Here is a 57,671-nt window from a genome sequence, read left to right on the forward strand (position 1 = left end):
TGAGCATCGCAAAAACCAGCTCCGCCGCAAGGCTCGGCCCGCCGAACGTGGTGGCGATCTTCAGGTCGACCAGCCCCTCGATCCACCCCCGCGGCGCGGCGATGAAGCCGCAGCGGATGGAGGCCGAGAGAGTCTTGGAGAAGCTGCCGATCTGCACGACACGCTCGAGCCCGTCGAAGGCGGCAAGCCGCGGCGCCGGCGTATGCTCGAAATCGGCGAAGATATCGTCCTCGACGATCGTCAGCCCGGCCTGTTCGGCGAGCTTCAGCAGACGATGGGCAACGACCGGCGAGAGCGTGGCGCTTGTCGGATTGTGAAGCCCGGAATTGGTGATGTAGAGCCGCGGCCGGTGGGTTGCGAGAACCTCAGCGAATTTCTCGAGATCGGGCCCCGAAGGCGTATAGGGCACGCTTACGACCTCTGCCCGATGGGCGCGCAGCAGAGCATGGAAATTGAAATAGCAGGGGTCGTCGACCACGACCGTATCGCCTGGCTCAATCAGGAAGCGGCAGAGCAGATCGATCGCCTGCGTCCCGGATTCCGTCAGGATGATCTGGTCGGGCGATGCCTCGACACCGTGCTCGCCGAGACGCCGCGCCAGAAGCTGGCGTAAGGGCCGATGGCCAAGCGGCGTTCCGTAGTCCGTCAGCCCGCTCGCCTCCAGCTTGGATGCCGATTTAAGAGCACGGCGGATTGCAGTTTCCGGCATCCAGCTCGGCGGCAGCCAGCCGCAGCCGGGCTTCAGCACGCTATCGCCCGTTTCCAGCGCCTGGCGCGACACCCACAGCGGATCGACGGCCCGGTCGAGCCGCGGACCGATCTCGGCCAAAGACAGAGGCGCCAGCGGCGCCGCCACGAAGAAGCCGGCGCCGGGCTTCGAGCGAATGACACCTTCGGCCACCAGCCGTTCATAGGCTTCGACGACGGTGGATTTCGAAACGCGCATGGTGTTGGCGAAGGCGCGGATCGACGGAAGCTTCGCCCCCGGCGTTAGGACACGCCCGGCGATCCGCTGCCGGATCGTCGATATCACGCCTTCGAGCAGCGTTTCGCTGCCGAGCTCCAACTCCTGAACCGTCATCCGTACTGCTCATACATCCAATACAGTTTTGCAAAACTGTACCGCATTGTCTCTGGCAGAGCCAGTCCGTTCGACGGATACAGACGAAAAAGGAGAATGCTATGGACAAGACGGCAGACGGTTGGATGAGCGGTTTTCTCGGGGTGCTGATCTTCAGCGGATCATTGCCAGCGACCCGCGTCGCAGTGATGGACTTTGATCCGGTGTTTCTGACAGTCGCGCGCGCGGCGATCGCCGGCCTGCTCGGCCTCTTGCTGCTTCTCATCTTCCGCCAGCCGCGACCGGCGAAGGCCGATCTCGTTTCGCTGGCAATCGTCGCCTTCGGCGTCGTGCTCGGCTTTCCGCTGCTAACCGCGCTGGCCTTGCAGCACGTCACCTCGGCGCATCTGATCGTCTTCGTCGGACTTCTGCCATTGGCAACCGCGATCTTCGGCGTGCTTCGTGCCGGCGAGCGGCCGCGCCCAGCCTTCTGGTTCTTTTCCTCGCTCGGCAGCGCCGCGGTCGTCGGTTTCGCGCTGGTGCAGGGCTTTGCCGCATCGCCCGTCGGCGACCTCCTGATGCTCGGCGCCATCATTGTCTGCGGCCTCGGCTATGCCGAAGGCGCCAGCCTTTCGCGCAAGCTTGGCGGCTGGCAGGTGATCTGCTGGGCGCTGGTCCTGTCCTTGCCGATCATGCTGGCGCTGACGCTCTTCACGCTGCCGGCCTCCTTCGCAGCCGTCACCAACGGCGCCTGGGCGGGCCTTGCCTATGTCTCGCTCTTCAGCATGCTCGTCGGCTTTGTCTTCTGGTATCGCGGCCTTGCGCTCGGCGGCGTCGCCGGCGTCGGACAGTTGCAGTTGCTGCAGCCCTTCTTCGGCCTGGCACTCGCTGCAACACTTCTCGGCGAGCCGGTCAGCTGGAGCATGCTGGCCGCGACCGGCGCGATCGTGCTCTGCGTTGCCGGCGCCAAGAAATTCGCGAAATAGGCGGCTTTTCACGGGGCGGCGCAGCCCAAGCCCTTCAGAGGCGGTCGAGCTTCAACCGCGCGCCGAGCAGATCGAGAAAGCGGCGGATCTTTGCAGATGGGGTCCGCCCTTCCAACCACAGCGCATGGATCGGCACCGGGGCCGGCTCGAAGTCTTCAAGCACGGTTTCGACCTTGTCGGCATCGATCAGATGTTTGATCTGCCAGAGCGGCGAAAAGCCAAGGCCGAGGCCCTGCTCCACCGCCGCATAGATCGCATTCATCGAGTTGGTGCGAAACCCGCCGCTCACCTTGACGGCGCGAGCCCGCCCGTCGATGCTGAACATCCAGACGCCGGGTCGCTCGTCGCCCGTGCGCGTGACGCAACGATGCGCAGAAAGTTCCTGCGGATGAGACGGCCGGCCGAAGCTCGCAAAATAGGCGGGCGAGCCGAAGACGACGCGGCGAAGCGCGCCCAGGCGCTTGCCGGTCAGGCCAGAATCCTGCAGATCGCCGATCCGCAAGACCAGATCGAGTCCGCTCGCTGCCAGATCGACGAAGGCATCGGAGAGGTCGAGATCGACCTCGACTTCCGGATATTTCGCCATGTACTCGGCGATCACAGGTATCAGGAACCGCGGCGCAAACAGATTGGGCGCCCCAAGGCGCAGCACGCCTGACGGCTCGGAGCGCCGCTGTGCGGCCTCCTCGCGCGCGTCGTGTATCTCCTCCACCGCAGGCTTGATGCGCAGATAAAAGCTCTCGCCCGCCTCGCTCGGCATTGAGCGGCGGGTCGTGCGATGCACCAGCTCGACACCGACATCGGCTTCGAGCATGGCGAGCGACCGGCTGATGGTCTGGAGCGGTCTGCCCAGGCGTTTCGCCGCGGCCGTCAGGCTCCCCTGCTCGACGATGGCCAGAAAGGCCTCCAGATCTTCGATGCGGCTCATTCGATAATCCCGTTTTGCTGGAGAATAAATCACATTTTGCGTCGATTGTCCGCATTGTTGTGCAGCACTAGCTTGAGATCGTCACATCACGACGGCTCGAAAGGCAGACCCCATGAACCAGCGCTCCAACACGATCCTTGTCGTCGGTGCCACCGGCCGCTTCGCCGGCCTTGTCCTTCCCGAACTGGCGCGGCGCGGCGCCAGGGTCCGTGCCCTCATCCGCGACGAAGCGCAGGGCACGATTGCGAAATCGCTCGGTGCATCGGAGATCGCGATCGGCGATCTGCGCGAGCGCACCAGCCTTGACCGGGCACTTGAGGGCGCTGACGGCGTCTTCCACATCGGCCCGGCCTTTGCGCCGGACGAGGCGGCGATGGGCGTATCGATGGTCGAAGCCGCCGTTCGCGCCAGCGTCCGGAAGTTCGTTTTCTCCTCGGTCATCCAGCCAACCCATGTGCGGCTGAAGAACCATGCAGCCAAGATCCCGGTGGAGGACGCGCTCTATTCCTCGCCGCTCGAATACACCATTTTGCATCCGGCAAACTTCATGCAGAACCTGCGGTCGGCCTGGGCGAGCGTGCTTGCCACCGGCAGCTTCGCCGAGCCGTTTCCGACAGCAACGCGCATCGCCCGTGTCGACTACCGTGATGTCGCTGAAGTCGCGGCCATTGCCCTCACGGAGGACCGGCTCGCCTATGCGACGCTGGAACTTAGCGCCGAGGGCCGGCACAACCGCGAGGAAATCGCCCGAATGATGAGCGCCGCGCTCGGTCGGCCGATCGTTGCGGCAACCATCGGCTTTCACGAATGGGCAAAACCGATCGCCGCGAAATACACCGACCACCAGCTGGAGCTGCTGTCCAAGGTTCACGCCCACTATGCCGAAGTCGGACTTGGCGGAAACAGCCTGACGCTGCGCGCCGCTCTTCAGCGCGAACCGCGCAATCTCGAGAGTTTCATTCGCGAGCTGGCGCAGGCCTAACGGTCGGCGGCCACACCTATTCCCTTACCCCCGGAGTTCACCTCATGTCAAAAAAGCTTCCGCATCGATACCAGGCCATCGTCATGCCGCTTGTTCTTTCCGTCCTGATGTCGGGCATCGTCTCCTTCGTCTCGACGGCCATCGGCAACGGCATCCATCCCGATATTCTCGCACTATGGATCAAGGCCTGGGCTTTCTCCTGGCTGGTCGCCTTTCCGAGCCTGCTCGTGGTTCTTCCGCTCGTGCGCCGCATCGTGGCGGCGACCGTCGAACAGCCGCGCAGCAACTGACCGATCTCGCGCTATTCACCCCGAGCCGACCTTTCGGGCGCAACCGATATTTTTAGGATATCTAAAAACGATTGACAGGAAATCGGGCCGCGCCCTAGCTTGAGGAGAGACGAGAAGGGGACAGACAGTGACGACGGACCATGCCAGCGGCGCTTCGACCGGCGAGGCAGAAACGCCGCCGCTCGGCGATCGCCTGCGCCAACGGCGAAAGGCCCTGAAGATGACGCTTCAAGAGGTCGCCGACGAGGCCGGTTTTTCCGTCGGCTTCATCTCGCAGATCGAGCGCGGCATCACCGTCCCGTCGCTGACCTCGCTGATCGCTGTCTGCCGGACCTTGAAAGTCGAGGCCGGCAGCTTCCTCAATCCGCCGAAGGTGGCGACGCCATTTACCCGGCGCGAACACCGTCCGGTCTATGGGCTCGGCGGAGAAAGCGGCAAGGCCGTCTCCTATGAGCGGCTCTCCGCCTCCTTTCCCGGCAACGTGCTCAGAAGCACTATTATCCACGAGCCGCCCGGCCATCGCAGCGAGCCAATGTCGCATGAGGGAGAGGAAATCTTCTTCATCCTGAAGGGAGCGTTGACGCTGGAGGTGGACGGCGAAGCGATGGTTCTCGAAGCGGGCGATTCCGCTCATTTCCCGTCGCTGCGCACCCATACGATGTGGAACCACACCAGTGAGCCGACCACGATCCTGCACACCTGCACCATGGACGTCTTCGGCGACGGAGCGCCCTCAGGAAGCCCCACCGACAGCCTCGCCGTGACCCGGGCCGAGAACCGGCTCGAGGGGATCGCCGAAGGCAAGTGACGGGCGCCACAGCCAGCGCCGCCACGAGTTCTTAGAACATATCGCCCCATCGCTGGCCTTACGGCAGGAGCACCAAGGCGCCTGTCGTCTGGCGTCCTTCGAGCCGGCGATGCGCCTCGGCTGCCTCGGCCAATGGCAGTCGCGCGTGCACGCGGATATTGACCGCGCCGCGCGCGACAACGTCGAAGAGATCCTTGCTCATCGCCAGCACGTCCTCGCGTCGCGATAGATGCGCCGGTAACAGCGGCCAGGTGGCATAAAGCGATCCCTTCTGCGCCAGCGTCGTGATGTCGAAGGGAGGGATCGAGCCGGAAGCGGCGCCGAAACTGACGAAATGACCGAAGGGGCGCAGGCTGTCGAGCGAACCTTCGAACGTCGCCTTGCCGATGCTGTCGTAGACGACGTCGACCCCCTCGCCTTCGGTGATTTCGAGCACGCGCGTTGCAAAGTTCTCCTTGCCGTAGTCGATCACGTAGTCCGCACCATTGGCCCGCGCCAGTTCGGCCTTCTCCGGCGAACCGACGGTGCCAATGACCTTTGCCCCAAGATGTTTCGCCCATTGCGTCAGGATCAGGCCGACACCGCCCGCGGCCGCATGAACGAGGAGGGTGTGGCCGGCCTCGACCCGGAAGGTGCGACGCAACAGATATTGCGCCGTCAGCCCTTTCAGCATCATCGCCGCACCCGTCTCGAAGTCGATATCCTCAGGCAGATGCACGAGGACACGGGCCGGCACATTGTGTTCCTCGGCATAGGCTCCGAGCGCCTCGGCATAGGCAACGCGGTCACCCGGCTTGAAGCCCTCGACATCGGGCCCGACAGAGACCACCTCTCCGGCTCCCTCCTTACCTGGGATGAATGGAAGCTGCGGCGGCGGGTAGGCGCCGCTGCGCAAATAGATGTCGACGAAGTTGACGCCGATCGCCCGGTTGCGCACGCGCACTTCCCCCGGGCCGGGTTCGCCGAGTTCGAAATTTTCGTAGGCGAGCACATCGGGCCCGCCGTGCTGATGCACGCGGATAGCTTTCATGGATCTGGTCCTCTGGTTGAGTTGGCTGGTCCTGGCAGCCTCCAGGCGGCGGCCGATGCCGATCTGCCTGATGCTGCCTCGCCTTCCTCGCTGATCACATCTGACAGATAGCCATGCGTGAGTTACCCGTGTAGACTGATATCAATGACAACAGAGTTCAAACTTCATGATATCTGACCAGATTGGCATCGACCTCCTTCGCAGCTTCGTCGCGGTCTGCCGGCAGGGTAGCCTGAACCGCGTCGCCACCCAGACCGGCCGCACGCAATCGGCGCTGAGCATGCAGATGCGCCGGCTCGAAGATCTGCTCGGCCGACAACTCTTCACCCGCACCGGTCGCGGCGTCGTGCCGACACCCGAAGGCGAATTGTTCCTCGGATACGCCACGCGCATGCTCGCGCTTGGCGACGAAGCGGCGGCGCGGCTGCGGCAGGCTGACCTGAGCGGTGGCGTGCGGGTCGGGCTGGCCGAGGAAGTGGCAACGACGGCGCTGCCCGAAGCGCTCGGTCGACTGCGGCGCGGCTACCAGGAGATCCGGCTCGACGTGGTGGTCGAGCAATGCGTGGCGCTTGGAAAGACCTGGCCTGAAGGCGACCTCGATATCATGGTCGTGCCGACCTCCGTGATCACAGCCGACGCCCTCACCACCTGGAATGTGGAGCTGCAATGGGTCTGCGCGACGGACTACGCCTTCGACGAGACCCGACCGATCGACCTTGTTGCCTTCGCCGCACCCTGCCTCTGGCGCCGACGCATGATCGAGACCTTGGCCGACCAGGGCCGGGAACACCGGATCACTTTTACCAGCCAGAGCATCACGGCGCTGCAGGCCGCGATCGAGAACGGGCTCGGCATTGGTTTGCTTCCGCCGGACGCGATACGCGCGGGCACGATGCGGGCGCTGCCCGCCTCGTCAGCCGTACCGAAGCCGTTTGCCGTCCAGTATGGGCTTTTTGCCAGGGATCGGCGATCGGCCGTCGTCGATTGCGCGATCAGCGTGCTGCTCGAAGGCTTGCCGATCGCTTCAAGGACCTAACGTCCTTCGCGGCTGAGCGCGGCGCTCACCCGCCCCAGGTTGTCTCCAGCACGCGGATCCAGTTGCCGTGGCAGATCTTTACGAGTGCCGCATCGTCATAGCCGCGGGTGCGCAGCAGGTCGACGAGCAGCGGCAGATCGGCCGCGCTGCGCATCGCAGCAGGGATGGCCGTACCGTCGAAGTCAGAGCCGAGCGCCACATGATCGATACCGATACGCTCGACGATATAGTCGATGTGGTCGACAAGGAGCGAGAGCGGCGTATCCGTGTTCCTGGTCCCGTCCGCGCGCAGGAAAAGGACGCCGAAGTTGATGCCGGCCAAACCGCCGGTGTCCCTGATCGCGTCGAGCTGACGGTCCGTCAGGTTGCGGCTATGCGGGCAGAGCGCGTGCACGTTGGAATGGGAGGCGACGAGCGGCGCCTGCGACAGCGCGGCGATGTCCCAGAAGCCCTGCTCGTTCATGTGCGAGAGATCAAGCATGATCTTCAGCTCGTTGCAGGCGCGCACGAGATCCTTGCCGGCCTCGCTGAGGCCTGGACCGATATCGGGTGAAGAGGGAAAGCGGAAGGGAACGCCATAGGCAAAGAGGTTCGGCCGGCTCCAGACGGGGCCGAGCGTGCGCAGACCCGCGGCGTGAAGCACATAGAGCGCGTCGAGATCGGCGCCGACCGCCTCGATACCCTCGATGTGCAGCACCGAGGCAAAGGCACCCTTGTCCATGGCGGCGCGGATATCGGCAGCACTTCGGCAAATCTTCAGCCGGCCCTCCGACTGGCGTTCGATCCGCATCAGCAGGCTCGTCATGCCGAGCGTGGCTTCGAGTGCGCTTTGTTGATCGGGCGTTGCAAACTCGCCGCTGCCATCCTTGGCAAGGCCGGGCGAGGCGACGTAGACGGCGCAGAGGCCGCCGGCAAGGCCACCCGCCGCGGCCTTGTCGAGATCGATATGCCCGGTATCGACGCCATCGAGGAAGCGGCGCTCGGCAGCGCCGCCCGGCGAACGCCAGAGCCGCGACAGCACGTCGTTATGTCCGTCAAAGACCGGGATTTTCGCTTGCGTCGCCAATTCTGGATCGCCTTCTCAACCTGTTGTCCTCAAGTGCGACTCATGGATAGTCGCCGACGGACCATAGACATTGGGTGCGGGAACCGCACCCTTTTTCCCCGCCGGCCTAACGCAATGCAGGCGGGCCGGGCAAATGCAAACCGTGCATAGGCCCTGCCGGAATCGGAATTGGCGGCACGAGGTTCTGTCGTGCTTAGTCGGAGATACGCGTGGGAAACCACTGCGACCAGAATTGGAGAATGAACATGACGAAGCCGGCATCGCTGGATTGGCAAGCCGCCGAAGCGGCTGCGAGACGCCTGACCGCACAATGGGTGGCAGACGAACCGGGCGGCGCGGTCATCGGCTTCGATGCATCCGGACCGCGCTTCTCGCATGCGGCCGGCGTCGAGAGCCTCGCGACATCCGCGCCGTTCACGCTCGACAGCGTCGTGCGCTATGCGTCCCTCACCAAGCACGTCTTCTCAGCGATGGTGCTCGCCCATGCCGACCTTATCGGTCTCGACGAACCGCTCGGCCAGCATCTTCCGGAACTGCGGTCGCCACTTGCGGACGTGACGGTCGGGCAGGCGCTCGACATGAGTGGCGGCCTGCCGGATACCCGCGAATGCCTGTCGTTGCTCGGCCTTTCCGTCTACACGGAGACCAAGGCCGGACCGCTGCTGGAGTACCTCTCACGCCTGGAGCGGCTGAACTTTGACGCCGGCACCGAGGTCTCATACTCCAACACCGGCTATCGCCTCATCGAAGCGGCTTTGGAGCGCAAGGGCTTCCGCTTCGACGATTTCGTCCAACGGGAAATCGCGGCCCCGCTTGGCATCGCGCTGAAGGCGCCGGATGTCTGGAACGATCCGGTGAGGGACCTCGTTCCCGGCTACTGGCACTCGGGCGAAACCTGGCAGCTTTCTGCCGCTGGCCTGCACATTTCCGCATCGGGCAGCCTCACCGGCAGCGCCGGGGCGCTTGCCACCTGGCTGCAGGCGCTGCTCGGTGGCGAAGGCCACTTCGCCGGTCTTCTGCAGAAGTTGCAGGCGCCCCGATATCTCGCCGACGGGCGACCAACAGGATACGGGCTCGGCCTGCGCAACTCGTCGCTCGGCGGCCGCGAATTCGTTGGCCATGGCGGTTCACATCCCGGCTACAAGACCTATTTCCTCCTCGATCCCGAAACGCGCGCCGGCTTCGTCGTCGTCTCCAACCGCGAGGACACCAACGGTTACAAGATCGCGCTCGAAAGCATGGCAGCGCTCACCGGCATTCCTCTGCCGACCCCGGCAGCCGATCTCGGCGACGGTCTCTACGTGACGGAGGCCGGTCCGTGGTGGGTCGAGGTCAAGGGCAGCACCTGTACCTATCTCGATGCGGATGAGACGCTCTATGACGACGGCGACGGCTGGGCCTCGTCGCGCTCGGCCTCATCCCCTCTCCGGCTGCGCCGCGACGGCTCCGCCCTTGTCGGCGAGGTCGGCCATTCCGTGCGACGCTTCCTTCCAGCGGCGACGCATGAGCCGCTGCCGGCGTCGCTCTCCGGGGTCTGGCGCTCCGACGAAAGGGCGGAATTCACGGTCGAGAACGGCGCGGTCCTGATGGGCGTCGGCCCCGTACGTCAGACCATGAAGCTCACTCCCCTTGGCAATGGTCGCTTCCTGTTCACGCTGAGCGATGGGCCCTGGGTCAAGCGCATCTGTCTGCATCTCCTCGGGCCCGATCACCTCGAACTGGTGACAAGCCGAGCCCGGATGATCGAATATCGCCGCCGCGCCTGATTTTTCTTGATGACGCGCGGGCGCTGCCACAAAAGAAGTCCGGTCGCCGGCGAATGACGGACCGGACTTCAGGAGTGCATGCCCGTGGAAATCAAATGGCTTGAGGACTTTCTGGCGCTCGCCAGCACGCTGAACTTCTCAAAGGCAGCGGACGAGCGCCATGTCACCCAATCCGCCTTCAGCCGCCGCATCCGGCAGTTGGAGGCCTGGCTCGGCGCCACGCTCGTCGACCGCGCGACCTATCCTTCGCGCCTGACGGAGGCGGGGTCGAAATTCGTGCCGGTCGCGCAGGAGACTCTGAAACAGCTCTACCAGGCAAGGCGCAATCTGCAGCAGGAGGAAGGCTCCGACGCCCGCACCATCAAGCTGACAGCGCTGCACACGCTCTCCTTCACCTTCTTTCCCGCATGGATGACACGGGTCAACGCCCGGAGCGGGCCGCTCTTCTCCCGACTTCGCCCCGATTCCGGCAGCATGGAGGAAAACCTCAACTCGCTTGTCGACGGCGAATGCGACTTCCTGCTGACCTACGCCCATACCCAGGTCCCGCACCTGCTCGACCCGCAGGCCTTCGAACATCGCGTGCTCGGCCACGAACGCATCATCCCCGTTTCGGCGGCGAATGAAGCGGGGGAGCCCCTGCACCGGCTGGAAGGCGGCACGAAGCCGTTCCCGCATCTGAGCTACGAAAAATCGTCGTTCTTCGGCCAGCTTCTGGATGATCTGATCGGGCGCGAGCTGCCGCCGGCGCAAAGGGTGCACGAAGGCAGCATGTCGGTGGGGCTGAAAGCCATGGCCGAATCCGGATGGGGCATCGCCTGGGTGCCCGAAAGCCTGATGACGGATGAGCTGGCGAACGGCTCGCTGGTCAGGGCCGCCGACCCGCGCTGGGACGTCAGTGTCGAGATCCGGCTCTATCGCGCCAAGGAAAACCGCCGCCCGATCGTCGGCCGCGTCTGGCAGGGCCTGGAAGCTGTCGCCTAAGCGACAGCCCTGGCCCGCACGGGCGAGCTAGATCGCCGTCTGTCGTGCGCGCTCCAGATAGAGCTCGCGCAGGCGCTTGACCACCGGGCCAGGCTCACCGCTGCCGACGGCCTTGCCGTCGATGCGGGTGATCGGCGCAACGAAGTTCGAAGCGCTGGTGAGGCACGCTTCGCGGGCGTTGAGCGCCTCTTCGAGCGTGAAGGGGCGTTCTTCCAGCGTCATTCCCTGTTCGGCGGCGAGCGCGAGAGCGGCGAGCCGGGTGCAGCCGGGCAGCGTCTTGTGGCTGTTGCCGCGCGTGACGATGCGGTTGTCCGCGGTGACGATATAGGCGGTGGAGGAAGCACCTTCCGTCACGAACCCATCCTCGATCATCCACGCCTCATCGCAGCCTTCAGCCTTGGCGATGCGCTTGGCGATCACCTGCGGCAGCAGGCACACACTCTTGATGTCGCGGCGCGCCCAGCGCTGGTCGGGCACGGTCTTGACCGACAGCCCCTTGGTGGTGGCAGTCACCAGCGTCTTTGCCTGGGTGAAGAGCACCAGCGTCGGCTTGATATCCTCGGAGAACAGAAAGTTCCGGTCCTCGGCGCCCCGGGTGAGCTGCAGATAGACCATGCCTTCGACAAGGCCGTTCTCTTCGATCAGCCGCTTTTCGATCGCGACGATCTCGTCGGTCGATACAGGCAAAGGCACATCGATTTCACGCGCGCAGCGCTCCAGGCGCGCCATATGCGATGCGCTGTCGATCAGCTTGCCCTCAAGCACGGCGGTGACCTCGTAGATGCCATCACCGAAGAGGAAGCCGCGATCGAAGATCGAGAGACGCGCCTCGTTCTCGGGCAAAAACTCGCCGTTGAGATAGACGGTGCGGATGGACGGCTGGGACATGTAGGCTCCGTAAAAATTGGTTTGGCAGAGGCGCATGGACCGCAACACCGAACGCGATCCAGGGGCACAAATCAGTGTTCGCTGAGCGCGCGAAGCCGTTCGAGCGAGATCGCCTCGACCGTGCTCGGCTTGCCGTTCGCGGCATTGAAACCATGCGTCGTGCGGGCCATGGTCAGCGAATTGAGGATGGCCTCCTCCGTCGCCTCGATGGCCGCTTCGAAGAGCGGCGATATTAGGTCGTTTGGAAGATCGGGATAGTCGGCAATCGCGGCCCGGCGCGCCTTGGTGCGACGAACGGCGGCAGCCGTCGAGAAGGCGAGCGCATAATCGCCGGAACCATTGCTGAGCGCGGCGCCGGTGCGGGCCAGGCCGCCGAAGGCGCGTTCGGCCAGACGCTTGAGGTTGCGGGAAGAGAGCGGCGCATCGGTCGCGATCACGATGACGATCGAACCGTCGCGGTCGTGTGCCGCCGGCGCCTCATAGGCACGACCGCAGACGGTGAGCCGGCCGCCATAATTGGATTGGACGAGCACGCCGAGCGTAAAGACCTCGCCTGCCGCCTTCACAAGTCGCGAGCTCGTACCGATGCCGCCCTTCAGCCCGAAGGCCACCGTGCCGGTTCCGGCACCGACAGCCCCCTCCTCGACGGCACCGGTCTTCGCGGCGGCAAGGGCGGCGCCGATCTCGTCGATCGTCGGGCGACCGGCGCGGATATCGTTGAGGCGGGAGTCGTTGGTCTCGCCGACGACCGCGTTCAGCGACACGACCTTCTCGTTGCCCGGCTGCGCCAGCGTCCAGCGATTGACGGCCTCGATGGCGCGTCCCGTCGCCAGCGTGTTGGTGAGAACGACGGGCGTTTCCAGCTCGCCGAGCTCCTCTACCTGGGTGGAGCCCGCAAACTTGCCGAAGCCGTTGAGCACAGCGAAGCCGGCCGGCACCTTGTCCTGAAAGAGGTTGCCGTCATGAGGCAGTATGGCGGTGGCGCCGGTGCGGATGCAGTCGGCCTCGACAACGGTGGCATGGCCCACCGCGACACCCATCACATCGGTGATCGCATTGAGCGGTCCGGGTTCGTAAGCCCCCGGGCGGAAACCGATGTCGCGAAGCCGTAAATGCTTGATATTTGTCATTTTTCGCCGTTTTCCTCACCCATCACCGCGGTCGCGAAGCAGTCATTTCGTCGCAGGCGACCCTACCTGTATCGGCGGCAAAACGGCATCGCAAAAATGGAATAGTTTCATGAGAAGCCTGCAACGCCGCCCTTCGCGGTCGGTCGTGGAGCTATGAGCCGAATGCGACTTTTCCGCATGGGCCCATGGGTCAGCGCGGCGACTGATAGTCGAGTGAAATAAAGCAGTTGCAACCATAAGAAACAGTTCATAAGTTCGCCTCGTCTTTGGCAAGGGAGCCTCCCATCCATGACGAAGCCGCTTGATGCAACCTCAGGCAGGTCTCAGCAGACGACGCCCGAAATGGCGACACGGCCGAGCCTCGGCATCTGGGCTTGCTCCGCGCTCGTCGTCGGCAACATCATCGGCTCCGGCTTCTATCTCTCTCCCGCCGCACTCGCGCCCTACGGCGCCGCAGCCCTCGTCGGCTGGGTCTGCATGGCGGTTGCCGCCATGTGCCTCGGCCTTGTGTTTGCGCGGCTCGCAGGCGTCAGGCCCGCGACCGGCGGCCCCTACGCCTACAGTCGCATGGCTTTCGGTCCGTTTGCCGGCTTTCTGGTCGCCTGGGCCTACTGGATCTCGATCTGGGCGTCGCTGCCGGCGATCGCCATGGCCTTCACCGGTTATCTCGGCGTGTTCTTCCCGAACCTTCAGCATATGCCGGGCGGCTTCACGGCGGTTTCGCTCGCCGCCATGTGGCTGGTTGCCGCCATCAACATGTTCGGCGTCAGGAGCGCCGGGCGTTTCCAGATCGTGACCGTCGGATTGAAACTCCTTCCCTTCATCGCGATTGCGCTTCTCGGCCTCTTCTGGATCGAGCCGCAGAACCTGACACCCATCAACCCGAGCGGGCTGTCCATGCTCGGTCTGATCTCCGCGACCGCACCGTTGACGATGTTCGCCTTTCTCGGCATCGAGTCTGCCACCGTTCCGGCCGGCGATGTCGACGATCCGAAACGCACGATCCCGCGGGCGACCGTGCTCGGCACGCTCTGCTGCGGCCTCATCTTCATCCTAGGCACGCTCGTGGTCATGGGCACGGTCCCGCGCGAAACGCTTGCGCGTTCCGCCGCTCCCTTCTCCGATGCGGCCTTCATGATGTGGGGCTGGTGGGGGAGCACGCTGGTTGCGGCCGCCGTCGTTCTTTCGTCGATCGGCGCGCTCAACGGCTGGACGCTGCTGATGGCTCAGGTGCCGATGGCAGCGGCCCGCGATGGGCTGTTCCCTCCAGTTTTCGGGCGCCTTTCCAGCCGTGGCGTGCCGCAGTGGGGTATCGTCCTCTCGATGCTGCTTGCTTCGGCCCTTCTCGTTCTGCAGACCTCGGGCGTGTCGGGACTGATGGCCGTCTATAGGTTCGCCGTCGACCTTTCGACCACCGCAGCCATGGTGCCTTACGTCTTCTGCAGCCTCGTCGAGGGCGCGCTGTTCCTGGCACTCACACGTCCGCGCGACGAGGAATGGGGCGGCTTCCGCCTTGGCCCCTACAAGCCTTATGCCCTGGTCGCTTTCATCTTTTCGCTTTGGACGGTCTACGGCAGCGGACCTCAGGCGGGCCTCTGGTGCCTGCTGCTGCTGCTCGTGGCACTGCCCGTCTACCTGTCAGTCGAAAGGAAGGAGCCGTCCACTGGCTGACGTCAAAAAGAATACCCCCACCTGCACCTAGCACCGAACTAGAGAGAGGATTGGATATGAGCATGTTAAACAGGGGTCACCGCCGTCTCGGCATGAAAGCACTCGTCCTGGATGACGAAATCAGCGAGGAAAGTGCTGCAGGCCGCGCCGTCCGGTCGCTGATCGCAGAACTCGAACGCCGCCAGATCGAAGTAGTCACCGCGGAAAGCGCGGATGATGGCATCGCGGTGATCCGGTCGGACCCCGCTCTCCAATGCGTATTGGTCGACTGGGATCTCGGGTCGGACGGCCACGAACAATCGATCGGCGTCGTCGAGGCGCTGCGCAAGCGCAACGGCACCGTTCCGCTGCTGCTGCTCGCCGACCGCAGCGTCGCCTCGTCGGTTCCGGCCGATATCATGGCGAAGGTCGACGATTTCGTCTGGATGCTCGAAGACACGATGGACTTCGTCGGCGGCCGTATCCAGGCGGCAATCGAGCGCTATCGTTCGACCGTGCTGCCGCCAATGTTCAAGGCGCTCGCCCAGTTCTCCCAGGTGCACGAATACTCCTGGCACACGCCCGGACACACCGGCGGCACGGGTTTCCTGAAGTCGCCGCCCGGCCGCGCCTTCTTCGAGTTCTTCGGCGAACCGCTGCTGCGCTCGGATCTCTCGATCTCGGTCGGTGAACTCGGATCTCTGCTCGACCATTCCGGCCCGATCGGCGCCAGTGAAAAATACGCTGCCCGCGTCTTCGGCTCGCACCGCAGCTACCACGTCACCAACGGCTCCTCGACCTCCAACCGCGTCATTCTGATGGCGAGCGTCAGCCGCGACCAGATCGCGCTGTGCGACCGCAATTGCCACAAGTCGGCCGAACACGCGATGACCATGTCGGGCGCCGTGCCGACCTATCTGGTGCCGACCCGGAACCACTACGGCATCATCGGGCCGATCCCGCCGGAACGGCTGACCGCGGTCGCGATCCGCAAGGCGATCGACCAGAACCCGCTTGCCGCGGACCTTTCGGACAAGGAGCCAAAGCACGCCATCATCACCAACTCGACCTATGACGGTCTTTGCTACAACGTGACCCGCGTCGAGGAACTGCTCGGCGCCAGCGTCGACCGCCTGCATTTCGACGAGGCCTGGTACGGCTACGCCCGCTTCAACCCGATCTATCGCGACCGCCACGCAATGCACGGTGATCCGAAGGCGCATACGGCCGACAAGCCGACGGTCTTTGCCACCCAGTCGACGCACAAGCTGCTGGCGGCCCTTTCTCAGGCGTCCTTCATTCACGTACGCGACGGCCGCAAGCCGATCCCGCATGGCATTTTCAACGAGACGTTCATGATGCACGCCTCGACCTCGCCGAACTACGCGATCATTGCCTCGAACGACGTCTCGGCGGCGATGATGGACGGGCCCGGCGGCGCGGCGCTCACCAACGAGTCGATCGAGGAAGCCGTGGCGTTCCGCCTGATGATGTCGCGGCTGGCCAACGACGCGGCAGAGCGCGGTGACTGGTTCTTCGATTGCTGGCAGCCGGATACGGTGCGCGACCCGAAAACCGGCCGCACAAGCCCCTTCCATGAAGCCTCGCCGGAATCCCTCGCGACCGATCCGTCCTGCTGGGTGCTGAAGCCCGGGGCAGCGTGGCACGGCTTCGGCGAGATCGAGGACGGCTATTGCATGCTCGATCCGATCAAGGTCTCGATCGTCACACCGGGTGTTGCGCCCGGCGGCGGGCTGATGTCGGTGGGCATCCCCGCAAGCCTCGTCACCGCCTATCTCGATGCCCGCGGCATCGTTGTCGAGAAGACGACCGACTTCACCATCCTCTTCCTCTTCTCGCTCGGCATCACCAAGGGCAAATGGGGCTCGCTTGTCAGCGCGCTTTGCGACTTCAAGCGCGACTACGACGCCAACCTCACGCTCGAAGTGGCCATCCCGTCGCTGATCGAGGACCACCCGGAACGTTACGCCGGCATGGGTCTCAAGGATCTCGCCGACACAATGTTCCAGGCGATGGACCAGCTGAAGACCACCGCCTCCATGGCCGCCGGCTTCTCTGTCCTGCCACATCCGGACCTGAGCCCGGTGCGCGCCTATGAGCGGCTGGTGCGCGGCGAGGTGGAACAGGTGACGCTCGACCATCTGGCCGGCCGCACGGTCGCAACGGGCGTCGTGCCCTATCCGCCCGGCATCCCGCTGCTGATGCCGGGCGAAAACGCTGGGCCCGCCGATGGTCCGGTCCTCGGCTACCTCAAGGCGCTGGAGGCCTATGATCTCCGGTTCCCGGGCTTCACCCATGACACGCACGGGGTGGAGGTCGAGGACGGCCTCTATCGCGTCTATGTGTTGACCCGCTGACCCGGCTTCAGGAGCGAGAACAATGCCTGCTGTCGATACGGCCTCCAAAACCACATCCGCGGGCGTCGCGGAATCCGCCAAGATCGGCCTCGTGCCCGCGACCCTGATGGTCGCGGGCAACATGATGGGCTCCGGCGTCTTCATGCTGCCGGCAAACCTTGCCGCAGTCGGCTCCATCGCCGTCTTCGGATGGCTGATCACGATTGCCGGCGCGATCGCGCTGGCTTTGACCTTCGCCAAGCTGGCAGCGATCGACCCCGCCGCCGGCGGACCCTACGCCTATACGCGCAAGGCCTTCGGCGACTACATGGGCTACCAGACGAACCTCATCTACTGGCTCGCCAACGTCGTGGGTAACGTCGGTCTGGCGGTCGCCGGTCTCGGTTACCTCACCGCCTTCTTTCCGATGCTGCGCGATCCGCTCGTCTCGGCGCTGGCGCAGGTGGCGCTCATCTGGTTCTTCACCTACGCCAACATTCTCGGGCCGAACGTCGTCGGGCGGCTGCAATCCTTTACCACCTCCTTCGCCCTGGTGCCGATCCTCGGCATGGCGATCTTCGGCTGGTTCTGGTTCTCGCCGGCGACCTTCTCCGAGGGCTGGAACGTATCGGGCAAGGACAGCTGGGCGGCGATCATGGCGACGCTCAACTTCACGCTCTGGGCCTTCATCGGTGTCGAAAGCGCGTCGGTCTCGGCGGGCGTCGTGCGCGACCCGCAGCGCAACGTGCCGATCGCAACCGTCGGCGGCGTCATTCTCGCGGCCGTTGCCTATATCCTGTCGTCGACGGTGATCATGGGCATGATCCCGAACAAGGAGCTGATCGCGTCTTCGGCACCTTTCGCAGACGCCGCGCGGTTGGCCCTCGGCGATACCGCAGGTGCCGTCGTTGCGATCTGCGCCGCACTCGGCTGCCTGGGCTCGCTTGCAGGCTGGACGCTGCTCGTCGGTCAGACCGCGAAAGCTGCGGCCGACGACGGCCTCTTCGGCTCGATCTTCGCCAAGGTCAATTCCAAGGGCGTGCCCTCGGCCGGCCTTGCGATCGTCGCCGTCATCATGACCGTGCAGGTCTTCGCCACGATGTCGCCGACCGCCAGCGAGCAGTTCGGCAAGATCGCCTCGATCGCAGTGATCATGACGCTGCTGCCCTATATCTACTCGGCGATCTCCATCAAGGTGCTCGGCTACAAGAAGATGCCGGCAAGCACCTACAATTGGTACGTCATCATCGGCCTTGCGGCGGCGATCTACAGCCTGGTGGCGCTCATCGGCTCCGACGGCGAACAGACGCGCTGGTCGCTGATCTTCGTGATCTCGACGATCGTGTTCTACTCGGCAGCGATCACCCGCAAGCGCGAGATCGACGAGAAGCACATCGATCCGGGTGGGCACGCCCCGACCTGGATCCGCTATGTCACCGTGACCGTGACCATTGCCGCGCTCGTCGCGCTCTTCTGGGTCTCGGTCGGCCGCCATCGCGCCGAGACGCTGCGCACCCGCTCGCCGGTACCACCGGTGGAAAGCACCACGCAGCCAGCCGCCGGGTCTCCGGCGGCAATGCTGCCGGCTGAACAGCAGCCAGCTCAGTGACAAAGTAAGGGGCGGTGATGCGACGACCGCCCCTCGCGCTATACCCTGGGGAACCCAAGCGAAATGTCCCAAAGCGGACACCGCGTTCTGCCATTGGGCACCCGTCCCCACTCCCCGCCGCTCAGGCCGGGGCGATAGGCGGCGAAGCAAGCCGACGAAATACGGCATCTGCCGTATTTCCCAAAGCCACGCGCGAGGCTAGCGTTCGCGCGCCCGTGCCGTAAATTTCCGTTTTCCTTCAATACGATGCGCAACGGACGCGCCGTGATGCCGGGTATTGGGGAATGTCTTGGAAAAGTATTGTCGTAGCGTCATCCATGTCATCACACTCCTGTTGTTGACCGCAGTGCCATCCCTTGCGCTCGCGCAGGATGCGGGCGACCCCGGCGATCCGGCAACGTGGCGTACACCAGAGTTCAACGCCCAGTGGGGACTGGCAACTATCCACGCTGAATATGCCTACATGCTGGGCTACGACGGCAGCGGCATCAAGGTCGGCGTGGTCGACAGCGGCCTCGACATTACCCACCCGGAGTTTGCCGGACGCTATGTAGAGGGTATCACCTATGATCCGGAGAAGCCTTGGACGTTCGTAGGGGAGGGTCACGGCACAACGGTCGCCTCGGTCATCGCCGCCAATCGCGATGGGGTCGGCATGCACGGTGTTGCCCCGCGCGCGACCATCGTTCAGGCAGGGGCATCCGACATACCGGGCTACATCAACAATGCTGCCGCCAACTACGGAATCCGTACACTCGTCGACCGCGGCGTGAAGATCATCAACAACAGTTATGGCGACGGCTTCATTACAGAAATGACGGCCGACCGGGCCGAAGCGACGCTCTCAAACAATCTGTCCGCCTATCGCTACGCGGTTTCGCGTGGTGCACTTCTCGTCTTCGCAGCGATGAACGACGGCGCGGCACAGCCGTCCATCGATGCGGGTCTCCCCTATCTTTTCCCGGAGCTGGAACAGGGCTGGCTCGCCGTGGTGGCGACCAGTCCTACACACATGCCCGATTGGTCGAACAGGTGTGGCGTTGCATTAAATTGGTGTCTTGCCGCACCTGGTGGAGACGACGCCACGCGCTGGGACCCGGAAAGAGGCGAATGGGTCTGGGCCAATCCTCAGGACAACATCATGGTCGCCGTCCCCGGTGGAGGATACAGCAGGGAAAACGGCACATCCCTGGCTGCACCGTTCGTGGCCGGAACGGCCGCGCTGGTCGCGCAGGCATTCCCGTACATGACGATGGACCAGGTCCGCCAAGTCCTGTTGGGAACGGCCATCGACTATGGCGACCGGGGCGTCGATCCCGTGTTTGGCTATGGCATGGTCAACGCCGGGCGGGCAGTGCGAGGTCCGGGCAAGTTCGACTGGGGTGATTTCCACGCCGTGATCGAGGACGGCGAAAGCGCATGGTCCAATAACATCACCGGCGCGGGAGGGCTGATCAAGTCGGGCGACGGCATATTGATCTTGGCCGGTGACAGCACCTATCACGGCTCCACACGCGTCGATGGTGGCTTCCTGGCGATTGCCGGCAGCATTGCCTCCGAGACCTTTGCTGACGGAAACGGCATACTCTCCGGCAACGGTACCATCTACGGCAATGTCGACAACAACGGCGCCGTCAATCCGGGCTGGGGCCGCAGGGGCGGCACGCTGACCGTGGCCGGCAACTATCGCCAGTCGGGCGACGGCTGGTTCCTCGTCAATCTCGACGCACCCGATGGCACGAGCCGGCTCGACGTCACCGGCACGGCCGAAATCGCCGGTGCAGTCGACGTCAGGGTCCGGCCCGAAAATTACAAGGGCGACGGCCGCCACACCATTCTCTCCGCGGTCGGCGGCGTGACCGGGCGGTTCGAGCACGACTGCGGCTGCTACGCCTTCCTCGACCTCTCGCTCGCCTACGAGCCGAGCGCGGTCTACCTCGACGTCGCCCGCAACGGCGTTGCCTTCGCGGACTTTGCCGAGACCCGCAACGCCGCCGCGGCTGCCTTTGCCGTCGAGCGGCTCGGTATCGGCGGGACGCTCCACGATCTCGCCGTCACCCTCGACGGACAAACCGCAGCCGACCTCTTCGGACAGCTGCCGGGCGACGTTCACAGCTCGACCGTCACGGGCCTCATCGAAAACAGCCAGCTCATCGGCAACCGGATGAACGACCGGCTGCGTGCAGCCTTTGAAACTGTCGGCGCCACGGCGCGGCCGATCGTTAACACCGACGAGATCACCACGGCATCGATTTCTTCGCCAGAAACCATGGGCGCGTGGGGCTCGGCGTTCGGGTCCTGGGGGGATACCGACGGCGACGGCAATGCAGCCGACCTGTCGCGGTCCATAGGCGGCTTCGTCGCCGGTCTCGATGGCGACATCGGTAGCGACTGGCGGCTCGGCTTCCTCGGCGGCTACAGCCATTCCAGCTTCAAGGTCGACGACCGCCGCTCGCGGGCCTCGAGCGACAACTACCACCTCGGTGTCTATGGCGGTGGGACCTGGGGCAGTTTGTCGTTCCGATCCGGCCTTGCCTACACCTTTAGCGAGATCGACAGCAGCCGGCTCGTCGTTTCGCCAGCGCTCGTCGACAGCCTGACTGCGGATTACCGCGCCGGCACCACGCAGGTGTTTGGCGAACTCGGATATGATTTCAGGGCCGGCGATTTCGCGTTCGAGCCCTTCGCCAACCTCGCCTATGTCAACGTGCACACCAATGGGTTCAAGGAGAAGGGCGGTGCGGCAGCGCTCTCCGTTCATGGCGGCTCCAGCGACATGGCCTTCACCACAACGGGACTTCGCGCGTCTGCCGATTTCGAGCTCGGGGCCGCAAAGGCGACGGCGCGCGGTATGATCGGCTGGCGGCATGCCTATGGCGACATCACCCCTGCGCTCGCCCAGGCATTCTCCGGCAGCGAGGCCTTCTCGGTCGCCGGTGCGCCCATCGCGCGCGACGGCGCCATCCTCGAGGCCGGTATCGATTCCGCGCTGACGCCAGCATCGACGCTCAGCGTTTCCTATCAGGGTCAGATCGCCTCGACGGCCCGGGAGCACGGGGTCCGAGCCGGTCTCAATGTCAAGTTCTGAGGTTTCGCGACCGAAAGCGGATCAGGATGCCAGTTGATCCGCTGACATAGTCAGGCTGCGCGAATGGCTTGGCGGCGCGCCCATTATCTTGCGGAAGGCGCGGCTGAACGACGCCTCGGAATCGTAGCCCAGACGATTGGCGACATGGGCGACCCGTTTGCCCTCGCGCAGCCACTGATGCGCCTGGTGCATGCGCATGCGTGCCACGTAGCGGGCCGGTGTCTCGCCGACCGTATCGGCGAAGCGCTGGGCAAAACCGGAGCGCGACGCCCCCATGAGCTTTGCCAGTTCCGGCACTGTCCAGTCCTTCGTCGGGTCGAGATGGATGGCGGCGAGCACCCGGCCCACCTCCGGATGGCGCACGGCTGCAAGCCAGCCGGTTGACGTGCCGCAACCGTGTTCCACCCAGGCGCGGATGATCGTGGCGGTCAGCACGTCGGCAAGGCGCGCCAGGATACCGCCCGCACCGACGCGCTGCATCGCGGCCTCCCGCGTCATGGTATCGAGAAGCGACGGGATCGACGGCTCACTCTTGGCAAGGTCGCTGGTGCGCATCACCGACGGCATCAGTTGCAAGAGCGGATGGAGCCGGTCGACGTTGAACTGCATCACCGCGAAGAACAGGAGGTTCTGGCTGTCCGAGTTGGGGCACTGCACATCGACGATGCCGTCGCAAAGCTGCCGTTTCGGCAGGTCGCGGATCGATATCGTCGGCAGGCCGGGCTTGCTCGCGAGCACGTGCGCATCGCCCCGCGGCAACAGCACGGCATCCCCGGGCGTCAACTCCATCCACGAACCATCTGGCGATTGCAGATGGGCGGAACCGGAGGCAAGAAAATGAAATCGTGCCGGTTCCTGTTCGGGATAGGAGGTCGCCCATGGCGCGCAGGGCTGGCAGCGCCCATATTCGACACCGTCGAGCCTGAGGCCGCGCAGGATCTCCGTCAGCGCATCGCTCATATTACATCTCACCTTTGGACAAACAGCACAGTGTTTTGGATTTTCTAGCATAGAAACTCCAGATGGCCATGCATATTTTCATCATCACATGCAAAGGAGATGAAAGTCATGGATGGTATTGTCGCCAAGCCCACGGGACAGGCGGATGAACGGGACAAGCCCTTGTGGGCGGCTGTCGTTTCCCTGTCGCTCGGGGTCTTCGGCCTGGTCACGGCAGAGTTTCTGCCGGCAAGCCTGCTGACGCCGATGTCGGCGGATCTCGGCGTGACCGTCGGCGCCGCCGGCCAGTCGGTCACCACTACGGCCGTGGTCGCGGCCATCGCCGGCCCGGCGATCGTCGTCTATACCGGACGTTTCGACCGCCGCAACGTGCTCTTGTCCCTAACCGCGCTGCTCATCGTTTCCAGCCTGATCGCCGGTTTCGCGTCCAGCCTTTCGATGCTGCTCGTCGCCCGTTTCCTCCTCGGCATCGGCCTAGGCGGTTTCTGGGCGCTGTCTTTGGCGCTCGCCATGCGGCTCGTTCCCGGCCGGCTGATGCCGCGGGCGATGGCAATCGTGATGTCCGGCGTCTCGATCGCAACCGTCTGCGCGGCCCCGGTCGGCGCCTGGATCGGCGCGACGCTCGGCTGGCGCTACGCCTTCCTGCTTGCCGCCGCCGTCGGCATCGTCACCTTCATCGTCCAGGCGCTAACGGTTCCGCGCCTGCCTCCCATCGGCACAACCGGCCTCGACACGATCCTCAACGTCCTGAAGCGCCCGGCGATCCGGCTCGGCCTTGCGACCATCCTCTTGGTCGTCACCGGCCACTTTGCCGGCTTCACCTATGTCCGCCCGTTCCTTGAACAGGTGCCGCAGTTCGGCGTCGAGGCGATAACCGCGATCCTGCTCGCCTTCGGCATCGGCGGCTTCTTCGGCAACATTGCCGGCGGCTTCCTCGCCGAGCGCAGCACGCGGCTCTCGATGATGTCGGCGGCCGCCGGCGTCGCTGCCACCACGCTGGTCCTGGCCCTGGCGGGCGCGCTGCCGGCCGTCGCCATCGTCGCCACGGCGGCCTGGGGCTTCGCCTTCGGCGCCCTGCCGGTCAGCGTCCAGTCGTTCCTGAGCCGTGCGGCCGGTGATGAGGCCGAAGGTGCTGGAGCGGCGACGCTCACCACCTTCCAGATCGCCATTTCCACCGGGGCGATCCTCGGCGGCCTCCTTGTCGAACTGCAGGGCCCGGCCGGCGTCTTCCTCTTTGCGGCGGTTGCCGCGATGCTCGGCACCTCACTGGTTTCGGTCTATCGCGAGCGGGCTCTTCAACCGGCGGAGTAACAACATCCGCGCCAGCTTGGTGCGAGAGTGGCAACTCGCACTCGCGCCTGCCGGGCTCGGAAGAGTCCGGCAGGCAAGAATGTTTTAGGTGCAGCGCGGCGATCCGTGACGTCTGGCAACAGGCGCTGCACGCAGTGGGGCGCTGTTGCGGAAGGGGGTTTGGTCAGGACAACGACATGCCCCCATCCGTGTCGGAAGGATCAATTCCCCGGAAGCCGCCGCTCCTTCCAGGCAGCTTTCGGCACTTCGCCACCGATGGCAATGCTGAAGGAGGTCACTTCGGTCGCATCTTCATTGACGACGCAATTGAAGTCGACGTCGTACCAGTTCGATTTGTTCTGGTAGGCCCCACCGCTGGCGTCCATACGGTTTTTGGCGATGAAGCCACCCCTCGGCCCGAAGGGCACCAGTCCTTCGGGCGGGGTATCCGGCCGCTGGCTGCGGATCTGCTCCAGCGCCTCGAGATTGCACAGTTGCAGGATCCGCCTCTTGACCGGCAGGTTGATCAGGGCCTGTTTCACCCGCGGATCGGCAATCGATTTTGCAGAATAAAGTTCTTTTGCTTTCGTCAATTTGCTTGGAACGGGCTTGAGTTCGACCTTTGCCGCAGCATCGGCCGGCTTTGCCTTTGCCGTCCCGTCTTCCGATTTGACCGTCTGCGGCTTGGCGTCAGGCGTTTCTTCTGCTTCAGGCTTGGCTTCGGCTACCGTCGCCGCTGCCTTTTCATCCGCCTTCTGTGTGGCGCTGTCAGTGGATCTCGCAGGCACGGCAAGCGTTGACGGGGGTTTCGGTTCCTTGACCGGTTCTTTTTTCTCGGTCGAGGACACGGTTGCCGGCTTATCCGCCGGCTTTGCCTTGTCATCCACCGCCTTTGCCGGCTCGGACGCCTCCGTCTTTTTCTCCGTCTCGCGCGCAGCCGGCGGAAGCTCTGCCTCCTTGTTGTCCTGCTTGGTCTTGGCCATGGCCGAGGCGAAGGATTGCGGCAGTTGCTGCGCCGGCTTGGGTTGCGGCTTCGGGTCTGCCTTCGGCTGGGGCTTGGGTTTGGGCTGCGGCTTTGGCTGTTCAGCCTTCTTCTCTTCGCCCTTTTTCGGCCCCGCCTTCTTCTGCTCTGCCTGTTTCTGCTCGGCCTTCTTCGGCTCCTTCGCCTCTGCTGGCGGCGGAACGAGCTCGACGTTGACGGTCTGCTCCTTCGGCGGCGTCGGCAGCTCGAAGGGCAGGTCGTACAAAAGAAAAAGGGCTACGACGAGGTGCAGGGCGACCGACACCGGCGCGCCCCATCCCATCCGTTCCCGCCAATTTCCCGCAAAAAGCTGCATCGCCAAGGAGATAAACCAATCGACGGGCGGAACCTAGGAGCTTCCGCCGATCTCAACAAGAGGCATAGGCCTGCATATGCAGCCGGAGGTTCGCGCTGCAGCTTGCGGGCCATCGATCGTGGGCGAATGAAATTGACGCCTTCGGGGGTCGCCGCCATCAACCGCTGGCTTCTTGTCAAAAACGTTCCCGGCAAAAACGAGGCGGCGAAATCTGTTTCGGGCCACGCGCCAATTTCGCACAAAAATACCTATTATATAATTTCTATAGATTTAATTTTTACTCACGCCCGAACGGCTTCGCCCGGTGGCGCAATGACATTCTTTTGGCTTTGGGGACCCTCATGCAGCGAACTTCCACTCACCGAAAACTTTTCACAAAAGCCTTTGCCGCGACGGCAGCGCTGGCGGCGGGCCTCATCGCCACCTCGGCGCTTGCCGGCGAAACGCTCGACAAGATCAAGGCGCGCGGCGTCATCAAGGTCGGCGTCGGCACCACGCCGGGCTTCTTCTCACCCGACAGCAACGGCCGCTGGCAGGGCTTCTTCGTCGATTTCGGCCGCGCCATCGCCATCACCGTCTTCAACGATGCCGAAAAGGTCGAGTTCACCAACTCGTCGCCGCAGCAGCGTCTGCCGGCGCTGCAGTCGGGCGAGTTCGACATCCTGCTTTCCGGCGTGACCCAGACGGTGAGCCGCGCCTTCAAGCTTGGCTTCCACTTCGGCCCCGTCGTCTTCTACGACGGCCAGGGACTGCTGGTGCGCAAGGACCTTGGCGTAGCCAAGGGCGAGGAACTCGACGGCGCAACGATCGGCGTCCAGAGCGGCACGACCGGCGAACTCAACATCGCCGACTTCTTCCGCAAGACCGGCAAGGCTTTCACGCCGGTCACGATCGAGGAAACCGGCGAGTTCCTGAAGGCGCTCGACTCGGGCCGCGTCGACGCCCTGACCCAGGACGCGACCGACCTTGCGGCCAAGCGCACCCAGCTTTCCAAGCCCGACGATTACGTGCTTCTGCCCGAGCGCCTGTCGAAGGAGCCCTTGGCGCCGGCGATCCGCGCCGGTGACGACCAGTGGCTCGAAATCGTCAACTGGACCGTTTACGCGACGATCCAGGCCGAAGAGTTCGGCATCACCAAGGAGAACGTCGACACGTTCCTTGCGAGCGAGGATCCGGCGATCAAGCGCTTCCTCGGCGTCGATCCGTCGCTCGGCGAAGCGATCGGCCTCGATCCGAAATTCGCCTACAACATCGTCAAGACCGTCGGCAACTACGGCGAGATCTTCGAGCGCAACGTCGGCAAGGGCACGCCGCTCAACTTCGAGCGCGGCTACAACCAGCCCTGGACGGCCGGCGGCCTGCTCTATTCGCCGCCGTTCCGTTGAGCCGGTTCATGGTCCTTCCCATGACACGCCAACTCCAACCGGGCCCTTCGGGGCCCGGACCCGTCTCGCGCCTCCTGTCCTGGATCGGGCCGCTGCCTTTGCAGCAAGGCCTGCTCTTTGTCGGCGTGCTGCTGCTCTTTGCCTTTCTCGGCCAGAACACCGCCGAGAGCATGCACCGCATGGGACTGACGCCGGGCTTTGCCTTCCTCTCCCATCAGGCCAATTTCGAGATCGGCGAAAGCGTTCTTCCTTACGCGGCCGGCGACAGCTACGCCCGGGCGCTTGCCGCCGGCATCGCCAATACCGTCAAGGTCGCGCTCGTCGGATGTCTGCTTGCAACCGTGCTCGGTGTCGCACTCGGCATCTTCAGGCTGTCCGGCAATCTGCTGCTAGCGACCTTCGCCCATGGCTATGTCGAGCTTCTGCGCAACACGCCTTTGTTGCTGCAACTGTTCCTGTGGAGTGCGATCATCCGCGCGCTTCCGCCGCCGCGCGGCGCCTATACGTTTCTGGACAGCGTCTATCTCAGCAATCGCGGCGTCTTTCTGCCCTCGCTTTCGGTCGACGGCCTGCCGGCCTCCGTATGGCTGCCCGCGGTGCTCCTGACCGTCTTCGCGGCACTCGTCATTTCCAGGCGCCTGCTGGTGGGCGCGACGTTCTATCTGCCGAAAGCCGCCGGCACCGTACTCGGCGCGTTGGCAATCTTCTATTTCGCTCTCGTATCCCTCGGCTTCAGCGCATCGGTCGAAGTGCCTGCCAAGGGCGGCTTCAACATTCGCGGCGGCCTATCGCTGACCCCGGAATTCGCCGCGCTGCTGATCGGCCTCGTCGTCAATGCCTCCGCTTCGATTTCCGAGATCGTGCGCAGCGGCATCCAGTCGGTGGCATCGGGTCAATGGGAAGCCGCTCGCGCACTCGGGCTGAAGCCCGCGCAGATCATGCGCCTCGTCGTACTGCCGCAGGCGCTTCGGGTGATCACGCCGCTGATGATTTCGAGCTTTCTCGATCTGACCAAGAATTCGAGCCTCGCGGTCGCAATTGGTTACCCCGATCTCGTCAGCGTCGCCAACACGACGGCCAACACCACCGGTCAGGCTCTAGAAGCGATCATCATCATCGGCGCCGTCTACCTGACGATCAGTCTTGCGGTTTCGGCCCTCATGAACCTCTACAACAGGCGCGTCGTTCTGCGCGGAGAAGGAAAACGATGAGCCAGATCGAACTTGCGCCGCCGGTCGCGCCCGACTGGCACCGCTGGCGTGAAGGCCTCTTCAACGGTCGGGCCAATGGCCTCGTCACGCTGGCGACGCTCGCCGCAATCCTCTGGATTGCACTTCCCTTTGTCCGCTGGGCCGTCATCGATGCCGTCTGGACCGGCACCGCGGCCGATTGCGCCACGGAAACGGCGGGCGCCTGCTGGGCGTTTGTCGGCGCCAAGTTTCGTTTCATGCTCTTCGCCTTCTTCCCGCCGCCGCTGCAATGGCGCCCGGCGCTGGTGATCGCCCTCATTGCTGCGCTCCTGACCGTCTCCGCCATTCCCCGTTTCTGGAGCTTCCGCCTGGTGCCGGTCTGGTTGCTGGCGCTCGTCGGCATCTGGCTGCTGATGGCGGGGACGTCGGGCTTGGAACCGGTCTCGACCAATCATTGGGGCGGGCTGCCGATCACGCTCACAGTCTCGATCGCCGGCCTTGCCTTCGCCTTTCCGATCGCGCTGCTGCTGGCGCTTGCCCGCCAGTCGGACATGGGGCTCGTGCGCTCCTTGGCCATTGCCTTCATCGAAGTGCTGCGCGGTGTGCCGATGATCGCCGTGCTCTATGTCGCCATACTGATCGTGCCGATGGCGCTACCGAGCGGCGCGGCCATCGACAAGCTGCTTCGGGCGCAGATCGGCGTCACCCTGTTCTTCTCGGCCTACCTCGCCGAGATCATCCGCGCCGGATTGCAGGTGATCCCGACGGGTCAGAAGGAGGCGGCGCTGTCGCTTGGCCTCAGCCGGATCCAGATGCTCCGGCTGGTGGTGCTGCCGCAGGCGCTGCGAGCCGTCATCCCGGCCATCGTCAACCTGTCGATCGGCATCGTGCTCAACACCTCGCTGCTTGCGGTCATCGGCATCTACGATCTGCTCAATGCCGCCAAGACCTCGGCCACCGATCCCGCCTGGCTCGGCTTTTACAGCGAGGCCTATATCTTCGCGGCATTGGTCTATTTCGCCATCTGCTTTTCCGGTTCGCGCTACAGCCTGTGGCTGGAGAAGAAGCTCAACGGCGCCCATCGCCGATAGCGGCATCTGACGGGGGTTGCGTGCCACGCGCCGCCGGGCCAAGAGTGCGCCGAAGCGAAATCTGTGACCGGGCAAAGCGCATGGGACAAAAGAACATCGCCGTCATTGGCGGCGGACCGAGCGGCTTGATGGCCGCCGAGGTGCTGTCCGAGCGCGGCCACGCGGTCACCGTCTATGACAGCATGCCGACGGTCGCGCGCAAATTTCTGCTGGCCGGCAAGTCGGGCCTGAACATCACCCATTCGGAGCCCTATACGGCCTTTGCGGAGCGCTTCGGCAATGCCTCGCCGCGATTGCGTGCGGCGCTGGACGCCTTCACGCCCGATGACATCAGGCAATGGGCGGCAGACCTCGGAACCAGGACCTTCGTCGGCTCCTCGGGCCGTGTCTTCCCGGAGGTGATGAAGGCGTCGCCGCTGCTGCGCGCCTGGCTCAAGTCGCTGGAAAGCCGAGGCGTTCGTATCCTGACGCGGCACCGCTGGACTGGCTTTGAAGGCAAAGCACCCGCGTTCGATACCCCGGACGGCAAGACGCTTGTCAGCGCAGATGCGACTCTGCTCGCCCTCGGCGGCGCCAGCTATCCGCGTCTCGGGTCGGATGCCGCCTGGGTTTCCTGGCTGGAACAGAGGGACGTGTCTGTCGCCAAATTCCAGCCCGCCAATTGCGGCTTCGACGTCGACTGGAGCGAGACCTTCCGCGATCGCTTTGCTGGCGCCGCGCTGAAGGGCGTCACCGCAACGTCGGAAGCCGGCACCGTCCCGGGCGAATTCGTCATCAGCAGGACCGGCATCGAAGGCAGCCTCGTCTACGCCCATACGAGCGCGCTCAGGGACCGGCTGTCGCGCGGCGAACTGGCCGACCTGGTGGTCGACCTCACCCCGGGACGTGGCGTCGGGAAATTGGCAAAAGACCTTGGCCGCCTCGACACCAAGACCAGCTTTTCCAACCGCCTGCGCAAGGGGGCCGGGCTCGAAGGGGTGAAAGCGGCGCTGCTGCGTGAGGTTTCGCCTGATGCCGCGCGCTTGCCGCCTCCAGAACTTGCGGCCTTGATCAAGGCGTTGCCAATCCCGCTCATCCGCCCACGCCCGATCGCCGAGGCCATCTCCTCCGCCGGCGGCATCGCCTGGTCCGCGATCGATGACGAATACATGTTAAGAGCGCTGCCCGGCACCTTCGTCGCCGGCGAAATGATCGATTGGGAAGCGCCGACCGGGGGCTATCTGCTGACCGCCTGCTTTGCCACAGGCCGTGCGGCGGCTCGCGGCCTCGATCGTTGGCTTAACCGGCCAGCATAAAAGATCGCCGCGCCTTTGGCAGGCGCGGCGATGGTTTCAGGTGGCGTCAAAGCCTTACTGGTCGTTCAGCACCAACCCCTTGGTCAGCTCCAGCGCCTGGCGCTCGAAGAGACCGCGGTAGATGCCACCGTCGAGGCGGATCAGCGCGTCGTGCGTGCCCTCCTCGGCAATCCGGCCGTGGTCGAAGACCAGCAGCCGGTCGAGCGCCCGCACCGTCGAGAGCCGGTGCGCGATGACGAGCGTCGTGCGCCCCAGCATCAGCCGCTCCATCGCCTGCTGGATCAGCACTTCCGATTCCGAATCGAGGCTCGATGTCGCCTCGTCGAGGATCAGGATCGGTGCGTCCGCGAGGAACGCGCGGGCAATTGCGATGCGCTGGCGCTCGCCGCCCGAGAGCTTGACCCCGCGTTCGCCCACCAGCGTGCCGTAACCTTTCGGCAGAGCCGTGATGAAGTCGTGGGCGCTCGCAAGCCTTGCCGCCTTCTCGATCTCGCTCTGCGTGGCGTCCGGCCGCGCATAGGCGATGTTCTCCGACAGAGAGCGATGGAACAGGATCGGCTCCTGCTGGACGATCGCGATCTGCTGGCGCAGCGACGTCTGCGTCACCGATGCGATGTCCTGACCATCGATCCGGATCTCGCCGGCCTTCAGGTCATGCAGACGCTGGATCAGCTTGACGAAGGTCGTCTTGCCCGAACCTGAGTGCCCGACAAGACCGACGCGTTCGCCCTCCCGGATCGTCACTGAGAAGCGGTCGTAGAGCGGCTTGCGGTGCGCACCGTAGTGGAACGTCACATCCTTGAACTCGATGCGGCCGTCGGTGATGCGGATCGGCTTGGCATCCGCCTTGTCGTCGATACCGAGCGACTGGCCATGGATGTCGACAAGCTCTTCCATGTCGTTGATCGAGCGCTGCAGGTTGCGGATGTGCTGCCCGACTTCACGCAGATAACCCTGCAGGATGAAGAACGAGGTAAGCACGAAGGTGATGTCGCCGGCCGTCGCCTGGCCTTTCGACCAGAGGAACAGCGCAAAGCCGATCACCGCCGCGCGCAGGATGAGCAGCATGGCGCCCTGCGACGTGCCGTTGGTCGTGCCGCGGATCCAGGTGCGGCGCGTACGGTCACGCCATTTGGCGAGCACCTTGGCAAGGCGTGCGTCCTCGCGGCTTTCGCCGCCAAAACCCTTGACGACGATGTTGCAGCTCACGGCATCGGCGAGCGCCCCGCCGAGCTTGGTGTCCCACCGGTTGGCAAGGCTTGCCATCGGCGCGACGTAACCAAGCGACAGCACGATCGTCATCAGGATGAAGACGATCGACCCGATCCCGATGATGACGCCCATCATCGGCCAGTAGAACGACATCAGGATTGTCGATCCGACCAGCATCACGACGGACGGAAACAGGGCGACGAGCAAGGTGTCGTTCAAGAGATCGAGCGCCCACATGCCGCGGGTCACCTTGCGAACCGTCGATCCGGCAAAGCTGTTGGCATGCCAGTCGGTCGAGAAGCGCTGGATGCGGTAGAAGGCAGCCGACGCGATGTCGGTCATCATCTTGAGGGTCAGATCGGTGACCCCCAGGAAGGTGAGGTGCCTGAGAATGATCGCGCCGAGCGACAGCGCCATCAGCATCCAGAAGGCGGCAAGCGCCGCATCCCAGGCAAGCTGATCGGTCGCCACACCGGAAACGACGGCATCGACGAGCCGGCCCGAATAGAGCGGCGTCAGGACGTCAGCGAGCGTCGACAAGAGAACCATGCCGAGAATGACGCTGATGCGCAGCGGCTGCGCTTTCCAGTGAGACCAGGTGAATCCAAGAACGCTGCGGAACGCACCGCCGCGCAGGTCAATACGAGTAAAAGCCATAACAATCGCCCGATGCGCGACGCATCGGCCTCAAACAAGATCAGAATGGAATATGCCGTTAAAAGGAACCCAGCTTCCGATGCGGCATCATTGGAGTGACCGAATCCTCCGGAGAGGAAGGGCCAAGGTCAGCGAAACGAAATCCGACCTGGAAAAGACGAAAAGGCGAAAATGCCCTTCCCGGCCCAGTTCAAGACTGCACGCCGCCCCGTAGGGAGAAAGAAAAAGCTGGCATCTTTTGAAACCTCCCTGATTGGTTGCCGGAAGACGACCTATAGGCGAATCGCGCGCAACCGCCAAGTGCAGAAATCTTGCCATGGCGCCAATCGTCGCGGCTGCGACCTGTTTGCAACAGTCTCCGACATGCCTCCCGGGGTTTACGGCGGTGGGCTCTTCGTAGCAGAGTACGCCGCGATCGCCGACCGTGCATGCACGAAACGGCGGCATCTTGGGGAGGGTCCGCGACAACCGGCACCGGCAATGACCGGACGGCGATGCGCGGTGGGAGTGAATTGACAAGGTTCCGGTTCGATATCGTCGCGGCCCTGCTGCCGCTGATCATCCTTGGCTTCATGGCGTTTGCGGGGCCCGCGCGTGCTGTCGAGAAGCAGGAACTCGTGGTGGTCACCTCCTACCCGCCCTCCTTCTTCGAGCCCTTTCGCGCCGCTTTCGAACGCGCCAATGCCGACATGCGGGTGACGATCGTGCAGCGCAACACGGCGAGCGCCAGCCGCTTCGTCATTGAGAAGGCGGACGTGCCGGCCGACATCTTCTGGGCCTCGGCGGCCGATGCCTTCGAGCTCTTGAAACGCAACGGAAGCCTGCGCCCGATCGCGCCACGCAACACCGGCGCACCGGATCATGTCTTCGGTTATCCCGTAAACGACCCACAGGGCTACTATCTGGGCTTCGCGCTGTCGGGCTACGGCTTCGTCTACAATCCCGCCCATCTCGCCCGGAGCAAACTACCCGTGCCGGAGGACTGGCAGGATCTGCTGAACCCCGTCTATTCCGGCCAGATCGGCATCACCACGCCTTCCCGCTCGGGCACGACGCACCTGATCGTCGAAGCCTTGCTGCAAACCTACGGCTGGGAGAAAGGCTGGGCGATGCTGTCGCAGCTCGGCGGCAATCTCTCAACGGTTACCGCCCGCAGCTTCGGGGTTGCTTCCGGCGTGGCGCAGCGGCGCTTCAGCATCGGCATCACCATCGATTTCCTCGCCACCTCGCCGGATTTCGCCGGCGCCGGCAATGTCTTCGTCCTGCCGCCCGACACCGTGTTCGTGCCGGCAAGCATCGGCATTCTGTCCCGGGCGCGCAACGTGCCGGGAGCCGAACGCTTCGTCGATTTCGTGCTTTCGGAGGCTGGCCAGAAACTCCTGCTGTCGCCGGCAATCGCCCGTATTCCCGTCAATCCGGCGCTCAACAGCGGCCTGCTGCCGCAGGAAGACGGCGAGCGCCTGCTGAAATCCGGCGGCTTCGACGCCGCCCTGTCGGCGCGCAGATATGGCCTCGTCAATCTGATTTTCGACGACTATATCGTGCGCCGCCGGGCAACCCTTGCCCGCCTGTGGAAGAGGGCTGCGGATCTGGAGGCGATGAACATCGAAGATGCGCAACGGCTGAGCATGCTGGCTCGGGCGCGGCGGCTGTTGGGTCAGCCTCCGCTTTCGGCAAGCGAAGTCGCCAATGTTGCTGAGGCCCTGCAAGGCGAATGGCCCCGCGGCGTCGCCCGCTCCCCTGCCCACGCAGAACTCGCGAGCCGCCTGCGCGCACTGATCGAACAGAACCTCAACGAGGCGGAGCAGCTGCTGTCCTCGGCGGCGCGATCTGGCGGTCCCGTCAATCTCCATCCGTGGCGGCAGTGACGATGGCGGTTCTCGAAACGACCGCACAGCAGCCGCGCTGGCGCTTCGGCATCGGCGCCCGCCTCGTGCTGGCCTTTGTCGCGATCGTCGGGCTCGCTGTCGGCGCCTGCCTGGTCGGTTGGCTTTCCTACGAGCGGCTGTCGGGCGAACTGTCGCGCATGGCGGATGAGCAGATGCCGCAGCTCGCCTTCGCGTCGCGACTCTCCAAGGCCGGGGCCGACATCGGCTCCGTGACGTCGGTACTTGCCGGCGCCGAAAGCCGCGCCGAGTACAACGAGATCCGCGCCGTCTACGCGACGCGCCTCCAGACCCTTCGCGCCCTGCTCGAAGAAAACACGGCGCAGTCGAGCACGGCGGCGCTGCTGCCGCTCGCCGAGGCCATCGGCACCAATCTGAAAAAGATCGACCTTGCCGCGGGCAAGCGCTTCACGCTGCGCGAGGCGATGCGGTCGGACATCGACGAGTTGCGCTGGGTCCAGGCCGATCTTCTGGAAGAAGCCGATCCGTTGGTCGACGACATCCGCTTCAACATCGAAGCGGAGACCCGCAAGGGTCAGGGTGCGGCCGCACTCGCCGAACAGCAGAAGAGCGAAGCGCTGCTGACCGTCGTCTCCCAGGCGAACCTTGCGACAGGCCTGATCGGTCGGCTGGTCAACGCCACGACCGAAGAGGAAATGCAGGAGACCAACGCCTTTCTCGGCGACAGCGCCGACGAACTGGCAAGCCGCATCCGCTCGCTCGACAGCTGGCCCGACAGCATCACCGTTCGGCAGCTTGCCGGGCGCATTCTCGACCAGTCCAACGCCTCGACGGGCATACCCAATCGCAAGCGCTCGGAAATGCTGCAGGCCAGCACACTTGCCGAACTTGCCGGCGAAAACGGCCGGCTCGTCGAGGAGCTTGGCCGCAAGATCGAAACGGAAGTGATCGCGATCGAGGCAAGCGCCGGGGACGCCGCCCGGCGCGCGGCTGCGGCAATCGAGACCGGGCGAAGCCTGCTGGTCGCGATCGCCATTCTCTCGGTGCTCGTCGCAAGCGCGATCGGCTATTTCTACGTCCACCGCAACCTCATTGCCCGTATCCGCCTGCTGGCGACGGCCGCCGGCGCGATCAGCGGGGGCCGGCACTCCACGGCGATCCCGCCGCCCGAGGCCGACGAACTCGGCGACCTCTCGCGTGCGCTCACCCTCTTTCGCCAGACCCGCGACGAGCTGATCCAGTCGGCAAAGCTTGCGGCCCTCGGCCAGATGGCGGCCGGCATCGGCCACGAACTCAATCAGCCTCTAGCCGCCCTTCGCGCCCATATTCACAGCGCCGCCACTCTAATCGGCCGCGGCAAGGGCGAGCAGGCCGTCAACAACCTCGACAAGATGAAGGGGCTGACGGGACGCATGGCAGACCAGATCAGCCATATCCGCCGCTTTGCCCGGCGGCCGGACGCGCAGCTGCGGCCGGTCGATCTCACCGCGGCGGTGCGGGACGCCCTCAGCCTGCTCGAACACCGTTTCGAGGAGGAGAACGTCGCCCTCGATCTTTCGTTGCCGCAGGACAGTTCGGCCATGGTCATGGCCGAACCGGTCCGGCTCGAGCAAGTCGCCGTCAATCTCGTCGGCAACGCGCTCGACGCCGTCGCTGGCCAGCCACTTCGGCGCGTGAGCGTCAGCGTTGAAGTCACCGGCGGCGTCGCCCGGCTGATCGTCGACGATACCGGGCACGGCATCGCCACGGAAAACCTGCCAGCCGTGTTCGATCCCTTCTTCACCACCAAGCCGGTAGGCTCGGGGCTCGGTCTCGGCCTGTCGATCTCCTACAACATCGTCAAGGATTTTGGCGGCGACATCACGATCCTCGACACCGGCCCGGCCGGCACACGATTCCTCGTATCCCTGAAAGGCCCGGAATGAGACCGGAAGCGGACATCATCCTGATAGACGACGACGCCAGCGTGCTTGAGGCCTGCTGCCAGGTGTTGGAACTGGAGGATTTCACAGTCTCCCCGCACGGTTCCGTCGTCTCGGCGCTCGCCGGCCTTCGCGCCGACAGCGACACCGTGATCGTCTCGGATGTGCGCATGCCCGATCATGACGGCTTCGACCTGGTCGCCGCCGTGCGCAAGATCGATCCCGATATCCCGATCGTGCTGATGTCCGGACATGGCGATATCCCGATGGCGCTACGTGCAATGCGCGAAGGCGCCTGGGATTTCCTGGAGAAGCCAGCCGATCCGGTGCACCTGATCGAAACCGTGCGCCGGGCCCGCGATCACCGTCGCCTGCTGCTGGAAAATCGGCGGCTGCGCCTCTCCGTCGACAAGGACGGCTGGGAGACGCGGCTGATCGGCCATTCGGCGCCGATGGTGGCGCTGCGCGAAAAGCTGCAGCGCATCGCTGCCGCCAGCGCCGACGTGCTGATCATCGGCGATACCGGCACCGGCAAGGAAGTGACCGCAAGGGCGCTGCACGATTTCAGCGGCCGCAAGGGCCGTTTCGTCGCCGTCAACTGCGGCGCCATCCCCGAGACCATGCTCGAATCCGAGCTTTTCGGCCATGAGGCCGGCGCCTTTACCGGCGCGCGCGAAAAGCGCATCGGCAAGATCGAATATGCCGATGGCGGCACGCTGTTTCTCGACGAGATCGAGTCCATGCCGATCGCAGCCCAGGTGCGGCTGCTACGCGTCCTGCAGGAGCGCGTCATCGAACGGCTCGGATCGAACGTCGAACTGCCGGTCAACATCTGTGTGGTGGCGGCAACGAAAGCCGACCTGCACGATGCCGCGCGGCGGGGAGAATTCCGCGAAGACCTCGCCTACCGCCTCGACATCGCCCGGGTCGAACTGCCGCCGCTCGCGCGCCGCAAGGGCGATGTCGGCCTCCTGTTCCAGCACTTCCTCAGCCTTGCCGCAAAGCGCCAGGGGCGCACTGCGCCGCCGGTCGGCGTCGATCTGCTGGCCGATCTCAACGCCCGGCCCTGGCCCGGCAACGTGCGTGAACTGCGCAATGTCGCGGAACGCTTCGTGCTCGGGCTCGAAGAGCGCCCAGACAGCGAAGCCACGACCGCAGGCGGCGAGACGTTGGAAGCGCAGATGGACCGGCTGGAGCGGACCATCATCATCAACAGTCTCGCCAGACATGAGGGCCGCGTGGGTGCGACCGCCGATGCGCTCGGCATTTCCCGCAAGACGCTCTATCTGAAGATGCGCAAGTTCGACATCGACGCCCGGGCCGATGGCGACGAGGGGTAATGTTACCCTTTTGACCCCGCCTCGCCCGCCCCGATGTTACCCTTCTTACCCATCCCGACGTGAAACTGGCTGGTTTTGCGGGGTTTTTCGATCTGGCACGGGCCTTGCTCTCAATAGGACAGCCGCCAAGCACTGGCGGTCTATTGGGAGGAGATACCTATGTTGAAAACCATCGCAGCAGCGATGCTGATGTCGGCTGCCTTTATCGTGACGGCCCACGCCCAGGACGGTGGCAAGGTGACGATCGTCACTTCGTTCTCCAAGGACGTGACCGATCCGTTCAAGGCGGGCTTCGAGGCCGCCAATCCCGGCTTTACCCTCGACGTCCAGAACAAGAGCACCAGCTCGGGCGTGAAATACATCGACGAGACCAAGGTCAACAACCAGGTCGACCTGTTCTGGGCGTCGGCGCCTGACGCCTTCGACAGCCTGAAGAGCAAGGAACTGCTGGCGAAGTTCACCCCGTCGGTGACGGGACTGCCCGAAAAGGTCGGCTCCTATCCGGTCAACGATCCGGACGGCTTCTACTTCGGCTTTGCCGCGTCGGGCTACGGCATCATGTCGAACGACCGCTACCTGGAAGCCAACAACCTGCCGAAGCCGGCCGAATGGGGCGACCTCGCCAAGCCGGAATACTTTGACCACGTCGCCATCGCCGCCCCGTCGCGCTCCGGCACCACCCACCTGACGATCGAGACGATCCTGCAGGGCGAAGGCTGGGACAAGGGCTGGGGCACGCTCAAGGGCATCGGCGGCAACCTGCAGCAGGTGACCGAGCGCTCCTTCGGCGTTCCGGACGCCGTCAACTCCGGCCAGACCGGCATCGGCATCGTCATCGACTTCTTCGCCTTCTCGGCCCAGGCGAGCGGCTTCCCGGTGAGCTTCGCCTATCCGTCGGTCACGACGGTCGTGCCGGCCAATATCGGCATTGTCGCCAATGCCCCGAACCAGGCCGGCGCCGAGGCCTTCGTCAACTACATCCTGTCGGAGAAGGGCCAGGAAGTCCTGCTCGAGCCGGCGATCCGTCGCCTGCCGATCAACCCGGCGCTCTACGCCAAGGCGCCCGAAGGCTTCCCGAACCCCTTCAAGGATCCGCGCTTCCAGTCGATGATCACCTTTGACAGCGACGTCTCGAAGAAGCGCACGGATGTCGTCGACACGCTGTTCGACCAGCTCATCTCCTTCCAGCTCGAAAACCTGAAGGGCGCCACCCAGGCGATCCATGCGGCCGAAAAGGCGCTCGCTGCTAACGAACAGCCGGCGGCCCGCGCGCTTCTTGACGAAGCCAAGGCCCTGGCTGCCGCCATGCCGATCACGGCGGAGGAGGCAGCCAGCAAAGAAACGCGCGACGCCTTTACCGGCGGCGAAGAGAAGACCGCACGCCAGGCGGAACTGGAGCAGAAGTGGGCCGCGTTCGCGACGGAGAAATATGCCGCCGCCAAGGCCAAGGCTGAAGAAGCCCTGAACCTCGTCGACTAACGCGCGACAGCGACCGCCTGCCCAACTGGCGGGCGGTCATGCTCCCAAAACATCATAGCTTCGCCGACCCTGGCGCGCCTTGCGCGCGCCCGGTTGGCCGAACTCATTCCGGAGTCTGCCCCATGGCGCTCGTCGCTTCCGTTCCCATCAGGCCCGCCGCGGCCAAACCAGGCCAGATCCTGGCGGTCTCGGTGATCGCCCTGTTCCTGGCGATCTTCCTGGTCATCCCCGCCGGCACTGTCATCTACACCGCCTTCACCGAGAAGGGCACCGGTGCGCTGACCATCGTCAACTTCATCGACTTCTTCAACACCGACCTCTTCCGCCGGTCCTTCTTCAATTCGGTCTATGTGTCCGGCATGTCGGTCGTCTGGGCGAGCGCCATTGCGCTGCCGCTCGCGGTGCTCACGACCCGCTTCGACTTCCGCGGCTCGCTCATCATCCAGACGCTCGGCTTCGTGCCCCTGATCATGCCGCCCTTCGTCGGCGCGGTGGCGATGCAGCTTCTCTTCGGCCGCAACGGCACGGTGAACCTGCTTCTCAACGACTGGTTCGGCATCCGCATCCCCTTCATGGAGGGGCTGAACGGCGTCATCTTCGTGCAGTCGCTGCACTATTTCCCCTTCATCCTGATCAACCTGTCGACCAGCCTGCGCAATATCGACCGGTCGATGGAGGAAGCTGCCCAGAACCTCGGCTCCTCCGGCTTCCGGCTCTTCCGTCGCATCGTCTTTCCGCTTGCCATGCCCGGCTATCTCGCCGGCGCGTCGCTCGTCTTCGTCAAGGTCTTCGACGATCTGGCGACACCGCTGCTCCTCAACGTCAAGGACATGCTGGCGCCGCAGGCCTATCTCCGCGTCACCTCGGTCGGCCTCACCGACCCGATGGGCTACGTCATCTCGGTGATCCTCATCGCGGTATCGATCTTCGCCATGTGGCTTTCGGCGGTCGCCATGCGCGGCAAGGACTATTCGACCGTGCAGCGTGGCGGCGGCGGCCTTTCCAGGCGCAAGCTCAGCCGCGGCGAAAGCGTCATCGCCTATGGCGTCGTCGCTCTGATCCTTCTCCTGGTGCTCTCGCCACACATCGGCCTGTTGCTGCTGTCTTTCGCAACCGTATGGTCGTTCAGCCCGCTGCCCGATGCCTACACCGTCGCGCACTACGGCCGGGTTTTCGGCGAGAGTTCGCTCTACATCAAGAACACGCTGATCTACGCCAGCCTTGCGGGCCTGATCGACGTCGTCATCGGCGGCGCCATCGCCTATCTGGTGCTGCGCACCAAGGTCGTCGGCCGCCGCTGGCTCGATTGGGCGGCCACCGCAGCGCTCGCCATCCCCGGCGTCGTGCTCGGCATCGGCTATCTCCGGACCTTCTACGGCATCACGCTGCTCGACGGTACACCGCTTGCAACGCTCTGGGTCATGGTGGTTTTGGCGCTTGCCATCCGCCGCCTGCCTTATGCGCTGAGGGCCTGCTACGCCGCCCTGCAACAGGTGTCGGAATCGCTCGAAGAAGCGGCTGAAAACCTCGGCGCCACCAAGCAGCGGACCATCCGCCGCATCGTCTTGCCGCTGATGACCGGCGGCCTGCTTGCCGGCTTCGTCACCAGCTTCTCGACGGCCGCCGTCGAGCTCTCGGCAACGCTGATGCTGATCCAGAGCAACTCGGACGCGCCGATCGCCTACGGGCTCTACGTCTTCATGCAATCGCCGGCCGGTCGCGGTCCGGGCGCAGCCCTCGGCGTCATCGCCGTGATCATGGTCGCGCTCTGCACGCTCCTGTCCCACTACGTCATCGAGCGCCGCCAGAAGGCGCTCGGGACGGCAAAGTAATTCGGGAGGAAACAATGACAGTGAACATCAACAGCGCCGCACTCGCCGCCGGCCCCGCCAAGGCGATCAGCATCAGCGACGTCAATCTCTACTACGGCGCGCTGCACGTCCTGAAGAACATCAATCTCGAAATACAGCCGGGGGAATTCTTCGCCTTTCTCGGCCCGTCCGGCTGCGGCAAGACCACGCTTTTGCGGTTGATCGCCGGCTTCAACAACGCCCGTCAGGGCAAGGTCGTGATTGGCGGACAGGACGTGCTCGACATGCCCGCATGGAAGCGCGACATCGGCATGGTCTTCCAGTCCTACGCGCTCTGGCCGCACATGACGGTCGCCGCCAATGTCGCCTTCGGCCTTGAAGAACGGCGCCTGCCACGCGCCGAGGTCGACCGTCGGGTCAAGGCGGCGCTGGACCTCGTCGGCCTCAAGCACCTCGCTGATCGCCGCCCGTCGCAACTTTCCGGCGGCCAGCAGCAGCGCGTGGCGCTCGCCCGCACCATCGCGATCGAACCGAAGGTGCTGTTGCTCGACGAGCCGCTGTCCAACCTCGACGCCAAGATGCGTGTCGAAGTCAGGCGCGAGCTGCGCGAGTTGCAGCAGCGGCTGCAACTGACGACGATCTTCGTCACCCACGACCAGGAAGAGGCCAACACGGTCTGCGACCGGATCGCCGTCTTCAACGAGGGCAGCATCCAGCAGGTGGGAACGCCGATGGGGCTCTACGAGAAGCCGGCCAACCTCTTCGTCGCCAACTTCCTCGGCACGGCCAACATCCTCGACGGCAAGGTGGCCGGCATCGGCGCTGCCAGAAGCTTCGAGGTCGTGGGCGGCGGCTCCATCCCGATCCCTGCGGGGACCGAGGTCCCCGCAGGCGCCAAGCTCGTCTTCCGGCCGCAATATGCGACGATCGGCAGCCTCGAGCCCGGCGCCGTCGCGCTCGAGGGCATCATCGCGCATCGCGAGTTCCTGGGCGCGACCGTGCGCTATGGTGTCAGGATTGGGGCGGCGACGGTGCTGATCGACGCGCCGTTCCATTCCGGCGACGCGCTTCTCGAACCCGGCGCGACGACGACGCTCGGCCTCAAGCCGTCGTCGGCGCAATGGCTCGCCCACTAGAGCATACGACGCGCGTCCGCCGGTCTCGCCGGCGGGCGCCAGCTTTCCCATTTCAAGCAGCGCCAGATCGCTGACACCCGAGTTCCGCATGAAAAGAGATCTCCCAAGCCTCATCCTCATCCGCCACGGCGAAACCCAATGGAACGTCGCCGGCCGCCTGCAGGGCCGCAAGGACACGCCGCTGACCGCCAATGGCGTGCGCCAGGCACTCGCCGTCGGCCTGCGACTTGCCGAACGGATCGCCGACGAGGAAAAGACCCTGACCTTCTGGGTGAGCCCGCTCGGCCGCGCCCGCCAGACCGCATCGATCCTCGCCGACACCTGGTCGATCCCCTTCGATCGTTTTGCCGAGGCGGCTGCCCTTGCCGAACGCTCCTATGGCGCCTGGGAGGGGCTGGCCCATGACGAGATCGAGCGCGATCTTGCCGATCAGTACGATGCGCACAGCGCCGACCCGTTCGACTATTCGATGCCGGGCGGCGAAAGCCGGACTGCGCTTTCAGCGCGCCTTCAGGCCTGGCTCGACACGCTCGACCGCGGCCGCCGCCATGTCGTCGTCACCCATAGCGGTTGCCTCAGGGCCCTGCGCGGCATCTACACCGCCGCCTCGCGCGACGAGATTCTTGCCTATCGCGAGCCGCAGACCGCCTCGTTCCTTCTGACCGCGGGTCGCGAGACCATGCTCGACGTGCCCCTCAACATCCTACGCGCCCTTGGCTGCGATGGCGCAGGAAGGACCGTCTGGATCTGATCGACAAGGCCGCCGCAACCAACCACAAGAAACGCCGCGCATGGAAACCATGCGCGGCGTTCGATGTTCAGAGCGATGTGCTGCCGCCTCAGAAACTCACCTTCAGCTTGGCGTTGACGCCGTGGTCGGAAACGCCTGAGGCGATCTGGCCGGTGTAGTTGACGCCGAAGGTCGCGGCCGGAGCGATTTTGAAGTCGATGCCCGCTTCGACGAGTGCCGCATCCCGGGCAATCGGCGCACCGCCGACGGTAAAGCCCTGGCCGCCGGCAAAGGCAAGCGTGGAGGTCGGCACGACATCGCCGAAGGCATGGCGCCAGCCGACGGTGCCGCTCAGAACTGCCGCCGTTTCGCCGAAAGAAACGTCGGTCGAGGTGCGCACGCCAATCGTCGTGAAGGTCGTGTCGTTGTTGTTCGAGCGGCCGGCGAGCGCCGCTGCCCCGCCCTTTTCACGGAAACTGTCCGTGTCGAGGTTGAGATAGGCGAGATTGGCGAAGCCTTCGAAATCGAAGCGACTGGCACTCGCGGCATAGCTCGCCTCGCCGAAGATCTGGGCGGTGCGGGCGTCATAGGCCGCCGACAGGCTGTCGTCGAAACCGCCGAAGGACACGCTGCGCGCCGTTTCGATGCGATGCCAGCTATAGGTCGCACCCGCTGTCAGCGACAGCGCGCCAAGCCCGGTCCCGGCATAGGCACCGATGTGGTAGTTGTCGCTGTCCCCGGAGGAACGACGGTCGACCACATCGAAGGACGAGCGGCTGTAGCCGCCGAAGAGGCCGGCGCGCCAGTTGTCGCCGACGAGGCCATCGGCGCCCATGAGAAAGCCGCCGACGTTACGCTGGAAGCCCGCCGCATTGCCGTTGCCATCCGTATCGCCCCAAGTGCCGAAGGCCTGGCTCCAGAAGGCGAAGCGCTCGGTATCTGCCGCAACGCTTTCGATGCCGCCTTCGCCATAGGCGAGCACTGGCGTCGCCTTGGTGCTGTCATCGCCGAAAGCCGTGCGGATGCGGTTGGTGGCTGCAGCGTTCAGGAGCAGGCCGTCCTGCAGCAGCATACCCTTGGTCGAGGCATGGATTTCACCCGAGAGCTGGTCGAAGGCAAAACGCGCCTGCGCGCGGTCGAGGTTGGTGAGCGCCGAATAGGCTGCATTGGAGAAGCCGAGGCTTTCAGCGGCGATCGCCGTTGCCCGCTGGTTGGCGGTTTCCGTGACATCCGCGAAGCGGATGTCGTTGCGGCTGAGTGTCAGCGTCACGTTGTTGGCGTCGTAGCCGAGCGTCGGATCGAGGAAGACGAGGCTCGATGCGACGTCGGCAAAGGTACCGGTCACGCCGCCGGCCGCCGTCAGGATCGTGTAGTTGGTCTGCGGCGCATAGCTGCCATTGGCTGCGAGCGCCAGGACAGAGCCGCCGTTGAGCGTCGCCTTGCCTGACGCGACGATCTTGTCGCTCTCGCCCTTGTCGTTGGCCTCGACCTCATAGGTCGAGCCCGCTGCAAAATTGATATCTCCGGCAACGTTGAGCGTGCCGATCGAATTGCCGGGGGCAATCACGCCGCCGTCGGCAATCGTGATGCTGCCGAACGTCCCGATGCCGCCGATGGCGCCGTCCTTTTCGATGGTGAGCCCTGAAGACGAGGCGATCGACCCTTGCACCGAAAGCAGGCCGGACTTGACCACGGTCGCGCCGGTATAGGTGTTCTGGCCGTTAAGCACGAGCGCGCCGGCGCCGAGCTTAGTGAGACCGCCGCTGCCGCTGATCGCCTTGTTGATGGCAACCACGTTGGCGGCGTCCGCCACGTCGAGCGCGCCACCGGCACCTTCGAGAACGATATCGCGGTTGATCTGATGCATGTCGCGACCGGCGATCCTGAGGGCCCCGCCATCGAGCCTCAGCTTGGCCGCAGCGCTGCCAAGCGCAGCGTCCTCTTCGACCACAACGGTACCTCCGTCGGTCACCAGCGTTTCGCCGATGAACGAATGATCGTCGATGCAATAGTCGCGGATCGCCTGCTGGAAGCGCGGATCGCTGCTCTTGCAATCAAGCAGCGTCTTCTTCTCCTGGTCGGTCAGACCGGCCAGAATTGGCAGGCCGTTCTCGTCGGCGATCTGGCCGAGATAGACGTCGTTGCGCATGTTGTTGCGGCTAAGGTTGAAGACCTTGCCCTTCTCGGCGAAGGTCGATGCCTCATCGCCCCAGACGATCCGGGTCCTGGCCGTCGCTGTCGCCGGATCCGTGTAGTTCTGCAGCACCGGACCGACCCAGCGCACCGTGTGCGCAACCGGCTCGTGGTCCGAAAGCGGCGTCTTCGATCCATCCGGATTGGTCACGTAGCTGACGTCGGTGATGACGCCCGAATAGGGATCCTTCGGATCGTCGGCCAGCGTCCACCACTTGCCGAAGGGACGCGACGCCAGGAAGTGATCGATCTTGACCCGGTGCCAGCTTGCCCAGGTGTTGGTGGCGTCTTCGCCGTGCGACGGCCAGGTGACACTGCCGTCGTTCAAGCCATGCGGCGAGAACTGCTCGCGCTCGTTTGGAAGCTGCAAGATCTGGAACTGCTTCTTCAGGATGTTCATCGTCTGCGGCAGGTTGCCGGCAACCGGGTACATCTCGTCGGCAAAGAGGCCAGAGGGAACAGTCGAGCCGTTGATCGCCGAAGCACTCTTGCCCTTCCACGCAACGATATAGGCGTCGAGCTTCTGCTGATCCTTGGCATAGTCGCGCAAGAGGCTCAGATAGAAGCTGTTGCTCGGGCTCTTGACGTAGGTCTTCAGCAGCAATTCCTGCTGGCTGATCGAATGCAGGCCACGTTCCGAGACATCGCCGGCATTGAAATCACCGGTGAGGATGATCGGCCGCGTCTCGGACTTCGCCCATTGATTGATGCCCTTGGCCTCGCTGATGCGGGTCGTCGGCGGGTCGTAATAGTTGAGGTGAGTGGTGCCGACGACCACCTGCGGCTTGCTGACGGTCGGATCGACCACCGTGTAGGTCACAATGTCGCCGAGTGTGCTGGCGCCGAAGGTGCCGGGGAGACGCGAGAACACGCCGGTATCGCTGTCCTGGCGCGTCGCGTAGGTGCCAAGGCCCGCATTCTTCAGGATGCCGGGAATGTCGCGTGCGTAGGTGCTGTTGGCGCGGAACTCCTGGAAGGTCAGGATGTCGTAGTTCCCCTTGACGAAGAAGTCCGACATCACGCTCGGGTTGGCCTTGAAGCGGTCCAGCCAGGTGTTGAGCGTCAGGATCTTCATGCTGTCGTCGGCGGCGCGCGCCTCGGCCGCCGAGAGCGTCAGGCTCGTTCCGCACAGAAGGATCGCCGTCGCCAGGCGCAACGGTTGCGCAAGGCGCGCAAAAGCCCGCACCCCGCGGAGGTGGTGTCCACGTTGTCTCATATCTTGCTCCAATGTCGCGATGCGAACACGCTCCGTCACAAGACCTTCATGGCGATGGTATTGATGTGCGGAAGAGTTCGCTGAAATGTACGATTACGGACATTAAGCGAGTCAAATGTCAGTTTTACAACATTTCATGGGCGCCATAAAATTTCGCGCGGCCCATAGGTGCTGCGCTGATTTCCTTGGAGATCGGCGTCGGCCCTATGGTAGCAAAGCGTGCTGAGGGGCAATCAGGATGAGGGTGATGGACGATCGGGATATTGCGGATGGGGACAAGAAGACGCGCCGGCAGGCGCAGCTTCTCAGCCACCTCGAGAAGAACCAATATATCTCGATCGAGGAGATCACCGGCCTGTTCGGCGTCACCACGCAGACGGCACGGCGCGATATCATGGCGCTCGAACAGGAGGGCAAGGTGCGGCGCCTGCACGGCGGCGCGACCATTGCGACCCCGGTTGATCCCAACATCTACCGCCAGCGGCGCATCGACAACGCGGAGGTGAAGGAACGCATCGGGCAACTGACCGCCGAGCTTGTTGCCGACGGCGCTGCCGTCTTCCTCGACACCGGCACGACCTGCGAAGCGGTGGCGCGCGGCCTGCTCAAGCGCCGCGATCTTCGTGTCGTCACCTACAGTCTGCGCGTCGCAACCACGCTCAGCGAAAGCAGCAGCTTTGCTGTCGCGGTGCCCGGCGGCTTCGTGCGGCAAGTGGATGCCGGCGTGTTTCGCGAGGAGACCGCCGACTATATCCGCAAGTTCAAATTCGACGTCGCCGTCATCTCGGTCAGCGGCATCGATCAGGACGGCGATATCGGCGACGACGACCATGCCGAAGTCGCCGCCGTCTCGGCCGCGATGCGCCAGGCCGAGCGGGTGATCCTCGCCGTCGACAGCAGCAAGTTTGGCCGGCGTGCGCTGGTGCGTCTGGCTTCGCTTGCCGATATCGATGCGTTGGTAACCAATGAATTGCCGGAGGAGCGTCTCGTCTCCCTACTGCGCGAACACGGCGTCAGCATTCATTGCTAGTGTAAGGGCCGAAGCGATGGAAGCCCGCGGCGATCTCTTGCCAGGGGCTTGAAACCTTTGGTGCGGCACCACACATAGTCATCAAGAAATTGCCCGTGGAGCCTGACGGACATGATCAACCGAAGGCTCCGGGCGTAGTTCGCGCGCAAACGCTGACCACGGATGTACTGGCAGTGTGACGCAGCGAGCGGGAAAAGGTCGGCATTGCCGGCCTTTTTTGTTTTGAACGCCGGCGAAGGCTCATATGGCCGGCCCTACCAGCGAAGCGCCCAGCGGCCGCCCAACGCCCCAAGCACCGTCAGCATGAGGACCGCGATCGTGTACCAGGTCGCGACGAAAAGCGGTGAATCGTCCGGGCAGTGGGCCGCGTAGAAGGTCGCGGCGATGCCGCCGGCCGCGAGCCCTGCCAGGGCGCCTGCAAAGCCGGGGCGCGCCGGCGCACCATGGCGCAGTGCGAGAAGGAACAGCGCCAAGGGCGCAAGGCCGATCAGTGGAATGAAGGTCATGCAGACGAGATAGTTGGTTCCGACGAGTTTCGTCGTCCAGGTATCGGATGGCACCGCAAGAAGCTCGAGCAACACCCCGCCGACAACGAGCGCCGGCGCGACGGCAAGGTAGGGCATCAGCTTGCGCGGATCCGCGTCGGGCCATGCGGCAACGCGCATGGCCGCAAAAGCGACCGCAGCGAGCGCGATCGTCACCACGAATTTGAACAGGAAACGCACGGTCTCGGCGGCAGCGGCGATATCCGGCCGCGGCCCGAGCAGGATCGAGAACGCGACGCCGGCAAGAACGAGCGCACCGATGGCGACGCCCGACCATACGGTGTTCATCGGCAGGCCGGGTCGCCGATTGTCCGCTGCGAGAGCCTTGATAAGGTCGTTCGTGTCCATCTCAGTTTCGTCCAAATCGGCGGGCGATTGCAGCAAGGCCGCGGTGAAGCGCGACCCGAACCGCCGTTTCATTCATGTCCAGTTTCTGTGCCGTCTCGGCCACCGTGAAACCCTCGATCGAAATCGCGTTGACCACTGAGCGCTGTCCTGGGGCCAGCCCCTCCAGCGCCCGGCCGATTTCCCAATCCCTGGCCTTCTCCGTCTCCACGCTTGCCAGCGTGTCTTCAAGCCCCTCGATGCCCACCGTCGGGCGGCGGGCCTGACGACGCACGGCATCGACGTATTTGTGCCTGGCAATGGCGTGCAGCCATGGGATGACAGGCGCATCCTCCCGCCAGGTGTGGCGCTTGACGTGCGCTGCCAGCAGCGCCTCCTGCACGACGTCCTCGGCATCGACGCCTCCGCCGATGGTCCAGCGCCGGGCCCAGCCACGGATCGCCTGTGCTGCGTCCCGCAGGAAGTCGGCATAGGCCTTTTCGTCGCCGGCCACAGCCGCGCGGAGAAGTCTTGCGAGATGTTCGTCGTCCGCGCCGCTCACCCGCGCCTTTCCTCCCCATTCGCCGATTCCCGGCGTTTGTTACACGGCTATCTCAAATTCGCGGCCGCTGTCTGCTCAGACCGACCTCGCGAGCCCATCACGAAAGCGTGTTGCCAACGTTATGTAACGCCCGGTGTCGCCGCGGCGAAAGACCCGATGTGCGCCTCAGACAGGACGCACGGGAACAGTTCAACACGGAGACAATATGATGTCCATGAAGTCCACGATCAGCAGCGCAATGCTGGCAAGCGCGGTCGCCGCCGCCCTGTCGTCGCTCGCGGTTGCGAGCCCACTGACTGAAGCGCAGGTCAAGTCCGCCATGGATGCCGGCAAGGAGAAATGCTTCGGCGTCGCGCTCAAGGGCCAGAACGATTGCGCCGCCGGCCCGGGCACGACGTGCCAGGCAACATCCACCGTCGACTATCAGGGCAATGCCTGGAAATTCGTCGACGGCGGCACCTGCACGACGATGAAGCTGCCCGACGGCCGCATGGGTTCGCCCGAGGCGCTTTCGCGCGACATGCCGTCCTGATCGATCGCAATTCAGGAACGGGACGCGGGGCGATCGCGTCCCGTTCCGCCTCGGTTTTCAAGGGGTAGCGGTCCAGGGACGTTCCCACCCGCCATCCAGGTCTCAGGATTATGACGGGATTGGCAATGCGCACATCAACGGACAACGGCAGCAGACTTGCCCCGGTAGGCCCTCGCCTGCCGAAACACGAAATCGCCGGGCTCGCCGGAACGAGCTTCAAGCATCAGCACCTCCAGGCGATCCTTGCCGATGATGCCTGCGGCGGCTTCTTCGAAATTCATGCGGAGAACTACATGGGTGCCGGCGGACCGCCGCATGCGGCGCTCGCCCGCATTCGCCAGGATTTTCCGGTGTCTCTGCATGGTGTCTGCATGTCGATCGGCGGCCCACAGCCGCTCGACAGAGCGCACCTGGGGCGGTTCAAGGCACTGGTCGACCGCTATGAGCCGGCCCTCGTCTCCGAGCATCTCGCCTGGTCGAGCCACGAGACCACCTTCTACAACGATCTCTTGCCGCTGCCCTACACCGAGGCGACCGTTGCCCGCGTCGCCGATCATATCGACGAGGTCCACGACGCGATCGGCCGCCGGCTGCTGCTCGAAAACCCGTCGACCTACGTCACCTTCCAGGATTCGACGATGAGCGAGACGGTATTCATCCGAGAACTGGTGATGCGCACCGGCTGCGGGCTGCTGCTCGACATCAACAATGTCTTCGTTTCCGCCACCAACCAGGGCTATTCGGCGCTTGCCTATCTCGATGACTTCCCACTTGAACATGTCGGAGAAATCCACCTTGCCGGGCATGCGGAGCAGCAAGACGACGAAGGCGACCTGCTCCTGATCGACAGCCATGACGGGCCGGTTGCCGACGCCGTCTGGAAACTCTACGACATCGTCATCGCCCGCGTCGGCGCCATCCCGACGCTGATCGAGTGGGACAGCGCCATTCCGGACTGGCCGGTCTTGAAACGCGAGGCCACGGCGGCGCAGACGATCCTCGATGCCTACGGGCAGCGGATATCGCGGGAGAAGATCCGTGTCCGCGCCTGACGGGTTGCTCCCCATGCCTCTTGACCGCATCGGCAATTATGCCGCCGGTTTCGTGCCGCCGCTGCTCGCACCTGACCGGCCGACGCCGGCTCTGGTCGCCGGCCCGAACGGCAAGGCGGCGGTGAAGCGCTTCAATGTCTACCGCAACAACGTCACCGTCAGCCTGATCGAAGCGCTGGCGGCGACCTTCCCGGCGACCGAGCGCATTACCGGTGAGGCCTTCTTTCGCGCCATGGCCCGCTTTCACGTGCGCGAAACACCGCCAGTCTCGCCGCTGCTCTTCGAATATGGCCGCGACTTTCCGGGTTTCATTGCCCGCTACGAGTATGCCCAATCCATGCCATGGCTTGCCGATGTAGCAAGGATCGAACGGGCCTGGCTCGACGCCTATCACGCCGCCGACGCCCCGGCGCTTCCGCCTTCTGCACTTTCCCTGATTGCGCCCGAGCAGCTCGGCGGCGTCGTCTTCGATCCGCATCCGGCGACCAGGCTTGTCCGTTCCGATTATCCGGCCGTCACGATCTTTGCCGTCAACCGCGAGAGCGGGCCGGTCGGACGAATCGAAACGGCTGATGCGGAGAGCGCGCTGATCACCCGCCCTGACCTGGAGGTCATCGTTCGCCGTCTCGCGCCCGGCGCCGATCTTCTGCTTTCGCGGCTGCTGGCAGGCATCCCCCTCGCCGCGGCTGCCGCGGATGCTGCCACGCAATGCCCCACGCTTGATCTCGCAGCCGCAATCGCCACCGCGCTCGAAGCGGGGGCCTTTACGGCAACTCATCACGGAGGATGAAACCATGATGTCCGCATCCAGATTTTCGCAAAACGGGCATACAGCCGATCTGTCGCAATGGACCCGTCGGGCGAACCGAGCCGTCGGCGCGCTCGCGCCGCTCTGGCTCTCCCAGCTTGTCCTGCGCGTCGGCCTTGCCGTTCCCTTCTTTCGGTCAGGCATGAGCAAGTGGGACGGGTTCCTGCAATTGAACGACGTGGCGGTCCTGCTGTTCAGCTCGGAATTCCGGCTGCATCTACCCGGCGGCCCCTATCCCTATCCGGCTCCCGCCGTGACGGCCTTTGCCGCCGGTTCGGCGGAAATCATTCTTCCCATCTTGCTTGTCTTCGGCCTGGGAACGCGTTTTGCCGCCCTCGGGCTGCTGGTCATGACAATTGTTGTGCAGCTGACCGTACCGGACGGCTGGCCCATCCACATCACCTGGGCTGCCATGGCGCTCGCGCTGATGGCCTCGGGTCCCGGGAGGCTGTCGCTCGACCACGCATTGTGCGCCTGGCGCAAGGGCGAGCGATAGGCCGCGCGCGATCCCGGCGCCTGCTTTGACCGCAGGCAGCGCCCTTCAATTCGGGCGCAGCCGAACCGGAGTATCGACGATCAGCTTGGTCCAGTCGTCAATGAACCGGGAGCGCTGCAGCCGGTCCTGCGCGGCAAGCAAGGCCGGGCCGATCCGGATCGGCCGGCCGATCCCGGACTCCACCAGTTTTTCGGGTCCGTCGACCTCGGCCGGCAGTGCGCCGCTCCGCGAGAAGAAAAACGCTTTCTCCCGTGCCGCGTCCTGTCCTCGTTCGGACAGCAGATAATCGAGGAAGCGACCGGCAAGCTCGGGGTGCTTGGCGCCAATCGGAACCAGGGCGCCGCGGCTGAGGATCAGCGTGTAGTCGCGCGGCAGCACGATCCTGAGCTTGCCGTTACGTCGCGCCGCGGCATAGGCGTAGGAGCCGAGGATGTTGTAGCCGATATAGACGTTACCGCTGTCGAGTTCAGACAACACCGCATTGTTGCAGCAGCGCAGCACGGCTTCGGCGCGGCTGAGGCTTTCGAGCAGACGGCCGTAGGTCGTCGAGGCCTGCTGGGCATCGAGGAAGGCCAGCAGATAGCCGATGCCGGACTGGCGCAGGTCGTAGGTGCCGATGCGGCCGCGATAATAGTCCGGTTTGAAGCGCAGCAGGTCGGTGAGCTCGCCATGGGTGTGCGGCACATCCTCCGGCGGCACGAAATCCTTGTGGTAGACCATGACGGAGGGCTCGAAGGTAAAGCCGAAGACCTCGTCACGCCAGTTCGCCCAGGCCGGCACGTCGCGGGTTTCCGGCGAGACATGCGCGAGCGCACAGCCGTCGTTTGCAAGCTTCACCAACTGATCGACGGACGAAGACAGCAGGAGATCACCGAAAGACTGCTTCAATCGGCAGGCGATGTCAGCGTCCCGATAGAGATCGTTGGTCACGTAGTCCGTATAATCGATGGCGACATCGCGCGCCATCTCTTGAAAATCGCGGATCAGCGGCTCCATCGCCTCGATGTCGGTCGCGCCGTTGATGACAAGCCGGCCGCGCTCGGCGTCGAGCGCCGGAAAGAACGCCCGCGTGCCCTCGACCGCGCCGGTCGGGCTGGCAAAGCCAAGGACCGCAACAAGTGCGATCGGTCGAAGTTGCCGCCACATCCTCATGTTCCCTCCCGATAAAGGGGAACATCGAGAATGACGGTGAAGTCGCGCGCGCCTTTCTCCAGAAACCGAACTGTGCCGCGATGCGCCACCGCCACCTCCGCCGCGATTGCAAAGCCGAGCCCCATGCTTCCCTCTCCCGTCTTGGAACTGACGAACCGCGTCGTGACCGCCGCCCATTCTGCTGGCGGAATGCCGGGACCGTCGTCGGCGACCTCCACCAGGGCCCGGTCATCCTCGCGCCTCACGCGCACGGCCAGCCGTTGCTCGACACCATGCTGCAGCGCGTTGTCGATGATATTGGCTATCGCCTCACGCAGGCTCACCGCATCGCCGCGCACGAAGACCGGCTCGGCACTGTCCTCGAAGGAAACGACGACGTCCGGGTCGACTGTAATCGGCACCGTCGAGCGGAAAGCCTTCCGGGCGATATCGCCAAGGTCGACGGGCTTGAAGCGCACGGAATCGGACCGGTGGATGACCATGGCATGGCTGAGCAACTGGTTGGTGAGGCGCGCCAGCTGGCTGACGCGGTCCCGCACGCGCCCGAGATGCCGCTTGCGGTTGACGTCGAGGTCGTCGTCTTCGAGCATGTCGACCTGTGCCGAAAGGGCCGTCAGCGGCGTGCGTATCTGATGCGCCGCATCGGCGATGAAGCGCTGAAGCAAGGTGACGCGCTCGTCGAGGCGGCCCATGAAGTGATTGATCGACCCAACGAAAGGCTTGAGCTCCCTGGGCATGTCGGCCTCGACGGGGGTCAGATCCTGCGGATCGCGGGCACGCAGCGTCGCTGCGAGCGCGTCGACCGGCAGCAGCGAATAGCGGATGGCAAGCACGGTACCGGCAAGCGCAAGCAGGCTCATGATGCCGACGAGGATCATTGCGCGGGTCGTCAATTCCCCGGCAAGCCCGCGCCGCGCTTCGGTCGTCTGCGCCATGACCACATAGGCCCAGCCAGAAAAGGACGGATCCGAAAGCGCCCGCGAGACCACGGCCACGCGGACCGGCACGTTGCGATATTCCGTCGTCAGGAACACCGGGCCGGCCCGCGCCGCGGTGACGTCGACGCCGGTGTCGAGATCGTCGTAGCCGGTCAAGGTTCGGCCGTCGGGGCCAACCACGCGATAGAAAATGCGGTCGCGCTCGGCAAGGCCAAGCAACTCGAAGGCCGACGACGGCAGGGTCACGCCCAGATTGCCCGCGTCCACGGTCATGTTCGCAGTGATCTGGATCGCCGCCCCGAGGAGCAGCCGGTCATAGGCATCGTCGGCGGCCGCGCGGGCATAGTACCAGGCGGCGGCGGAAAGCAGCGTCGCACCACCACAAAGCACCAGCGCCACGCGCAGCACGAGCCGCCAGAAGAGCGAGGTTTCACGCCGCTTCATCGGCCACCAGTTGATAGCCGAGACCGCGGATGGTGACGATGCGCACCGACGAGCCCTCGATCTTCTTGCGCAGCCTTCCGACATAGAGTTCGACGGCGTTGGGGTTGACGTTTTCGTCGAAACCGAAGAGCCGATCGAGCAGTTCGTCCTTGCTGAAAACCCGGCCCGGCCGGGCGGCCAGCACTTCGAGAAGCGTGATCTCGCGCCGCTTGAGCTGGACCTCGCGGTTGCCGACCCGCACGGAGCGGCTGTTGCGGTCGAGCACCAGATCGCCGCACTCGATGAGGTTGGTCGGGTCGCCCTGGCGGCGGCGCAGGAGCACGCGCGTGCGCGCTTCGAGCTCGCGGAAATCGAACGGCTTGACGAGATAGTCGTCGGCGCCAAGGTCCAGCGCGCCGACCCGGTCCTCGATTTCAGAACGCGCCGTCAGCACCAGCACCGGCGTCGTCTTTTTCCGGGCGCGCAGATGGCGCAGGATCTCAAACCCGTCGAGCCCCGGCAACATGACGTCGAGGATCACGAGATCATAGTCGGTAAATTCGAGTATGTCGGCGGCGGCTTGACCGTCCGTCTGCCAATCGACGGTGTGCCCGACCTTTTCCAGTCGCCGGCTGATTGCCTCCCCGACATCCCTCGTGTCCTCCACCAGAAAGATGCGCATGGGCAAGCAGTGACACGGAAGATTTCACCGATCAACCCGACGGATCTGACCGCTTTCGTGACAGCGTGGTGACAGGTTCGCGGAGGAAAGAGGACTGCCTGATCGCGACAACGGGAGATGCGGCCAGGGTCTGGAGGACAATCATCGCCGAGGCATTTTCAGGCGGCCGCCACGCGGTCCGTCGATGCGCGGGTCGATGCCGTCCGGATCCTGGATGTCACGGTGGAGGCAGGCGCGCGATAGCGCCTTTGAAAGAAGACCTCATGGATGGGAGAGAGACCATGACCCGAACCTTTGTGAAGACCCTTCTGGCGGCCGGCTTTTTCGCCGCCGTGGCATCGCCCGCCGGTGCGGAGCCGTCGAAGCCCGAGTGCCTGGCCGGCGCCAAGCCCGGCGGCGGCTTCGACCTGACCTGCCGGCTTGCCGCCAATGCGCTGCTCGAAGCCAAGATCATCGGCAAGCCGATGGCCGTTACCTACATGGAAGGCGGCGTCGGTGCGGTTGCCTATAACCACGTCATCGGCAAGCGCGGCGCCGACAGCAACCTGATCACCGCTGCTTCCTCCGGCTCGGCGCTCCTGATCGCCCAGGGCAAGTTCGGGCAATATGACGAAACCGCCGTGCGCTGGCTCGGCGCGCTCGGCGCCGACTACGGCGTGCTCGTGGTCGCCGCGGATTCCCCCTACAAGAGCCTCGGCGAGCTGATCGCCGCCTACAAGGCAAGCCCGACCGACTTCTCGGTCGCCGGCGGCGGCGCTGTCGGCTCGCAGGACTGGATGAAGGGCTCGCTCTTGGCAAAGGCTGCGGGACAGGAGCCGAAGCAGATGCGCTACGTCGCGCTTGAAGGCGGCGGCGCGGTACTGACGGCGCTCGAAGGCGGCCACGTCAAGGTCGGTGCCGGCGATGCGGCGGAGATGTCCAAACACCATGCGGCCGGCAAGGTCCGCGTGCTCGCGGTCATGGCGCCCGATCGCCTGCCGGGCGAACTCGCCGAAGTGCCGACCGCCAGGGAACAGGGCGTCGACATCGAATGGCCGGTCTGGCGCGGCTACTACGTCGGCAAGGACGTCTCCGACGCCGACTACAAATGGTGGGCCGATGCTTTCACCAAGCTCGCCGCAACGCCGGAATTCGTGAAGGAGCGGGAGGCGCGCGGCCTCTACGAATACACTCAGGTGGGCGACGCCTTCGACCAGCAGGTCAAGGCGGACGTGGCACGCTTCAAGATCATCGCCAAGGAAGCCGGCATGTAAGCCGGACGGTGGAGCGGGACAGTCTCCCGCTCCGCTTGTTTGCCACCACTTTACGGGCTCCCTGCCGATCGTCTCATCCGGCCGGATTGAAGACCCGTTCCCTGACGTAAACATCGGGAACAGAACCATGTCAGACACCACTTCCTCATCCTCCCGCATCGGCAGGGTCGGCGGGCTCTTGATGCTCGCGCTGGCGATTGCCTATGGCATCGGCGGCAGCCAGATCGAATATGCCTTCGCCTCGGACCCGCTCGGTCCACGCGTCGTGCCGGTGCTGCTCGCCATCACCCTCTCGGTGCTTTGCCTCTTCTACCTGAAAAGCCCCGGAACGACCGAAGCCTTTCCGCAGGGGCGGCTTCTCGTGAAGATCATTGCAGTACCGCTCCTGCTTCTTGCATCGGCACTGCTTCTGGAGCCCGCCGGCTTCGCCGCCTCGATCTTCCTGCTGACCTTCGGCGTCGGCTGGATCTTCGGCGCGCCGCTGCGTCTCGCGCTGATTGGCGGCGTCGGGCAAGCCGCCCTCTGGTGGTTCGTCTTTTCCTACCTGCTCGACGTCTATCTGCCCGCCGGCCGGCTGTTTGGCTGATCCGCCGGTTATGGAGTGATCTCAATGAATCTCGATTATCTCTGGAACGGTTTTACCGTCGCCCTCACCCTGCAGAACCTGCTCATCGGTCTTGCAGGCTGCTTCATCGGCACCCTGGTCGGCGCGCTACCGGCGATCGGGCCGATCAACGGCATCGCGCTGCTGATCCCGATCGCCTATACGATGGGCCTGCCGGCCGAAAGCACCATGATCCTGCTCGCCGCCGTCTATTGCGGGGCCGAATATGGCGGCCGCATTTCCTCGATCCTTCTGAACGTGCCGGGCGATGCCGGCGCGGTCATGACGGCGCTCGACGGCAACCCGATGGCCCGCCAGGGCCGCGCCGGCGAAGCGTTGATGCTCTCCGGCCTCTCCTCCTTCGTCGGCGGGGTCTTCGGCGCCGTCGGGCTGGCGCTGTTCGCACCGCTGCTTGCGGGCCTCGCCATCGGCTTCGGCCCGGCCGAATACTTCGTGCTGATGGTGTTCGCCTTCGCGACCCTCGGTTCCATGGTCGGTAGCCAGCCGGTAAAGACGCTGATCGGCTGCACGCTCGGCCTGATGCTTGCGACCGTCGGGCTCGACGCCACCTCCGGCGCCTATCGCTTCACCTTCAACGAGCCGGAACTCGGCGACGGCATCGAATTCGTCGTGCTGGTCATCGGTCTCTTCTCGGTATCCGAGGCGCTGCTGATCCTCGAACACCAGGCAAGCGGCGTCACGGTCATCCGCGAACTCGGCCGCATGACCGCCCGCCTCGACGATATCCGCAAATCGATCGGTGCCACGCTGCGTGGTTCGGTCATCGGCTTCATCGTTGGCGTGTTGCCGGGCACCGGCGCATCGGTTTCGAGCGCCGTTTCCTACACCACGGAGAAGCGCATCTCCGACAGCGAAGGCACCTTCGGCAAGGGCGACGTACGAGGTCTCACTGCCCCTGAGGCTGCCAACAACGCCACCGCCTGCGGCGCCTTCGTACCGATGCTGACGCTCGGCGTGCCCGGCTCCGGCACGACCGCCGTCATGCTCGGCGCATTGATGCTCTACAACATCCAGCCGGGTCCGATGCTGATTACCGAGCGGCCGGAAGTGGTCGGCGGTCTCGTCGCATCGCTCTTCATCGGCAACGTACTCTTGCTTCTCCTCAACCTGCCGCTCGTCAACATCTTCGCCCGCGTCTTGACGGTACCGAACTGGCTGCTGGTTCCGGGCATCCTCGTGCTGTCGGTTGTCGGCGTCTATTCCACCCACGCCTCGGTTTTCTCGATCCTCCTGATGCTCGGCATCGGCATCATCGGCTGGCTGCTTCGAAAGGCCGGCTTCGACATGGCGCCGATCATCCTCGGTTTCGTGCTCGGCCATGTGATGGAGGTGAACCTGCGCAATGCGCTGGCGATCAGCGGCGGCGATATCTCGATCCTGTTCCAGAGCAAGATCTCGATCATTCTCTGGATCCTGGCGGGCGCCATGGCCGTGATGCCACTCGTCGCCGGCTGGAGGCGGACGAAGGTCGTCAAGACCGCCACCAGCTAGCTGATCCCT

At 64.5% G+C, this 57,671-nt stretch carries 46 protein-coding genes (1 of these 46 only partly in view); 31 read left to right on the plus strand and 15 right to left on the minus strand.

The features are described from left to right. Positions 1-1,081 carry the 5' portion of a PLP-dependent aminotransferase family protein gene (locus IB272_RS30490; RefSeq protein ID WP_192445658.1) on the minus strand. Its footprint begins 335 nt before the window's first position, so the window shows 1,081 of its 1,416 coding nt (coding positions 1-1,081); its start codon is at positions 1,079-1,081; the stop codon falls past the left edge of the window. Between the two features lie 101 nt (positions 1,082-1,182). Between IB272_RS30490 and IB272_RS30495 the strand changes: the two genes are divergently transcribed. Further along, a complete protein-coding gene (locus IB272_RS30495; protein ID WP_034790119.1) occupies positions 1,183-2,046 on the plus strand; it encodes a DMT family transporter in 864 nt (287 codons plus the stop codon). A gap of 34 nt (positions 2,047-2,080) precedes the next feature. Here IB272_RS30495 and IB272_RS30500 read toward each other — a convergent pair whose 3' ends face one another. Continuing rightward, positions 2,081-2,974, minus strand: a complete 894-nt coding sequence (locus IB272_RS30500; protein WP_192445659.1) for a LysR family transcriptional regulator — start codon at positions 2,972-2,974, stop codon at positions 2,081-2,083. Between the two features lie 112 nt (positions 2,975-3,086). Between IB272_RS30500 and IB272_RS30505 the strand changes: the two genes are divergently transcribed. The 3 genes from IB272_RS30505 (at position 3,087) to IB272_RS30515 (ending at position 5,054) form a co-directional block, all read left to right on the plus strand. Next, positions 3,087-3,956, plus strand: coding sequence for an NmrA family NAD(P)-binding protein (locus IB272_RS30505; RefSeq protein ID WP_034790122.1), 870 nt, complete (start codon positions 3,087-3,089; stop codon positions 3,954-3,956). A 44-nt stretch (positions 3,957-4,000) separates the two neighbouring features. Beyond that, the gene (locus IB272_RS30510; RefSeq protein ID WP_034790124.1) at positions 4,001-4,246 is read left to right on the plus strand and encodes a DUF2798 domain-containing protein; all 246 of its coding nucleotides are present in this window, start codon (positions 4,001-4,003) and stop codon (positions 4,244-4,246) included. Between the two features lie 127 nt (positions 4,247-4,373). Further along, on the plus strand, positions 4,374-5,054 hold the full coding sequence (locus tag IB272_RS30515) for an XRE family transcriptional regulator (protein WP_063891316.1): 681 nt from the start codon (positions 4,374-4,376) through the stop codon (positions 5,052-5,054). A gap of 58 nt (positions 5,055-5,112) precedes the next feature. On the opposite strand, the gene IB272_RS30520 is transcribed toward IB272_RS30515, so the two are convergent. Further along, on the minus strand, positions 5,113-6,084 hold the full coding sequence (locus tag IB272_RS30520; protein WP_034790126.1) for a quinone oxidoreductase: 972 nt from the start codon (positions 6,082-6,084) through the stop codon (positions 5,113-5,115). Between the two features lie 166 nt (positions 6,085-6,250). On the opposite strand from IB272_RS30520, the gene IB272_RS30525 reads away from it, so the two are divergent. Continuing rightward, entirely contained in the window at positions 6,251-7,120 is an 870-nt protein-coding gene (locus IB272_RS30525) for a LysR substrate-binding domain-containing protein (RefSeq protein WP_060519931.1), read from the plus strand. 25 nt (positions 7,121-7,145) lie between these two features. Here IB272_RS30525 and IB272_RS30530 read toward each other — a convergent pair whose 3' ends face one another. Beyond that, positions 7,146-8,186, minus strand: a complete 1,041-nt coding sequence (locus IB272_RS30530; RefSeq protein WP_060519933.1) for a dipeptidase — start codon at positions 8,184-8,186, stop codon at positions 7,146-7,148. Positions 8,187-8,431: 245 nt separating this feature from the next. Between IB272_RS30530 and IB272_RS30535 the strand changes: the two genes are divergently transcribed. Continuing rightward, the gene (locus IB272_RS30535; protein ID WP_113135508.1) at positions 8,432-9,952 is read left to right on the plus strand and encodes a serine hydrolase domain-containing protein; all 1,521 of its coding nucleotides are present in this window, start codon (positions 8,432-8,434) and stop codon (positions 9,950-9,952) included. Positions 9,953-10,036: 84 nt separating this feature from the next. Beyond that, positions 10,037-10,936: a LysR substrate-binding domain-containing protein gene (locus IB272_RS30540; RefSeq protein ID WP_060529169.1), complete on the plus strand. Its 900-nt coding sequence runs from the start codon at positions 10,037-10,039 to the stop codon at positions 10,934-10,936. 27 nt (positions 10,937-10,963) lie between these two features. On the opposite strand, the gene IB272_RS30545 is transcribed toward IB272_RS30540, so the two are convergent. After that, positions 10,964-11,824 carry a D-amino-acid transaminase gene (locus tag IB272_RS30545; RefSeq protein ID WP_060529133.1) on the minus strand — a complete coding sequence of 287 codons (861 nt, stop codon included), beginning with the start codon at positions 11,822-11,824 and terminating at the stop codon, positions 10,964-10,966. Positions 11,825-11,895: 71 nt separating this feature from the next. Further along, entirely contained in the window at positions 11,896-12,954 is a 1,059-nt protein-coding gene (locus tag IB272_RS30550) for a P1 family peptidase (protein ID WP_089043667.1), read from the minus strand. A 288-nt stretch (positions 12,955-13,242) separates the two neighbouring features. Between IB272_RS30550 and IB272_RS30555 the strand changes: the two genes are divergently transcribed. From IB272_RS30555 to IB272_RS30570, 4 genes are all read left to right on the plus strand, one after another. Continuing rightward, on the plus strand, positions 13,243-14,625 hold the full coding sequence (locus IB272_RS30555) for an amino acid permease (protein ID WP_246810481.1): 1,383 nt from the start codon (positions 13,243-13,245) through the stop codon (positions 14,623-14,625). A 62-nt stretch (positions 14,626-14,687) separates the two neighbouring features. Next, the gene (locus IB272_RS30560) at positions 14,688-16,982 is read left to right on the plus strand and encodes an Orn/Lys/Arg decarboxylase N-terminal domain-containing protein (protein WP_210339541.1); all 2,295 of its coding nucleotides are present in this window, start codon (positions 14,688-14,690) and stop codon (positions 16,980-16,982) included. A gap of 22 nt (positions 16,983-17,004) precedes the next feature. Beyond that, entirely contained in the window at positions 17,005-18,570 is a 1,566-nt protein-coding gene (gene adiC / locus IB272_RS30565; RefSeq protein ID WP_113135506.1) for an arginine/agmatine antiporter, read from the plus strand. Positions 18,571-18,859: 289 nt separating this feature from the next. After that, positions 18,860-21,658, plus strand: coding sequence for an autotransporter serine protease (locus IB272_RS30570; protein ID WP_162732975.1), 2,799 nt, complete (start codon positions 18,860-18,862; stop codon positions 21,656-21,658). A gap of 21 nt (positions 21,659-21,679) precedes the next feature. Here IB272_RS30570 and IB272_RS30575 read toward each other — a convergent pair whose 3' ends face one another. Beyond that, positions 21,680-22,618 (minus strand): AraC family transcriptional regulator, encoded by a 939-nt coding sequence (locus tag IB272_RS30575; protein WP_090299167.1) that lies wholly within the window; start codon positions 22,616-22,618, stop codon positions 21,680-21,682. Positions 22,619-22,726: 108 nt separating this feature from the next. On the opposite strand from IB272_RS30575, the gene IB272_RS30580 reads away from it, so the two are divergent. Continuing rightward, a complete protein-coding gene (locus IB272_RS30580) occupies positions 22,727-23,929 on the plus strand; it encodes an MFS transporter (RefSeq protein ID WP_051659184.1) in 1,203 nt (400 codons plus the stop codon). A 200-nt stretch (positions 23,930-24,129) separates the two neighbouring features. Here the strand turns inward: IB272_RS30580 and IB272_RS30585 are convergent, their stop codons facing one another. Further along, positions 24,130-25,212, minus strand: a complete 1,083-nt coding sequence (locus IB272_RS30585; protein WP_192445660.1) for a DUF930 domain-containing protein — start codon at positions 25,210-25,212, stop codon at positions 24,130-24,132. A 374-nt stretch (positions 25,213-25,586) separates the two neighbouring features. Here IB272_RS30585 and IB272_RS30590 point away from each other — a divergent pair, with 374 nt between their 5' ends. The 4 genes from IB272_RS30590 to IB272_RS30605 all read left to right on the plus strand — a co-directional run bounded on the left by IB272_RS30590 (position 25,587) and on the right by IB272_RS30605 (position 30,206). Further along, positions 25,587-26,630 carry an amino acid ABC transporter substrate-binding protein gene (locus IB272_RS30590; RefSeq protein WP_034790164.1) on the plus strand — a complete coding sequence of 348 codons (1,044 nt, stop codon included), beginning with the start codon at positions 25,587-25,589 and terminating at the stop codon, positions 26,628-26,630. Positions 26,631-26,650: 20 nt separating this feature from the next. Further along, on the plus strand, positions 26,651-27,841 hold the full coding sequence (locus IB272_RS30595; protein ID WP_060585823.1) for an ABC transporter permease subunit: 1,191 nt from the start codon (positions 26,651-26,653) through the stop codon (positions 27,839-27,841). Continuing rightward, positions 27,838-28,911, plus strand: a complete 1,074-nt coding sequence (locus tag IB272_RS30600) for an amino acid ABC transporter permease (protein ID WP_192445661.1) — start codon at positions 27,838-27,840, stop codon at positions 28,909-28,911. The genes IB272_RS30595 and IB272_RS30600 overlap by 4 nt, the downstream gene beginning before the upstream one ends. 80 nt (positions 28,912-28,991) lie before the next feature. Then, the gene (locus IB272_RS30605) at positions 28,992-30,206 is read left to right on the plus strand and encodes a TIGR03862 family flavoprotein (RefSeq protein ID WP_060585749.1); all 1,215 of its coding nucleotides are present in this window, start codon (positions 28,992-28,994) and stop codon (positions 30,204-30,206) included. 54 nt (positions 30,207-30,260) lie between these two features. On the opposite strand, the gene IB272_RS30610 is transcribed toward IB272_RS30605, so the two are convergent. After that, positions 30,261-32,075: an ABC transporter ATP-binding protein gene (locus tag IB272_RS30610; protein ID WP_060519951.1), complete on the minus strand. Its 1,815-nt coding sequence runs from the start codon at positions 32,073-32,075 to the stop codon at positions 30,261-30,263. A 512-nt stretch (positions 32,076-32,587) separates the two neighbouring features. Between IB272_RS30610 and IB272_RS30615 the strand changes: the two genes are divergently transcribed. From IB272_RS30615 to IB272_RS30645, 7 genes are all read left to right on the plus strand, one after another. Beyond that, entirely contained in the window at positions 32,588-33,943 is a 1,356-nt protein-coding gene (locus tag IB272_RS30615) for an extracellular solute-binding protein (protein WP_060529140.1), read from the plus strand. A gap of 2 nt (positions 33,944-33,945) precedes the next feature. After that, the gene (locus tag IB272_RS30620; RefSeq protein WP_090299154.1) at positions 33,946-35,847 is read left to right on the plus strand and encodes an ATP-binding protein; all 1,902 of its coding nucleotides are present in this window, start codon (positions 33,946-33,948) and stop codon (positions 35,845-35,847) included. Then, complete coding sequence (locus IB272_RS30625) at positions 35,844-37,184, plus strand: sigma-54 dependent transcriptional regulator (protein WP_090299151.1); 1,341 nt, start codon at positions 35,844-35,846, stop codon at positions 37,182-37,184. Before IB272_RS30620 ends, IB272_RS30625 begins: the two co-directional genes overlap by 4 nt. Positions 37,185-37,343: 159 nt before the next feature. After that, entirely contained in the window at positions 37,344-38,663 is a 1,320-nt protein-coding gene (locus IB272_RS30630) for an extracellular solute-binding protein (protein WP_060643977.1), read from the plus strand. 122 nt (positions 38,664-38,785) lie between these two features. Continuing rightward, a complete protein-coding gene (locus tag IB272_RS30635; protein WP_090299148.1) occupies positions 38,786-40,495 on the plus strand; it encodes an iron ABC transporter permease in 1,710 nt (569 codons plus the stop codon). Positions 40,496-40,509: 14 nt separating this feature from the next. Continuing rightward, positions 40,510-41,610 carry an ABC transporter ATP-binding protein gene (locus IB272_RS30640; RefSeq protein ID WP_060606212.1) on the plus strand — a complete coding sequence of 367 codons (1,101 nt, stop codon included), beginning with the start codon at positions 40,510-40,512 and terminating at the stop codon, positions 41,608-41,610. Positions 41,611-41,698: 88 nt separating this feature from the next. After that, positions 41,699-42,361 (plus strand): histidine phosphatase family protein, encoded by a 663-nt coding sequence (locus IB272_RS30645; RefSeq protein WP_060606209.1) that lies wholly within the window; start codon positions 41,699-41,701, stop codon positions 42,359-42,361. Positions 42,362-42,449: 88 nt separating this feature from the next. Here the strand turns inward: IB272_RS30645 and IB272_RS30650 are convergent, their stop codons facing one another. Next, positions 42,450-45,749 carry an autotransporter domain-containing protein gene (locus IB272_RS30650; RefSeq protein WP_192445662.1) on the minus strand — a complete coding sequence of 1,100 codons (3,300 nt, stop codon included), beginning with the start codon at positions 45,747-45,749 and terminating at the stop codon, positions 42,450-42,452. Between the two features lie 238 nt (positions 45,750-45,987). Here IB272_RS30650 and IB272_RS30655 point away from each other — a divergent pair, with 238 nt between their 5' ends. Continuing rightward, a complete protein-coding gene (locus IB272_RS30655) occupies positions 45,988-46,779 on the plus strand; it encodes a DeoR/GlpR family DNA-binding transcription regulator (protein ID WP_113135501.1) in 792 nt (263 codons plus the stop codon). Between the two features lie 254 nt (positions 46,780-47,033). On the opposite strand, the gene IB272_RS30660 is transcribed toward IB272_RS30655, so the two are convergent. Next, positions 47,034-47,672: an NrsF family protein gene (locus IB272_RS30660; protein ID WP_060606203.1), complete on the minus strand. Its 639-nt coding sequence runs from the start codon at positions 47,670-47,672 to the stop codon at positions 47,034-47,036. Between the two features lies 1 nt (position 47,673). Next, the gene (locus IB272_RS30665; RefSeq protein WP_060519968.1) at positions 47,674-48,210 is read right to left on the minus strand and encodes a sigma-70 family RNA polymerase sigma factor; all 537 of its coding nucleotides are present in this window, start codon (positions 48,208-48,210) and stop codon (positions 47,674-47,676) included. Positions 48,211-48,418: 208 nt separating this feature from the next. Here IB272_RS30665 and IB272_RS30670 point away from each other — a divergent pair, with 208 nt between their 5' ends. From IB272_RS30670 to IB272_RS30685, 4 genes are all read left to right on the plus strand, one after another. After that, entirely contained in the window at positions 48,419-48,742 is a 324-nt protein-coding gene (locus tag IB272_RS30670) for a DUF2282 domain-containing protein (protein WP_034790329.1), read from the plus strand. 125 nt (positions 48,743-48,867) lie between these two features. Then, positions 48,868-49,794 carry a DUF692 domain-containing protein gene (locus tag IB272_RS30675; protein WP_083523684.1) on the plus strand — a complete coding sequence of 309 codons (927 nt, stop codon included), beginning with the start codon at positions 48,868-48,870 and terminating at the stop codon, positions 49,792-49,794. A gap of 13 nt (positions 49,795-49,807) precedes the next feature. Further along, on the plus strand, positions 49,808-50,584 hold the full coding sequence (locus IB272_RS30680) for a DNA-binding domain-containing protein (protein ID WP_060519970.1): 777 nt from the start codon (positions 49,808-49,810) through the stop codon (positions 50,582-50,584). Positions 50,585-50,591: 7 nt separating this feature from the next. Continuing rightward, complete coding sequence (locus tag IB272_RS30685; RefSeq protein ID WP_110818763.1) at positions 50,592-51,098, plus strand: DoxX family protein; 507 nt, start codon at positions 50,592-50,594, stop codon at positions 51,096-51,098. Positions 51,099-51,143: 45 nt separating this feature from the next. Here the strand turns inward: IB272_RS30685 and IB272_RS30690 are convergent, their stop codons facing one another. The 3 genes from IB272_RS30690 to IB272_RS30700 are packed head-to-tail and all read right to left on the minus strand — an operon-like array spanning position 51,144 to position 54,293. After that, positions 51,144-52,244: an ABC transporter substrate-binding protein gene (locus tag IB272_RS30690; RefSeq protein WP_113135500.1), complete on the minus strand. Its 1,101-nt coding sequence runs from the start codon at positions 52,242-52,244 to the stop codon at positions 51,144-51,146. Positions 52,245-52,246: 2 nt separating this feature from the next. Next, positions 52,247-53,632, minus strand: a complete 1,386-nt coding sequence (locus IB272_RS30695) for a sensor histidine kinase (protein WP_060606194.1) — start codon at positions 53,630-53,632, stop codon at positions 52,247-52,249. Next, on the minus strand, positions 53,619-54,293 hold the full coding sequence (locus tag IB272_RS30700) for a response regulator transcription factor (protein WP_034790222.1): 675 nt from the start codon (positions 54,291-54,293) through the stop codon (positions 53,619-53,621). The genes IB272_RS30695 and IB272_RS30700 overlap by 14 nt, the downstream gene beginning before the upstream one ends. Positions 54,294-54,574: 281 nt before the next feature. Here IB272_RS30700 and IB272_RS30705 point away from each other — a divergent pair, with 281 nt between their 5' ends. From IB272_RS30705 to IB272_RS30715, 3 genes are all read left to right on the plus strand, one after another. Then, positions 54,575-55,546 carry a tripartite tricarboxylate transporter substrate-binding protein gene (locus IB272_RS30705; protein WP_034790224.1) on the plus strand — a complete coding sequence of 324 codons (972 nt, stop codon included), beginning with the start codon at positions 54,575-54,577 and terminating at the stop codon, positions 55,544-55,546. A 127-nt stretch (positions 55,547-55,673) separates the two neighbouring features. After that, positions 55,674-56,132 (plus strand): tripartite tricarboxylate transporter TctB family protein, encoded by a 459-nt coding sequence (locus IB272_RS30710; protein WP_113135499.1) that lies wholly within the window; start codon positions 55,674-55,676, stop codon positions 56,130-56,132. Positions 56,133-56,156: 24 nt separating this feature from the next. After that, the gene (locus tag IB272_RS30715) at positions 56,157-57,662 is read left to right on the plus strand and encodes a tripartite tricarboxylate transporter permease (protein ID WP_060529152.1); all 1,506 of its coding nucleotides are present in this window, start codon (positions 56,157-56,159) and stop codon (positions 57,660-57,662) included. Positions 57,663-57,671 lie beyond the last annotated feature (9 nt).

The sequence above is a fragment of the Ensifer sp. ENS08 genome (assembly GCF_014852195.1).
GTDB classification, from domain to species: Bacteria; Pseudomonadota; Alphaproteobacteria; order Rhizobiales; family Rhizobiaceae; genus Ensifer; species Ensifer adhaerens.

Coding starts and splice junctions, on each gene's coding strand:
- IB272_RS30495 (WP_034790119.1), top strand. CDS start 1,183: ATGGACAAGACGGCAGACGGTTGGATGAGCGGTTTTCTCGGGGTGCTG.
- IB272_RS30500 (WP_192445659.1), bottom strand. CDS start 2,974: ATGAGCCGCATCGAAGATCTGGAGGCCTTTCTGGCCATCGTCGAGCAG.
- IB272_RS30505 (WP_034790122.1), top strand. CDS start 3,087: ATGAACCAGCGCTCCAACACGATCCTTGTCGTCGGTGCCACCGGCCGC.
- IB272_RS30510 (WP_034790124.1), top strand. CDS start 4,001: ATGTCAAAAAAGCTTCCGCATCGATACCAGGCCATCGTCATGCCGCTT.
- IB272_RS30520 (WP_034790126.1), bottom strand. CDS start 6,084: ATGAAAGCTATCCGCGTGCATCAGCACGGCGGGCCCGATGTGCTCGCC.
- IB272_RS30525 (WP_060519931.1), top strand. CDS start 6,251: ATGATATCTGACCAGATTGGCATCGACCTCCTTCGCAGCTTCGTCGCG.
- IB272_RS30535 (WP_113135508.1), top strand. CDS start 8,432: ATGACGAAGCCGGCATCGCTGGATTGGCAAGCCGCCGAAGCGGCTGCG.
- IB272_RS30545 (WP_060529133.1), bottom strand. CDS start 11,824: ATGTCCCAGCCGTCCATCCGCACCGTCTATCTCAACGGCGAGTTTTTG.
- IB272_RS30550 (WP_089043667.1), bottom strand. CDS start 12,954: ATGACAAATATCAAGCATTTACGGCTTCGCGACATCGGTTTCCGCCCG.
- IB272_RS30555 (WP_246810481.1), top strand. CDS start 13,243: ATGACGAAGCCGCTTGATGCAACCTCAGGCAGGTCTCAGCAGACGACG.
- IB272_RS30560 (WP_210339541.1), top strand. CDS start 14,688: ATGTTAAACAGGGGTCACCGCCGTCTCGGCATGAAAGCACTCGTCCTG.
- adiC (WP_113135506.1), top strand. CDS start 17,005: ATGCCTGCTGTCGATACGGCCTCCAAAACCACATCCGCGGGCGTCGCG.
- IB272_RS30575 (WP_090299167.1), bottom strand. CDS start 22,618: ATGAGCGATGCGCTGACGGAGATCCTGCGCGGCCTCAGGCTCGACGGT.
- IB272_RS30580 (WP_051659184.1), top strand. CDS start 22,727: ATGGATGGTATTGTCGCCAAGCCCACGGGACAGGCGGATGAACGGGAC.
- IB272_RS30585 (WP_192445660.1), bottom strand. CDS start 25,212: ATGGGATGGGGCGCGCCGGTGTCGGTCGCCCTGCACCTCGTCGTAGCC.
- IB272_RS30590 (WP_034790164.1), top strand. CDS start 25,587: ATGCAGCGAACTTCCACTCACCGAAAACTTTTCACAAAAGCCTTTGCC.
- IB272_RS30595 (WP_060585823.1), top strand. CDS start 26,651: ATGACACGCCAACTCCAACCGGGCCCTTCGGGGCCCGGACCCGTCTCG.
- IB272_RS30600 (WP_192445661.1), top strand. CDS start 27,838: ATGAGCCAGATCGAACTTGCGCCGCCGGTCGCGCCCGACTGGCACCGC.
- IB272_RS30605 (WP_060585749.1), top strand. CDS start 28,992: ATGGGACAAAAGAACATCGCCGTCATTGGCGGCGGACCGAGCGGCTTG.
- IB272_RS30610 (WP_060519951.1), bottom strand. CDS start 32,075: ATGGCTTTTACTCGTATTGACCTGCGCGGCGGTGCGTTCCGCAGCGTT.
- IB272_RS30620 (WP_090299154.1), top strand. CDS start 33,946: ATGGCGGTTCTCGAAACGACCGCACAGCAGCCGCGCTGGCGCTTCGGC.
- IB272_RS30625 (WP_090299151.1), top strand. CDS start 35,844: ATGAGACCGGAAGCGGACATCATCCTGATAGACGACGACGCCAGCGTG.
- IB272_RS30630 (WP_060643977.1), top strand. CDS start 37,344: ATGTTGAAAACCATCGCAGCAGCGATGCTGATGTCGGCTGCCTTTATC.
- IB272_RS30635 (WP_090299148.1), top strand. CDS start 38,786: ATGGCGCTCGTCGCTTCCGTTCCCATCAGGCCCGCCGCGGCCAAACCA.
- IB272_RS30640 (WP_060606212.1), top strand. CDS start 40,510: ATGACAGTGAACATCAACAGCGCCGCACTCGCCGCCGGCCCCGCCAAG.
- IB272_RS30645 (WP_060606209.1), top strand. CDS start 41,699: ATGAAAAGAGATCTCCCAAGCCTCATCCTCATCCGCCACGGCGAAACC.
- IB272_RS30650 (WP_192445662.1), bottom strand. CDS start 45,749: ATGAGACAACGTGGACACCACCTCCGCGGGGTGCGGGCTTTTGCGCGC.
- IB272_RS30655 (WP_113135501.1), top strand. CDS start 45,988: ATGAGGGTGATGGACGATCGGGATATTGCGGATGGGGACAAGAAGACG.
- IB272_RS30660 (WP_060606203.1), bottom strand. CDS start 47,672: ATGGACACGAACGACCTTATCAAGGCTCTCGCAGCGGACAATCGGCGA.
- IB272_RS30670 (WP_034790329.1), top strand. CDS start 48,419: ATGTCCATGAAGTCCACGATCAGCAGCGCAATGCTGGCAAGCGCGGTC.
- IB272_RS30675 (WP_083523684.1), top strand. CDS start 48,868: ATGCGCACATCAACGGACAACGGCAGCAGACTTGCCCCGGTAGGCCCT.
- IB272_RS30680 (WP_060519970.1), top strand. CDS start 49,808: ATGCCTCTTGACCGCATCGGCAATTATGCCGCCGGTTTCGTGCCGCCG.
- IB272_RS30685 (WP_110818763.1), top strand. CDS start 50,592: ATGTCCGCATCCAGATTTTCGCAAAACGGGCATACAGCCGATCTGTCG.
- IB272_RS30690 (WP_113135500.1), bottom strand. CDS start 52,244: ATGTGGCGGCAACTTCGACCGATCGCACTTGTTGCGGTCCTTGGCTTT.
- IB272_RS30695 (WP_060606194.1), bottom strand. CDS start 53,632: ATGAAGCGGCGTGAAACCTCGCTCTTCTGGCGGCTCGTGCTGCGCGTG.
- IB272_RS30700 (WP_034790222.1), bottom strand. CDS start 54,293: ATGCGCATCTTTCTGGTGGAGGACACGAGGGATGTCGGGGAGGCAATC.
- IB272_RS30705 (WP_034790224.1), top strand. CDS start 54,575: ATGACCCGAACCTTTGTGAAGACCCTTCTGGCGGCCGGCTTTTTCGCC.
- IB272_RS30710 (WP_113135499.1), top strand. CDS start 55,674: ATGTCAGACACCACTTCCTCATCCTCCCGCATCGGCAGGGTCGGCGGG.
- IB272_RS30715 (WP_060529152.1), top strand. CDS start 56,157: ATGAATCTCGATTATCTCTGGAACGGTTTTACCGTCGCCCTCACCCTG.